The organism is Natrinema sp. H-ect4, from assembly GCF_041894845.1.
Taxonomy (GTDB): Archaea; Halobacteriota; Halobacteria; order Halobacteriales; family Natrialbaceae; genus Natrinema.
Genome location: NZ_JBHDYC010000005.1, coordinates 169,098 through 224,932, shown reverse-complemented (window position 1 = coordinate 224,932; position 55,835 = coordinate 169,098). Strand labels below are relative to the sequence as shown.

Annotated in this window: 54 protein-coding genes, 1 tRNA gene and 2 pseudogenes (2 of these 57 cut by a window edge); 25 read left to right on the top strand and 32 right to left on the bottom strand. The window is 63.1% G+C overall.

The window, feature by feature from the left end; genetic code table 11:
- The 7 genes from ACEWFR_RS09235 to ACEWFR_RS09205 form a co-directional block, all read right to left on the bottom strand.
- On the bottom strand, positions 1-367 hold the 5' portion of the coding sequence (locus ACEWFR_RS09235; protein ID WP_374060742.1) for a secondary thiamine-phosphate synthase enzyme YjbQ. The gene continues 35 nt to the left of window position 1, outside the view; the window shows 367 of its 402 coding nt (coding positions 1-367); the start codon lies at positions 365-367; the stop codon falls past the left edge of the window.
- A 62-nt stretch (positions 368-429) separates the two neighbouring features.
- Entirely contained in the window at positions 430-1,455 is a 1,026-nt protein-coding gene (locus tag ACEWFR_RS09230) for a HEAT repeat domain-containing protein (RefSeq protein WP_374060741.1), read from the bottom strand.
- Positions 1,456-1,644: 189 nt separating this feature from the next.
- Positions 1,645-3,663, bottom strand: a complete 2,019-nt coding sequence (locus ACEWFR_RS09225) for a SpoVR family protein (protein WP_374060740.1) — start codon at positions 3,661-3,663, stop codon at positions 1,645-1,647.
- Positions 3,656-4,984, bottom strand: a complete 1,329-nt coding sequence (locus ACEWFR_RS09220; RefSeq protein ID WP_374060739.1) for a YeaH/YhbH family protein — start codon at positions 4,982-4,984, stop codon at positions 3,656-3,658. Before ACEWFR_RS09220 ends, ACEWFR_RS09225 begins: the two co-directional genes overlap by 8 nt.
- On the bottom strand, positions 4,975-7,263 hold the full coding sequence (locus ACEWFR_RS09215) for a PrkA family serine protein kinase (RefSeq protein ID WP_374060738.1): 2,289 nt from the start codon (positions 7,261-7,263) through the stop codon (positions 4,975-4,977). Before ACEWFR_RS09215 ends, ACEWFR_RS09220 begins: the two co-directional genes overlap by 10 nt.
- A 1-nt stretch (position 7,264) precedes the next feature.
- On the bottom strand, positions 7,265-9,337 hold the full coding sequence (locus tag ACEWFR_RS09210) for a PrkA family serine protein kinase (protein ID WP_374060737.1): 2,073 nt from the start codon (positions 9,335-9,337) through the stop codon (positions 7,265-7,267).
- Entirely contained in the window at positions 9,334-9,561 is a 228-nt protein-coding gene (locus tag ACEWFR_RS09205) for a hypothetical protein (RefSeq protein WP_374060736.1), read from the bottom strand. Before ACEWFR_RS09205 ends, ACEWFR_RS09210 begins: the two co-directional genes overlap by 4 nt.
- A 471-nt stretch (positions 9,562-10,032) precedes the next feature.
- Here ACEWFR_RS09205 and ACEWFR_RS09200 point away from each other — a divergent pair, with 471 nt between their 5' ends.
- A complete protein-coding gene (locus tag ACEWFR_RS09200) occupies positions 10,033-10,464 on the top strand; it encodes a DUF5820 family protein (RefSeq protein WP_374060735.1) in 432 nt (143 codons plus the stop codon).
- 114 nt (positions 10,465-10,578) lie between these two features.
- Positions 10,579-11,025, top strand: coding sequence for a UPF0179 family protein (locus ACEWFR_RS09195; RefSeq protein ID WP_374060734.1), 447 nt, complete (start codon positions 10,579-10,581; stop codon positions 11,023-11,025).
- A gap of 117 nt (positions 11,026-11,142) precedes the next feature.
- On the opposite strand, the gene ACEWFR_RS09190 is transcribed toward ACEWFR_RS09195, so the two are convergent.
- On the bottom strand, positions 11,143-12,429 hold the full coding sequence (locus ACEWFR_RS09190; RefSeq protein WP_374060733.1) for an MFS transporter: 1,287 nt from the start codon (positions 12,427-12,429) through the stop codon (positions 11,143-11,145).
- 140 nt (positions 12,430-12,569) lie between these two features.
- On the opposite strand from ACEWFR_RS09190, the pseudogene ACEWFR_RS09185 reads away from it, so the two are divergent.
- Positions 12,570-12,926: pseudogene (locus tag ACEWFR_RS09185) on the top strand (TIGR00366 family protein); the annotation flags it as partial.
- Positions 12,927-12,967: 41 nt separating this feature from the next.
- A complete protein-coding gene (locus ACEWFR_RS09180) occupies positions 12,968-13,171 on the top strand; it encodes a TIGR00366 family protein (protein WP_374060732.1) in 204 nt (67 codons plus the stop codon).
- Positions 13,172-13,215: 44 nt separating this feature from the next.
- On the opposite strand, the gene ACEWFR_RS09175 is transcribed toward ACEWFR_RS09180, so the two are convergent.
- The gene (locus tag ACEWFR_RS09175) at positions 13,216-13,569 is read right to left on the bottom strand and encodes a winged helix-turn-helix transcriptional regulator (RefSeq protein WP_374060731.1); all 354 of its coding nucleotides are present in this window, start codon (positions 13,567-13,569) and stop codon (positions 13,216-13,218) included.
- A gap of 132 nt (positions 13,570-13,701) precedes the next feature.
- Between ACEWFR_RS09175 and ACEWFR_RS09170 the strand changes: the two genes are divergently transcribed.
- Positions 13,702-14,331: a flavin reductase family protein gene (locus ACEWFR_RS09170; RefSeq protein WP_374060730.1), complete on the top strand. Its 630-nt coding sequence runs from the start codon at positions 13,702-13,704 to the stop codon at positions 14,329-14,331.
- Positions 14,332-14,853: 522 nt separating this feature from the next.
- Here the strand turns inward: ACEWFR_RS09170 and ACEWFR_RS09165 are convergent.
- Positions 14,854-15,276, bottom strand: coding sequence for an SRPBCC family protein (locus tag ACEWFR_RS09165; protein ID WP_374060729.1), 423 nt, complete (start codon positions 15,274-15,276; stop codon positions 14,854-14,856).
- 143 nt (positions 15,277-15,419) lie between these two features.
- On the opposite strand from ACEWFR_RS09165, the gene ACEWFR_RS09160 reads away from it, so the two are divergent.
- From ACEWFR_RS09160 to ACEWFR_RS09140, 5 genes are all read left to right on the top strand, one after another.
- The gene (locus ACEWFR_RS09160) at positions 15,420-16,337 is read left to right on the top strand and encodes an ATP-binding cassette domain-containing protein (RefSeq protein WP_374060728.1); all 918 of its coding nucleotides are present in this window, start codon (positions 15,420-15,422) and stop codon (positions 16,335-16,337) included.
- A complete protein-coding gene (locus ACEWFR_RS09155; protein ID WP_374060727.1) occupies positions 16,334-18,226 on the top strand; it encodes a PrsW family intramembrane metalloprotease in 1,893 nt (630 codons plus the stop codon). The genes ACEWFR_RS09160 and ACEWFR_RS09155 overlap by 4 nt, the downstream gene beginning before the upstream one ends.
- Before the next feature lie 70 nt (positions 18,227-18,296).
- Entirely contained in the window at positions 18,297-19,484 is a 1,188-nt protein-coding gene (locus ACEWFR_RS09150) for an ABC transporter permease (protein ID WP_374060754.1), read from the top strand.
- A 98-nt stretch (positions 19,485-19,582) separates the two neighbouring features.
- The gene (locus ACEWFR_RS09145; protein ID WP_374060726.1) at positions 19,583-21,454 is read left to right on the top strand and encodes a formate/nitrite transporter family protein; all 1,872 of its coding nucleotides are present in this window, start codon (positions 19,583-19,585) and stop codon (positions 21,452-21,454) included.
- 390 nt (positions 21,455-21,844) lie between these two features.
- A complete protein-coding gene (locus ACEWFR_RS09140) occupies positions 21,845-22,819 on the top strand; it encodes an aldo/keto reductase (protein ID WP_374060725.1) in 975 nt (324 codons plus the stop codon).
- A 96-nt stretch (positions 22,820-22,915) separates the two neighbouring features.
- Here ACEWFR_RS09140 and ACEWFR_RS09135 read toward each other — a convergent pair whose 3' ends face one another.
- Positions 22,916-23,140 (bottom strand): DUF2892 domain-containing protein, encoded by a 225-nt coding sequence (locus tag ACEWFR_RS09135; RefSeq protein WP_374060724.1) that lies wholly within the window; start codon positions 23,138-23,140, stop codon positions 22,916-22,918.
- Between the two features lie 150 nt (positions 23,141-23,290).
- On the opposite strand from ACEWFR_RS09135, the gene ACEWFR_RS09130 reads away from it, so the two are divergent.
- Complete coding sequence (locus tag ACEWFR_RS09130) at positions 23,291-23,947, top strand: helix-turn-helix domain-containing protein (RefSeq protein ID WP_374060723.1); 657 nt, start codon at positions 23,291-23,293, stop codon at positions 23,945-23,947.
- A gap of 27 nt (positions 23,948-23,974) precedes the next feature.
- Here ACEWFR_RS09130 and ACEWFR_RS09125 read toward each other — a convergent pair whose 3' ends face one another.
- A complete protein-coding gene (locus ACEWFR_RS09125) occupies positions 23,975-24,523 on the bottom strand; it encodes a hypothetical protein (protein WP_374060722.1) in 549 nt (182 codons plus the stop codon).
- Positions 24,524-24,665: 142 nt separating this feature from the next.
- Here ACEWFR_RS09125 and ACEWFR_RS09120 point away from each other — a divergent pair, with 142 nt between their 5' ends.
- On the top strand, positions 24,666-25,079 hold the full coding sequence (locus ACEWFR_RS09120) for a helix-turn-helix transcriptional regulator (protein WP_374060721.1): 414 nt from the start codon (positions 24,666-24,668) through the stop codon (positions 25,077-25,079).
- 65 nt (positions 25,080-25,144) lie between these two features.
- Here the strand turns inward: ACEWFR_RS09120 and ACEWFR_RS09115 are convergent, their stop codons facing one another.
- Positions 25,145-25,684: a CBS domain-containing protein gene (locus tag ACEWFR_RS09115; RefSeq protein WP_098723762.1), complete on the bottom strand. Its 540-nt coding sequence runs from the start codon at positions 25,682-25,684 to the stop codon at positions 25,145-25,147.
- Positions 25,685-25,754: 70 nt separating this feature from the next.
- Positions 25,755-26,111, bottom strand: coding sequence for a DUF555 domain-containing protein (locus ACEWFR_RS09110; RefSeq protein ID WP_098723761.1), 357 nt, complete (start codon positions 26,109-26,111; stop codon positions 25,755-25,757).
- Between the two features lie 330 nt (positions 26,112-26,441).
- On the opposite strand from ACEWFR_RS09110, the gene ACEWFR_RS09105 reads away from it, so the two are divergent.
- Together ACEWFR_RS09105 and psmB are read left to right on the top strand one after the other, a co-directional pair.
- Positions 26,442-26,612 carry a hypothetical protein gene (locus ACEWFR_RS09105; RefSeq protein WP_374060720.1) on the top strand — a complete coding sequence of 57 codons (171 nt, stop codon included), beginning with the start codon at positions 26,442-26,444 and terminating at the stop codon, positions 26,610-26,612.
- 254 nt (positions 26,613-26,866) lie between these two features.
- Positions 26,867-27,598, top strand: coding sequence for an archaeal proteasome endopeptidase complex subunit beta (gene psmB / locus ACEWFR_RS09100; RefSeq protein WP_098723760.1), 732 nt, complete (start codon positions 26,867-26,869; stop codon positions 27,596-27,598).
- Between the two features lie 181 nt (positions 27,599-27,779).
- Here psmB and ACEWFR_RS09095 read toward each other — a convergent pair whose 3' ends face one another.
- Both ACEWFR_RS09095 and ACEWFR_RS09090 read right to left on the bottom strand, forming a co-directional pair.
- Positions 27,780-28,178 (bottom strand): hypothetical protein, encoded by a 399-nt coding sequence (locus ACEWFR_RS09095; protein ID WP_374060719.1) that lies wholly within the window; start codon positions 28,176-28,178, stop codon positions 27,780-27,782.
- A 185-nt stretch (positions 28,179-28,363) separates the two neighbouring features.
- Positions 28,364-29,488: a Gfo/Idh/MocA family protein gene (locus tag ACEWFR_RS09090; RefSeq protein WP_374060718.1), complete on the bottom strand. Its 1,125-nt coding sequence runs from the start codon at positions 29,486-29,488 to the stop codon at positions 28,364-28,366.
- Between the two features lie 371 nt (positions 29,489-29,859).
- On the opposite strand from ACEWFR_RS09090, the gene ACEWFR_RS09085 reads away from it, so the two are divergent.
- Complete coding sequence (locus ACEWFR_RS09085) at positions 29,860-30,555, top strand: ThuA domain-containing protein (protein ID WP_374060717.1); 696 nt, start codon at positions 29,860-29,862, stop codon at positions 30,553-30,555.
- A 13-nt stretch (positions 30,556-30,568) separates the two neighbouring features.
- On the opposite strand, the gene ACEWFR_RS09080 is transcribed toward ACEWFR_RS09085, so the two are convergent.
- From ACEWFR_RS09080 to ACEWFR_RS09070, 3 genes are all read right to left on the bottom strand, one after another.
- Positions 30,569-31,861, bottom strand: coding sequence for a TIGR00341 family protein (locus tag ACEWFR_RS09080; RefSeq protein WP_374060716.1), 1,293 nt, complete (start codon positions 31,859-31,861; stop codon positions 30,569-30,571).
- Positions 31,862-32,004: 143 nt separating this feature from the next.
- The gene (locus ACEWFR_RS09075) at positions 32,005-32,856 is read right to left on the bottom strand and encodes a translation initiation factor eIF-2B (RefSeq protein WP_374060715.1); all 852 of its coding nucleotides are present in this window, start codon (positions 32,854-32,856) and stop codon (positions 32,005-32,007) included.
- Between the two features lie 81 nt (positions 32,857-32,937).
- Complete coding sequence (locus ACEWFR_RS09070; protein WP_374060714.1) at positions 32,938-33,315, bottom strand: DUF5783 family protein; 378 nt, start codon at positions 33,313-33,315, stop codon at positions 32,938-32,940.
- 127 nt (positions 33,316-33,442) lie between these two features.
- On the opposite strand from ACEWFR_RS09070, the gene ACEWFR_RS09065 reads away from it, so the two are divergent.
- Positions 33,443-33,766: a hypothetical protein gene (locus ACEWFR_RS09065; RefSeq protein WP_374060713.1), complete on the top strand. Its 324-nt coding sequence runs from the start codon at positions 33,443-33,445 to the stop codon at positions 33,764-33,766.
- A gap of 97 nt (positions 33,767-33,863) precedes the next feature.
- Here ACEWFR_RS09065 and ACEWFR_RS09060 read toward each other — a convergent pair.
- Positions 33,864-34,223 (bottom strand): annotated as a pseudogene (locus ACEWFR_RS09060) (hypothetical protein); the annotation flags it as partial.
- A gap of 443 nt (positions 34,224-34,666) precedes the next feature.
- On the opposite strand from ACEWFR_RS09060, the gene ACEWFR_RS09055 reads away from it, so the two are divergent.
- The 4 genes from ACEWFR_RS09055 to ACEWFR_RS09040 all read left to right on the top strand — a co-directional run bounded on the left by ACEWFR_RS09055 (position 34,667) and on the right by ACEWFR_RS09040 (position 38,302).
- Positions 34,667-35,929, top strand: coding sequence for an Nramp family divalent metal transporter (locus ACEWFR_RS09055; protein ID WP_374060712.1), 1,263 nt, complete (start codon positions 34,667-34,669; stop codon positions 35,927-35,929).
- A gap of 290 nt (positions 35,930-36,219) precedes the next feature.
- Positions 36,220-37,296 carry an Mrp/NBP35 family ATP-binding protein gene (locus ACEWFR_RS09050; RefSeq protein WP_374060711.1) on the top strand — a complete coding sequence of 359 codons (1,077 nt, stop codon included), beginning with the start codon at positions 36,220-36,222 and terminating at the stop codon, positions 37,294-37,296.
- Positions 37,293-37,583, top strand: coding sequence for a hypothetical protein (locus ACEWFR_RS09045; protein ID WP_374060710.1), 291 nt, complete (start codon positions 37,293-37,295; stop codon positions 37,581-37,583). Before ACEWFR_RS09050 ends, ACEWFR_RS09045 begins: the two co-directional genes overlap by 4 nt.
- 116 nt (positions 37,584-37,699) lie before the next feature.
- Positions 37,700-38,302 (top strand): uracil-DNA glycosylase family protein, encoded by a 603-nt coding sequence (locus tag ACEWFR_RS09040; protein WP_374060753.1) that lies wholly within the window; start codon positions 37,700-37,702, stop codon positions 38,300-38,302.
- Between the two features lie 43 nt (positions 38,303-38,345).
- On the opposite strand, the gene ACEWFR_RS09035 is transcribed toward ACEWFR_RS09040, so the two are convergent.
- On the bottom strand, positions 38,346-38,564 hold the full coding sequence (locus tag ACEWFR_RS09035; protein ID WP_374060709.1) for a hypothetical protein: 219 nt from the start codon (positions 38,562-38,564) through the stop codon (positions 38,346-38,348).
- A gap of 112 nt (positions 38,565-38,676) precedes the next feature.
- On the opposite strand from ACEWFR_RS09035, the gene ACEWFR_RS09030 reads away from it, so the two are divergent.
- The gene (locus ACEWFR_RS09030; RefSeq protein WP_374060708.1) at positions 38,677-39,417 is read left to right on the top strand and encodes a hypothetical protein; all 741 of its coding nucleotides are present in this window, start codon (positions 38,677-38,679) and stop codon (positions 39,415-39,417) included.
- A 41-nt stretch (positions 39,418-39,458) separates the two neighbouring features.
- A tRNA-Ser gene (locus ACEWFR_RS09025) sits at positions 39,459-39,542 on the top strand.
- Positions 39,543-39,858: 316 nt separating this feature from the next.
- On the opposite strand, the gene ACEWFR_RS09020 is transcribed toward ACEWFR_RS09025, so the two are convergent.
- From ACEWFR_RS09020 to glmS, 7 genes are all read right to left on the bottom strand, one after another.
- The gene (locus tag ACEWFR_RS09020) at positions 39,859-40,128 is read right to left on the bottom strand and encodes a hypothetical protein (protein WP_374060707.1); all 270 of its coding nucleotides are present in this window, start codon (positions 40,126-40,128) and stop codon (positions 39,859-39,861) included.
- A gap of 183 nt (positions 40,129-40,311) precedes the next feature.
- On the bottom strand, positions 40,312-40,959 hold the full coding sequence (locus ACEWFR_RS09015; RefSeq protein ID WP_374060706.1) for a hypothetical protein: 648 nt from the start codon (positions 40,957-40,959) through the stop codon (positions 40,312-40,314).
- Positions 40,960-41,166: 207 nt separating this feature from the next.
- Positions 41,167-42,210: an L-malyl-CoA/beta-methylmalyl-CoA lyase gene (gene citE, locus ACEWFR_RS09010; protein ID WP_374060705.1), complete on the bottom strand. Its 1,044-nt coding sequence runs from the start codon at positions 42,208-42,210 to the stop codon at positions 41,167-41,169.
- A 54-nt stretch (positions 42,211-42,264) separates the two neighbouring features.
- The gene (gene mch / locus ACEWFR_RS09005) at positions 42,265-43,383 is read right to left on the bottom strand and encodes a 2-methylfumaryl-CoA hydratase (RefSeq protein ID WP_374060704.1); all 1,119 of its coding nucleotides are present in this window, start codon (positions 43,381-43,383) and stop codon (positions 42,265-42,267) included.
- Entirely contained in the window at positions 43,376-44,659 is a 1,284-nt protein-coding gene (locus tag ACEWFR_RS09000) for a methylaspartate ammonia-lyase (RefSeq protein ID WP_374060703.1), read from the bottom strand. Before ACEWFR_RS09000 ends, mch begins: the two co-directional genes overlap by 8 nt.
- Positions 44,656-46,095 carry a methylaspartate mutase subunit E gene (locus ACEWFR_RS08995; RefSeq protein ID WP_374060702.1) on the bottom strand — a complete coding sequence of 480 codons (1,440 nt, stop codon included), beginning with the start codon at positions 46,093-46,095 and terminating at the stop codon, positions 44,656-44,658. Before ACEWFR_RS08995 ends, ACEWFR_RS09000 begins: the two co-directional genes overlap by 4 nt.
- Positions 46,096-46,103: 8 nt before the next feature.
- Positions 46,104-46,559, bottom strand: coding sequence for a methylaspartate mutase subunit S (gene glmS, locus ACEWFR_RS08990; protein ID WP_098723740.1), 456 nt, complete (start codon positions 46,557-46,559; stop codon positions 46,104-46,106).
- A gap of 163 nt (positions 46,560-46,722) precedes the next feature.
- Between glmS and mct the strand changes: the two genes are divergently transcribed.
- A complete protein-coding gene (mct, locus tag ACEWFR_RS08985) occupies positions 46,723-47,892 on the top strand; it encodes a succinyl-CoA:mesaconate CoA-transferase (protein ID WP_374060701.1) in 1,170 nt (389 codons plus the stop codon).
- Between the two features lie 215 nt (positions 47,893-48,107).
- On the opposite strand, the gene ACEWFR_RS08980 is transcribed toward mct, so the two are convergent.
- Positions 48,108-48,662: a DoxX family protein gene (locus tag ACEWFR_RS08980; RefSeq protein WP_374060700.1), complete on the bottom strand. Its 555-nt coding sequence runs from the start codon at positions 48,660-48,662 to the stop codon at positions 48,108-48,110.
- Positions 48,663-48,891: 229 nt separating this feature from the next.
- Here ACEWFR_RS08980 and ACEWFR_RS08975 point away from each other — a divergent pair, with 229 nt between their 5' ends.
- Both ACEWFR_RS08975 and ACEWFR_RS08970 read left to right on the top strand, forming a co-directional pair.
- On the top strand, positions 48,892-52,962 hold the full coding sequence (locus ACEWFR_RS08975) for an Eco57I restriction-modification methylase domain-containing protein (RefSeq protein ID WP_374060699.1): 4,071 nt from the start codon (positions 48,892-48,894) through the stop codon (positions 52,960-52,962).
- Positions 52,959-53,699, top strand: a complete 741-nt coding sequence (locus ACEWFR_RS08970) for a hypothetical protein (protein ID WP_374060698.1) — start codon at positions 52,959-52,961, stop codon at positions 53,697-53,699. The genes ACEWFR_RS08975 and ACEWFR_RS08970 overlap by 4 nt, the downstream gene beginning before the upstream one ends.
- A 145-nt stretch (positions 53,700-53,844) precedes the next feature.
- Here the strand turns inward: ACEWFR_RS08970 and ACEWFR_RS08965 are convergent, their stop codons facing one another.
- The 3 genes from ACEWFR_RS08965 to ACEWFR_RS08955 all read right to left on the bottom strand — a co-directional run.
- Positions 53,845-54,015 carry a hypothetical protein gene (locus ACEWFR_RS08965; RefSeq protein WP_374060697.1) on the bottom strand — a complete coding sequence of 57 codons (171 nt, stop codon included), beginning with the start codon at positions 54,013-54,015 and terminating at the stop codon, positions 53,845-53,847.
- Between the two features lie 813 nt (positions 54,016-54,828).
- A complete protein-coding gene (locus ACEWFR_RS08960; RefSeq protein WP_374060696.1) occupies positions 54,829-55,122 on the bottom strand; it encodes an amphi-Trp domain-containing protein in 294 nt (97 codons plus the stop codon).
- Between the two features lie 570 nt (positions 55,123-55,692).
- Positions 55,693-55,835: the 3' portion of a MaoC family dehydratase gene (locus ACEWFR_RS08955; RefSeq protein WP_374060695.1), read on the bottom strand. The gene runs 244 nt beyond the window's last position; 143 of the gene's 387 nt are visible here — the last part of the coding sequence; its start codon lies off the right edge, out of view — the gene reads right to left on this strand; its stop codon occupies positions 55,693-55,695.

Here is a 55,835-nt window from a genome sequence, read left to right as displayed (position 1 = left end):
ACACCGTCCGCGTTCGCGGGCCGTCGCACTCCACGAACAACACCGACTGCCACGTCCCCAGCGCTAACTCCCCGTCCTCGACTGGAACCGTCACGTCCGGACTGATCAGCGCGGCCCGCAGATGCGAGTCCGCATTGCCGTCCAGTTCGTCGTGTGCATGCCCCTCGTCCGGAACGAGATCCCGCAGGAACGACTCGAGGTCGCCGCGAAGCCGCGATTCGTTTTCCTGGACGACGAGGCCGGCCGTCGTGTGCTCGACGAAGGCCGTACAGGTCCCCGACTCGAGGTCGTCAGGAACGGCCGCCGCGATGCGCTCGGTCACGTCAACGGTCGTCAGCCGCGACTCGGTTTCGACGGAAAACCCCATGCGCGAGTGGTCGACCGCGAGGATAGATTGCGTTTCGGTCCGCACCGACGAACGACAGGCCCTTACGAAAGTTGCCGCGTGGCCCACGCGGCCCGGTCACGCACGTTCGGAGCCGGGTCCTCGCTCGCGAGGGTTCGCAGATACGGGGCGGCCGCGTCGACGCGACCGTGACCGAGCGCGACGCAGGCGTTCGCCCGCACGTGCGGGTAGTCGTCCGCGAGTAACTCGAGTAACTGGCCGCGAACCGGGTCGACGGCGGTTTCGACGCCGGCGACGACGCGGCTGACCGCGACCGCCGCGATCGCGCGAGTGTCAGGATCGTCGCAGGACAGCGCCGCCCCGAGTTCGGCGCACACCGGCTCGACCGCGGTGGGATCGCGGCGGGCCACGTCGCCGAGACAGCCGATCGCGTCGTATCGCAACGACGCGTCGTCGTGATCCGCGAGCGCGGCGGCCTGTGCGACGAACTCGAGGGAGGGCAACGCGGCGTCGGAGCGCGCCAGTCGACCGAGCGCTCGGAGCGCGGGCGGCCCGTTTTCGACCGGGTCCGCCGCCAGCGCATCGATAAGAACCGATGCGGCCGGTTCGATCGCGGTCGGGTCCTCCCGGGAGACGTGTGCGAGTATACGAATCCCCCACCGATCGGAGCCGTTTCGCCGCTCGAGCACCTCGGTGATCGCTGCCGCGTGCTCGACCAGCACGTCCGGCCGCTCGGCCGCGACGGTGGCGAGACACCGGAGTAGGTCCTCCACCATCGGCTCGTCGGCGTTCCCAACGGCGACGGCGACGATCGATCCGGTTGACGGCGCGACATCGGTCGGCGCTTGGGCTGCCAGATCGGCGAGACAGGCGGCGATATCGTCGCGAAAATCGATCGCTGGCCGCTCGAGCAGCGCCCGGAGCTTCGGAACCGTCGGGACGTACGCTGCCGCCTGGCTGCGCTCGTCGATCGCAGTGCGGATTCGGCGGACTGCGGCCCGTTGTTCGGCCGGTTCCTGCTCGTCGAGTTGTGCAAGTACCGACGGGAGGTCGATCCCGGCGGCCCCCCGGCCCCGAGGCTCGACGGCCTCACCCCATTCCCCATCCATCGTCTCCTGCATTGGAGATGGTCTATAAAAGCATTCTGGCCGAATGGCGGGGAAATAGCCTTTGTTCGGGCGGTACAGCGTCGAATTACGGGTTTCTCGGATTTGAACTATCGGCGCTCGAGACCGAACACAGGTCGTTCGGGCTCGACGTATCGGTCGCTCGAGTCACGAAACGGGCATCGAGCGTCCCTAGGCGAGCCACTCCTCGGGCTTGGTGTCGTAGTCGACGTCGTCGGCCGCGAGATGTTCGACCTCCTCCCACGGCACGTCCTCTGTCGTCATCGTCTCGCCGTTGTACCGGATCAGTTTGCCCTGCTCTTCGGGTTCGGGCTCACGATTCCTTCGCTTGGCGACCTCGATGTCGTGCTCGTCGATCTCCTTGACGATCGTCAACAGGTTCACCGGCCGCCCCCACAGCTCGAAGATCCGCTTGAGGGTCTCCTTGGCCTGCCCCAGATCGAGCATAACGCCATTGTACTGGTGGCCCAGCAGGAGTTCGTTCGCGTTATTGTAGTTGCCGTCGTAGACCGCGATCGTCGGCTTCCCGAAGTTGGTGAACTGCAGGAGGAGCTTCTTCTTGACGTCTTCTGCGGCGTCACTGGCGACGTGGAACTGCCCGGTCGCCTGCGAGTGCTCGTAGGTGAAGTAGTTGTTCTCCGTGATGAACTCCTGGGTCAGGAACTCGTCGAGGAAGGTCACGTCGTTGTGGCTCTCCCGCACGTCGAACAGCCGATCCCAGCCGGCAGCGAAGTCGACATCTTCGAGTGCCTCTGCGACCGACGAATAGCGGGCGTCGTCGAACAGGTAGCGGCCGATCCGCTCGAGTTCATTCTGCGTGACCCGCGCGAGGAAGCCGCGGTTCTGGCGCTTGACCAGCGAGTAGTGTCGGCGAGCGACGCCCTCGTATGTCAACACCTTCCAGGGGTATTTCGACACGTCGATCTCACCGTCTCGCGCCCGCTCGAGCGCCTCGCGGTCGACCCACTCGTCGGGCACCGCCTCGAGCGAGTCCAGCGTCGCGGGCGTAATCGTCTCGATAGCCGCCGGCGGCTCGAGGCCGTCGAGAACCTCGTCGAAGTCGACGACCTCGGTGAGGTTCCGCCAGGAGACGCCCTCGACACGCAGGAGAGCCTCGAGGACCTCCCGTCGGTTGGTCGTGTTCTCGACGTACTCCCAGAGCTCCATTCCGAGGCTGTAGGGGTTGAGGCCGCCCGACGCCAGGACTTTGGCCATGTGGTCGGCGTAGTTGAGGAACTCGTCGTCGCCGGCGAAGGCCTCGTCGGTCATCATCGTCGACTCCCAGTAGGCGGCCCACCCCTCGTTCATCACCTTCGTCATCTTCTGGGCGGCGAAGTAGTACGCCTCCGCACGCATCATATCGAGGATGTCGCGTTGCCACTCCGTCATCTCGACGCCCCGGCCGGCGTCCGCGTCGTACTGCTTGCCGTGCTCGCGGACGAACGCCAGCACGTCCTTCTGTGGCTCCTCGGGGAAGTTCACCGCGACGTCCTCGCCCTCGAGCTTCTCGACCCATGCCTCGTCGAACACCTCGCCTTTGATCTCGTCGGAGAGCTCGAGTTCATCTAACTTCTCGGCTAGGTCCTCGTCGAGTTCCTCGTGGGCCGGCCCGTCGATGTCGAGCCGGCGGCTGAACACCTGATGCTGGTCGATGTTGTCCTCGAGGCTCAAGCAGTGATCGATCCACTTCTCGACCTCGGCGCGGTCGATGTCGGGATCGGACATGTACTCGTCGATGGCTCGCGCGTGGCGCTCAAGCATGGCCGCGGCGTTGACCTGATCCTTATCGGCGCGGCCGCTGGTGAACATGCCGAACCAGTCGTTGTTCGCGAAGAAGTCCGAGTGGGCTTCGACGTGGGTGATGACCGCCTTCTGGTCGGCGATCGTGTTCGACTCCTGCAGGAACGCGTGAGCCGGGTTGTCGTTGTTGACGATCTCGAAGGCCTTCCCGCCGCCGTACTGGCCCTGCTTTTGTTGCTTATCGTACTGCATGCCCCACCGCCAGTGCGGATAGCGGCTCTGAAACCCGCCGTACGCGATGAGCTCGTTCATCTCGTCGTAGTCGATGATCCAGTACTTCACCGGGTAGGGCTCGAGGCCGAGTTTCTCGGCCAGGTTTCTGGCCTCCTCGACCGGTTCCTCGAGATCGCTGGCGATCGCCTGTTTGCGGAATCTGTCCGAATTACTCATTGTCATCACTCTCCGTGGAGAGGATCTCGTAGATCGCGTCGGTCACGTCCGCCTCGTCGTTGACGTACGCCACCGCGACATCCTCGGCGTCGGTACCGAAGTGGCGCTCGAGCTCCTCTGCGTGGGTGGCGTTGATCGCGTTCCCGCTGGGCTGGGTCTCCACGTAGGCGTGGAGGTTCGCCGGGATCTGCTCCATCAGGGGGATCACGCGCTCGCCGGTGTCGTTCGAGGAGTTCTCCGAGTCGCCGGCCGCGAAGACGTACCGGTTCCAGTCGCTCCAGGGGTACTCCTCGAGCAGCTGGTTGGCGAGTTCGTATGCGCTCGAGATCTTCGTGCCGCCGCCGCTCCGGATGCCGAAGAACTCGTCGCGCTCGACCTCCCAGGCGTCGGCGTCGTGGGCGATGTAGACGAACTCGGCGTTGTCGTACTTCCCCTGCAGGTACCAGTCCAGCGGGGTAAAGGTCCGCTCGACGAGTTCGCGCTTTTTCTCGCGCATCGAGCCGGAGACGTCGCGGATGTTGACGACCACGACGTTCTTTTCTTTCTCCTCGATGATCTCGGGGTGGCGGTAGCGCTCGTCCTCGCGGCGGAAGGGGACGTGTTGGATCCCCTCGCGGCGGATCTTCTGCTGGACGCTCTCGCGCTCGACCTCGTTTTCAACCTCCTCGATCGAGGTCCATTTGCCGCGTTCCTCCTCGGGGATGTTGCTGTAGGCCTCTTCGACCCACGCCATCGACACCGGCAGGCTCTCGCCGCGGGCCCACTCGAAGACGTCGCGCGGCTCGATCCCCTCGACCTTGCACAGCTCCTGCAGGAACTCTTCGTCGAAGTCCATCGCGAGCTTGCGCTTGAGCCCCTCCTTGAACATCCGCTCGAAGTCGAGCGTGCTGTTCGGACCGGAGCGGGTGAGGTCGGTGAACGGGCCTTCCTTTTCCTCGACGACTTTCTTTCCCTTCGGATCGAGGTCGAGGCCAAGCTCCTCGTCGAGCTCTTCGGCGAACTCCTCGGGGTCCATCTCGTAGTACTCGTGGTCGCCGCCCTCCTCGCCGGGATCGCCGTCCTCGCCGTCGTCGTCGCCCGGTTGTGGCTGGGGCTGGCCGACCGGCTGGCCGGTGTCGGGCGTGCCGTCCTCGCCCTGTCCGACGCCGCCCTTGTCGTGCTGGTCGTACTCGAACTCCGGCAGCGAGACGATCTTCACCGGAATGTTAATCTCGCCGGGCCGGCTCTGGCCGAGGTCACCGTACTGGATGAAGTCAGCGAGGTCCTCGCGGCGCTCCTCGCCGACTTCGCGGAATCGATCGAGGTCGTCTCTCAGTCCCATCTGTAGCTCACCTGTCCCATGACGTGTCTGCTGGTCAGTTCGGCCGACGCCTCGGTGTAACCGAAGAGGTCGACCATCGTCGCGATCGTGCTCTCCTTGACCGCTTCTGTCTCGGTCCCGCCGGGCGGATCGCTCCACTGTCGCGGGTCGAAGTCCTCGAAGGTCCGCTCGACGTCGTCCCAGTCGTGGCTCTCGAGGACGGTCTTGATCACCGGGATCGCCGTGAGGTCGACGTCCTCGACGGAGAAGTCCTCGTTGCGGTGCTCCCAGGCGTGGCGGTTCAGGGAGGTGATGACCTTCTCGCGTCTGAAGTTCCGGACGCTTTCGCGGGGGAGGTTCCCCTCGTATTCGGACTCGGAGAACCGACCGAGGTGCTCGATCTCGAAGAGCTTCATCGTCAGCGGGTCGGGCTCGACGCGCTCGCCGCGGTCGTTGTACAGCGGCTCCTCGGTCTCCCAGGCGTAGACGTGTTCGACGTACTCGGCGACGGTCTCCTCGTCGACGCGTTTGTCGTGCATGATGGCCTCGATGACGTCCGACTCCTGCTGGTCGTAGATGTAGTTCTTCACAGGGACGACGCGGTTCTCGAACTCCGAGCGCTCGCCAGTCGAGAAGACCGGCGCGTCGGCCAGCCCCTCGACCATGGCGTTCAACACGTCGCGGGGCATGACGACGTCCTCGACCGGCAGCTCCGCGTGGTGGCGCTCGAGGTCCGCCTGGAGCAGTTCGGCGAGCGTGTCCCGCGTGTACGTGACCGGAATCCCGTGGTCGCCGTCGTTGCCGTCGTCGTCGAAGTCGAACTCGTCTTTCTCCCGACGAGTGTCCCCCTCCTGGAGGTAGCCCTGATCGTAGATCCGGGCCTTGTCGACCAGATCGAGCCCGTTCGGGAGGTTCTCCTCGTCCAGTCGCGTGACGACCGCGTACAGCGCGGCCGCCTCGATTGCGTGGGGTGCGAACTCCTGGGGTCGTGTGCGGCCGTCCTGTCCTTTGACCGTCACCGTCACCGGCGCGCGGATCCGATCCTCGAGTTCGTCGTAGCTCTCGGCCTCCCAGACCGAGGTCTCGTTGGTCAGCTCGCGGCGGATCAGCTCCGTCTCGAGGCTCAGGTTCGTCAGGTAGCCAAAGCGGTGTTTGTCCAGCCGGCGCTTCAGGGCCTTCAGCGGGTCCATGCCGTTGCGATCCGAGTGCTGGTTGAGCTGGGCCTCCAGATCGGGGTTGGAGATGATCAGCAGCTGGGAGTCGACGTCCATCCCGATCCCCTTGTCGAGCTTCACCGACTGCTCGTCGGGGACGTTCAGCAGTTTCTGGAGGAGATCGGCGTGCTGAGCGGCATCCTCGACGATGGTGAGGACGCTATTGCCCTGCGAGAGCACGCCGTCGTAGCTGAAGGCCTGCGGGTTCTTCCGGCCCCGCGAGTCCAGTTCCTGGAGCATGCCGTGCATCCACGAGCCGACGAGGCGCTCCTTGGGCGGACCGTCGTCTTCCGAGTGGAGGACGCCGACGCCCTGGCCCACGTCGACGACGTAGTTCTTCACGCGGAGGTGGTCCTCGTCCGTGATCGCCGAGAACAGTTCCTCCTCGCCCTCCCGGCGGTAGCGCTCCTCGAGGAAGTCGTACGCCTCCCGGGAGAACGGGTCGAGTTGCGCGTCGACCTGCACGGGAACGTGATCGTCGAGTTCCGCGTTGAGTCGCTCGAGCAGGTCCTCGCGGACGTTCTCGGGGAACACCGACAGTGGGTGGGCCTGCACCGGGCTCTCGTACCAGTTCTGTTCGTCTCCGGCGCTGGCGTCGCCGCCGTAGCTCAGGCCGCGCTCGCCGGCGTCGGCGGTCGAGATGTTCCACTCGACGGTGTAGCGGCGGCCGTCCGGCGTCTTCGAGTACTCGCGCAGCCCGTTGACCAGACACCGCTTGAGTTCCGATTTTCCGGTCGCCGTGGGTCCCTCGAACCAGATGATCTTCTCGTCTTTCGCCCGACCGGCGGCGATCGACCGCAGATCGTCGACGAACCCGTTGAGCACCTCGGTGTTGCCGAGGATCGCGTGCTCGCCGTCGTTGTGCGGATCGTCGAAGAAGCGGTAACGCTCCTTCTCCTCGCCCTCCTCGACGACGGTCCGGGTGCCTGCTGCCTCGATCGCCTCGAGTAGGTACTTCGAGGCGTGGGAGGCGATCGAGGGGTTCTCGAAGATGCGGTCGACGTACGCCGCGAGGTGCATCGGCTCCTCGTAGGTCTCCTCGAGGGCGCGGTCAGCGTCGCTGACGTAGTCGGTTCCTCGTGCCATGTTACTCTTCCATCTCTGCTTTGGCGACCTCCGCGCCGGCGAACTCGAGCACCTCCTTGGCCCCGCCCTCGGAGTAGCCCTGTTCCATCAGCGCGTCGATCCACGCGGAGCGCTCGTCGTCGTCGAACTCGTTGGCGCTCACCAGCGCGGAGAAGTTGATGTTGTGCTTCTTGTCCTCCCAGAGCTTGCGCTCGAGCGCGCGGCGCAGGCGCTCGTTGTCCTGCGGGTTGAACGCTTCACCTTCGCGCGCACGGCGGGAGACCCAGTTCGAGACCTCCTGCCGGAAGTCCTCCTTCCTGTCTTCGGGAATGTCGAGTTTCTCCTCGACGCTTCGCAGGAACGTCTCGTCGGGCTCTTGCTCGCGGCCCGTGAGTTCGTCCTCGATGGTGTCGTCGTCGATGTAGGCCATCACGTGATCCATGTACTTCTCGCCCTGGCGCTGGATCTCGTCGAGGTCGTAGGCCAGCGCGTGGCGGACGTCCTCGATGGCCCGCTCCTTGTACTCTTCGCGCACGGTCTCGAGGTAGCGGTAGTACTTCTCGAAGTTGTCCTCCGGAATCGAGCCGTGGTGCTCGAGGTTCTCCTCGAAGAAGTTAAACACCGTCAGCGGCGAGAGGAAGCCGCGCTGGCGGTGTTTGGAGTCCATGATCGCCTCGGCGATCTCGTCGCCGATGAACCGGGGAGAGACGCCGACCATGCCCTCGCCGATTTCGGCCGTCGCCTCGGCCTCTTCGCGGAGCTTCTTGATGTCGATGTCGTCGCCCTCGTCGATCTCGCCGTTGTAGGCCTTGGCTTTCGAGAGCAACTCGACGGTTTCGGTGTCGGGCTCCTCGATGCGCGTGAGGACGCCGAAGAGGCCCGCCATCTCGAGGGTGTGGGGCTCGACGTTGATGTCGGGGACATCGGCGTTGCTCAGCATCTTGTCGTAGATGTTGGCCTCGTCCTCGTAGCTGAGGACGTACGGGAAGTCGATCCGCTTGGTGCGGTCGTTGAAGGCCTCCATCTTCTCGTCGCCCTTCTTGTCCTTGTACTCGGGCATGTTGGTACGACCCACGATCACCTGGTCGATGTCGATTCGCGGGTTGTTCTTGGGCTTGATCGTCTGCTCCTGGGTCGCGTGGAGGAAGTCATAGAGGAACTCCCGCTGAAGTTTGAGCAGCTCTTCACCGGAGAAGATGCCGCGGTTGGCGTTACAGAAGGCACCCGAGTAATCGAACGCGCGCGGGTCGCTCTCGCCGTAGATAGCGATCTTGGAGTAGTTGACGTCTCCCGTCAGCTCCGTCTCGTCCTGGTTCTTCTTGTCCTTGGGCTCGAACGTCTCGAGGCCCTGGCGCTTGTTCTCGTCGGCGACGAAGCGGACGATCTCGATGTGGTTCTCGAGGACCTGCTGGAGGTCATCGTCGTAGTACGCCAGCAGCCGATCTATGTAGAACTCGCTTTCGGGGTCCAGCGCCTGCTCGTTCTGGATCGTGTACGGCGCATCGAGGTTCTCGTTGAGGTCGTCGATGACCCGCTGGCGCTGCTCGACGGGGAGCAAGACAAGCGGATCCTGGTTCATCGGTGACCGGACGGTGTCGTCGGCCGGGTCCTGGTCCTGAATCACGTCACAGAGGTTGGTCCACTTGAAGGTGTACATCCGCCCGTCGTCGCGAAGCGTGTAGTCCTCGAAGTACCTGCGGACCTGCTTGTCGAAGTGGGACTTCCCGGAGCCGACCGGGCCGAGGAGGAGCTTGATCCGGCGCTCGGGACCGAGGCGTCGAGCACCCGATTTGACCTTGTTCACGAACTCGTGGATCGACTGGTGGATGATCTTTCCGTAGAACGTGTTCTCACCGCCACCCAGCGGGTCCTCGCTCGCCAGTTGGTACTCGACTACCCCCTCAGTTTCGTCGTAGGTGGTGCCGTAGTAGTCGAACATATCCGCGACGCGCTGGTGGGCGTTGCGGGCAATCTTCGGGTCCTCGTACACCGCCTCGAGGTACCAGTCGAAGGACTTGGTTTCCCGCAGGTCTGCGGGCATCGATTCCTGATAATCCGTACTGAGCTGCTCGAGTGTCTCGATGTCACCGGTCATGGTATCATTGCCAGTTGCGGGGTTCTCCCGTCTGCAGTGCAGTCGTCCATTCGTGTGCGGACGACGTGAGCGGACGTCGTTCGACCGATCGGGCCGTCTCGTGGTCGAACCGTCGGAATCCGTCGCGTCGCGTCACCCGACGTGAGCGCGTCGTACTCGTCGGACTCCTCGAGCGGATTCTCGCGGAGCGCGACTCCGTCGCGGGCGGCTATATTGCGTGTCATGTGTCGTCTCTTCCACTCGCTGTCGTGCGGTGACCCCGCTGGCCGCGGACGACGATGCGCCGGGGACGGGCGCGGAGTGGATCGGTCCGCCGAACGGATACCGATAGTATTTAATGAGTGAGTAATCCAGGTACTTAGCCTTAGCCCCAAAAGGTATTTGTCAGAAGTTTATTGCAGGTAAATACTGCCAGAAGTCTATATTGGTGCTCGGTATCACACCCCATATTCGGCGGTCTATCGGATAAATCACCGGCCTGCAGCGTCCACGTCAGCTCGCGCGCACTCTTCTACCGCCGGTTTGTCACGACGATCCCGACGGGTTCGATAGACCGCTGTCGGCCGGCTCGATCCGTCGCTCCCGACCGGCGAACCGGTGGGCCGGGCGGCCCATCGACGACTGATTCCGGTGTCGACGGGGAGGCCGTCCACCGATTCGGTGGCTACTAGAGGCGGGCAGTCCTAGCGACTCCCATGTCGGATTCGGAGACGGACGACGGGATCGACCGCTCGCGGCTCCCAGACGGCTGGACCGTCTGGAGCCAGGGGGAAGACGGCCGGCTCGTCCTCGCGTACCGACCGGACGTCTTCAACGCCGCGGACTTCCCGGCACCCTGTCTGCCGACGCTGTATCTCACCCACGGCAAGCGGACCCGCCGCCCCGGCGTCAACCCCGCCGATACTGCCGACTCCGCGGACTGGTTCGTCACCCTCTATCTCGAGCCAGATGTCTCGCTGAACGAGACACTTCGATTTCCGACCCGGGAGGCAGCCCTCGAACGGACCGTTGCACTCGCCCGCCAGTTCGACGACGGCGAGATCGACTACCGATCGCTCTATCAGGTCCCTCGCGAGGAGTACTTCGACCGCCTCGACGACCTCACCGGCGACGATAGCGCGGAGTGACCGCGCTCGAGTCCGAATATATCGCCTGGCACTCCGATCAATCCCTCTCGCCGTGACACTCCGGTCGATCACCGGGACGTGACGCTTAACCGCCAGTGGCAACTACGCGTGGGTATGTCGACCGTTACACTCGTCGGTTCCCGGCTGGCCGAGCCCGGAACCGAGTTCGTCTATCAGGGCGAGGCCGACGGCTGCGCCGGCTGTCCCTACCGCAGTCAGTGTCTCAATCTCCAGCCCGGAACGAAGTATCGCATCACCTCCATCCGCGAGAACGCCCAGACGCTCGAGTGCGCCATGCACGACGGCGGCGTTCGCGCCGTCGAGGTCGAACCCGCGCCGACGCGCGCGAACATCACGTCCAAGGGAGCGTTCGCCGGTAGCAAGACGAGCCTCCCCGGTCCCTGTCCCTACGTCGCCTGTCCGAGCCACGAGTACTGCGAGCCTGACGGCGTCGACTTCGACGAGGAGTATCGCATTCGAGAGATCATCGGCGAGCCGCCACACGATGTTTGCCATCTCGACCGGCCGCTCGAGTTAGTCGAACTCGAGACCGACGACTGACGCGTCGGTTGCGGCACCCGACTCGAGAACCGCAATCGATCGCTCGGTGACTCTCACCTGCCCCCTCCGTCACCGATTCGAAATCGATATTTTCCACTCCAGTCCCGTCAAGGGTCGTCACGTCACAGCGCCGGCAATCGCCAGGAGCCCCGCTCCGAGCAGTCCGGCGATCCCCGCGCCGACGAAGGCCGGCGTGTACGTTCCCACGAGGTCGTACGTGAGGCCGGTGGCCCAGGGAGCGAGCAGCCCCGAGACGGCGAAGGAGACCGACACAAGCCCGAAGATCGCATTGGGGTTCGCCGTCCCGAACAGATCCACCGTCAGCGGCGAGAGCAGCGCGCCGTTGCCCCCGTAGGCGATCCCGAAGATCACAGCGAAGCCGTAGAGTCCGAGCGGGGAATCGATGAAGGGGAGAGACAGCGTTGCTGCCCCCATGACGCCCGAACACGCGACGAACGTCCGAACGCGACCGAATCGATCCGCGAGCCCACCGATCCCGATCCGAGCCACCGCCGTCGTCCCGCCGATCGTCGCGAGCGCCACCGCACCCGTTTCCTCCCCGAGACCGATATCACCAGTGTGGGGGACGATATGAACGAGTACCGCGTACAGGGTCGCATAGACGAGTACCCAGCCCGTCATGACCAGCAGGAACTGCCGCGAGGTCGCGACGGCGACGAGCTCGCGCCGGTAGGCCTGCCACTCCGGCGGGTCGCGGTCTGGAACGCCGTCCGGGAACTCGTCGCCCGGGTCGGTATCGCTCGAGGCCGGGTCGTCGGCGAACAGCGGCGTCACGAGCGCGACGGCGACCGTCGCGGCGACGACGAGTGCGAGGAACGCGTACCGCCACTCGAGGACGTCGATGAGCGCGCTCGCGGCGGGCGACATCGCGACCATCCCGATGCCGAGGCCGGCCGTCGCGATGCCGGTCGCGAGGCCGCGGCGGCGCTGGAACCAGCGCGGAACCGTGGCGTAGGAGACCACGTAGATCACACCGAGTCCAATCGCCGTGAGGACGCCGTAGGCGAACAGGAGCCCGGCGTACGAATCCGTCTGACTCGTCCAGACGCCACCGATCGCGAGCGTGACCGCACCGAACGCCAGCAGGCGCCGGACGCCGAAGCGGTCGGCGAGAACGCCCAGAGCCGCTGCCGAGAGGTAGATGACGACCGTCTGCAGGGAGAAGACCAACGAGACGGCGGACCGGGAAATTTCGAGGTCCCGCTGCATCGGACCGAGGAAGACGCCGAAGGCATAGGAGAGACCGAAGACGACGAAGGCACCGACGAAGCCGCCGGCGACGACGTACCAGCCGCGGTAGACGCGGCGATCGGCCGTCGGTTCCGTTCCGTCGACCACGCAAGCGGTATTGCCGGATCGATCCGAGCCGCCGTTGGGACACATTCGATCGTACTCTTCCGCCGCGGCACATAATGTTTAACACGGTATTTGTGGTTTGCTTATATATAATCTGCAGAGAGGACAGCGGCGACCGGGAACGTCGTCGAACGGCTCAGAAATCGAATCGCTGACGTCGTCGAACGATGGATGCCGAGCCCGTTTCTGTTCGCGATCATTCTGTCTTACGTCGTGTTCGTAGTCGGGATGATCTCGAGGGACAGGGGCCGACGGAAATGGTCCAACACTGGTACGACGGGTTCTGGGCATTCCTCACGTTCGCGATGCAGATGGTACTAATAATCAGGACCGAGTTCGTGATCGCGTATCACCCGCGAGTCAACGACGCGCTCCGGCGGCTGGCAGCGATTCCGAACAGTAGCAGACAGGCCATCGTCCTCGTCGGCGTCGTGTCGATGGGGCTGGCCTGGATCCACTGGGGGCTCAGCCTCGTCGTCGGCGCGATCTTCGCTCGAGAAATGGGGAGGGCGCCTACCGGGAGGGGATCACGGTCCACTATCCGCTGCTCTGCGTGGCGGGCTACATGGGACTGGGGCTCACCTGGCACTGGGGATTATCCGGCTCGGCTCCCCTCTTGCTCGCCGCGGCGGGCAACGAATTCATCGAACTCGGCGTCATCGACGAACCGGTCGGCACGTCCGCGACGGTCTTCAGCGGGTACGCGCTCGCGCTCACCGCGCTATCAATCGTGTTCGCGGCGATCATCCTGTTCCTGCTCCCGTACTGACCGGAACAGGCTCTGCCTCATGACTCGAAACCAACGGGTCCCGCCTACTCCGCCTCGAGCTCGCCGTCCTCGAGCCACGAGCCGGCCCAGCACTCGATTTCCCCGAAGACGGGTTCCAGCGACTCGCCCTTGTCGGTGAGACTGTAGAAGGTGGCGACGGGGGCGTCTTCCTCGAGGCGACGTTCGACGAAGCCCATCTCGCCGAGGTCGTCGAGCACGCGCGAGAGGGTCCGTGCGTTCGCGCCGGTCGATCGCTTGAGTTCGTTGAAGCGCTGTTCGCCGTCCAAGAGTTCGTGGAGCACCGCCAGCCGCCACTGGGAGCCGATCTGCTCGAGGGAGGCGATGACGGGACAGGCGTCGTCGTGTGTCTCGCGGGATTTCGTTTGCGGGGATGACATCGGTGGTATCTGGTCACGGCTACGTCGCGAACCGTTTTAGTAGTTCGGTTCCGAACCGGATAACATCGTGTTAGTAGATTGCGGGAGGACAGCTCTGACGCCGACCGGAGATCGATCGACGGAGGGACCGCGATGACGAACGACGGGTCGAGCGCCGGTGATGGAACCGACGCCCTCGAAATCGACGTCGACGAAACCGACGGGTCGCTCTACCGAATCCTCTCGAGTGCGGTCGTCCCGCGACCGATCGCGTGGGTCAGCACCCGGAGCGAGGACGGTGTCGACAACCTTGCGCCGTACAGCTTCTTCACCGTCGCCTCGGTCGAGCCGCCGGTCTTGCTGTTCGCGCCCGTCGACGGTGCCGAGGGACTCAAGGACACCCCGCGAAACGCTCGCGACACCGGCGAGTTCGTGGTCAACCTCGTGACCGAGGACCTCGCCGCGGTCATGAACGAAACCAGCGCCACGCTGCCGGCCGGCGAGAGCGAGTTCGATCACGCCGCCCTCGAGCGGGCCGACTCGACGGCGGTCGATCCACCGCGGGTCGCCGATGCGAGGGTGGCCTTTGAGTGTACCCTTCACGACCTCGTCGACGTCGGCGGCTCGACGCTCGTCCTCGGCGAGGTTCGCTACGTCCACCTCGCGGACTCGGTGACCACCGACGGGAAGATCGACGTCGAAGAGATCGACGCCGTCGGCCGACTCGCGGGAAGTCACTACGCGCGGACGAACGATCGGTTCTCGCTCGAGCGCCCGCCGTAGTCCGCGGTCGGTGTCGTGAAACCGCCACTTCTCAGACAGGAGCAACTGTCGCTACTGGCCGCAATCGCGTGTCCGTCGAGACGAACGGTCGGTTCGATGCACTCGAGTTGAGGCGGAAACGGTCGGAGAAGAGCGTGCTCCAAACGGCGCGTCCGGTTTGATCGGTGCAGGGTGTGAATGGAACGGTGTGTTTCGGAGGGACTGGGTGAGACAACGCGCCCTGCTATCGTGGCAACACGGGATCGCCACACCCTCCCCAGCCGATTCATTCGCTCACTTCGTTCGCTCTTTCATCCCTCGCACAGTGTTGTCGGCCGCCCTCACTGTGCTCACGGTTCCCTGCGGTCACCGCTCGCTTTTCGAGGCGCTCACACTGTTCGCGCCTCGCGACGCTCGGTCGGCCTGCTCACGGATCGCTTTGCTCTCCGTTCACCCTCGAGGCGCTCCCGCTGGTCGCGCCTCGCAGACAGCGCGCGCCACCGCACACCGGTTGACCAGTCGGAAGTGATACCTAGCTCGCTTCTATCGAACGGTCGCCGCTTCGTCCTCGAGCAGTGTTTCGATATTTTCCAGCGATCGCAGACTGACCGGCGCGGATCCCGCGTGGTGAATCGGGAGTTCGAACGCGATCCGACAGCGATCGCTGCCGAGGTCGTCAACGCGGTGTCCGGCGGCCGGAATCCCGGTCACGCGCCACGTCCACCGCCGCTCCGTACACTCCGTGATCCTGAAGGGGACCCAGACACCGGGGAGTCTGACCCGGCCGGTCGTCCCGGATCGAACCCGGCGATCGGTCGACTCCACGCCGCGGACGATCGGGGACCACTCCGGCCACTGCATCGTGTCGACGAGAATCTCCCAGGCGTCGGTCGCAGGGACGGCCACGACGTTCGAAACCTCGAGGCGACGGCCGTCGGGCGTCCGCGTCGTCCTGACTCGAGTCATGGGGGTCGCTACGCGCTCCCGACCTATGGGGATTGCCACGAAATGAGGCCGGACACGCTCACGGTGGGCAGATCAGTGCCGCCGACCTGAAAGTCACTGGCCGCTAGACTTTACTGGGGTGGCTCCCTCAGTCGCGCTATCCAATGGCTATACTCGAAGTAGACGGCCTCCGGAAGGAGTACGGCGACTTCGTCGCCGTCGAGGGCAGCTCCTTCGACATCGAGCGCGGTGAAGTCTTCGGCGTCGTCGGTCCCAACGGCGCGGGCAAGACGACGACGCTGAAGATGCTGGCCGGGCTGATCGAGCCCACCGCCGGCACCGCCGTCGTCGCCGGCCACACCCCCGGCGAGCCCGCGATGCAGCGCCGCCTGGGCTTTCTCCCCGAGGAGTCCCCGCTCTACGAGGAGATGACCGCGATCGACTACCTCGCGTTCTTCGCCGATCTCTACGACGTGCCCCGCGACGTGGCCCGCGAGCGGATCCACGACTCGCTGGACCGCCTCGACCTCGAGCACCGCGACAGGAAGATCGGCAACATGTCGAAGGGGATGCAGCGGAAGGTCGCGATCGCGCGGGCCCTGGTGAACGACCCCGACGTGCTGATCTTCGACGAGCCAGCGTCCGGGCTGGATCCGCTGACGACCAACTACATCATCGAGTTCACCGAGGAACTGAGCGACGAGGGCAAGACGATCGTCTTCAGCGCGCACAACCTCTTCCACGTCGAGAGCATCTGCGACCGGATCGTCATCATGAACGACGGCCGGATCGTCGCCCGCGGCACGCTCGAGGAGATCCGTGACGCCCACGGCGGCACCGAGTATCACGTCTACGCGACCGAAGACGGCAGCAAGGGCCTGACTGACGCCGGCTCGCCGATCGACGTGAGCCACGAGAACGGACAGGTCCGCCACGTCGTCGGCGATATGACGGCCGTCGACGCCATCCGAGAGACCGTCGAGGCGGCCGGCGGCCGCGTCACCGATATCCAGACGAAGACCCCGAGCCTGGAGGATATCTTCCTCGAGGTGGCGAGCGAGCCGGTGGAGGCCGAGACGTGAGCGCCGGCCGTCTCCGCGGGATCGTCTCGCGCACGGCCCGGATCGCTCGCTGGGAGGTCGCCCGGAGCGCCGGCACCGTCGATCGGAAGACTGCGCTCATCCTCGTCGTGATGGTGGCCGCGATCGGGACCGCGGGGTTCTCGGTCGCCGACGAGGGACTCGGCCTCGAGCGGGAGATCTACACGGTCGGCGTCGACGAAGATAGCCGGTACTACGACGTTGCCGTCGACAGCGAGCAGTTTCGCCCCGTCTCGCTCGAGGACGTCACGACCGACGGTGACGGAACCGCCGGCACCATCGCCGTTCGAGACGAGGCGTCCGTCGATGTCGTCGTGACTCGAGACGGTCGGATCGGCCACCTCGGCGACAACGGCGCGGCCGCCTACGACGCGTTTCGCGAGTCCGTCGAGTCGTACAACGGGAAGCTGATGGACGAGGAAGCCGACCAGGCGGCCGCGTACCCGGTGCTCGTCTCGATCGAGTATCAGCAGCGCGATCTCGGCGGGGCAACCGATTCCGGAGCCGGTGACGGAGCCGGGGACGGTGACGGAACCGATAGCGGAGACGGAACGAACGGCGGAAGTGGCGACGGAACCGGCGGAAACACGGACGGGAGCACCGGAGACGAATCCGGGGCGGACGAAAGCGGGACCGACGGCACCGGCGGAAGCGGGACCGACGACGGAGACGGCCGAACGCAGGTTCCCAACGTCGGCGACGGATCGACGTCGACGACGGCGCCGGATCGCCCCGGCTCGATTTCGCCGCCGTTCCCGTTCGAATCGCTCGTGCTTGCGTTCCTCTTCGTCGTCCCGATGAACTTCGTCATTCAGGCCTACGGGAGCACGATCATGGACGAGCGGGTCAAACGCCGCGGCGAACTGCTGCTCGTCTCGCCGGCCTCGAGCCGCGAGATCGTCGCGGGGAAGACCCTCCCGTACCTGCTCGGGCTCGTTGGCGTCGTCGTTGCGATCTCATGGGTGATCGAGGGCGGGCCGATAGCCGTCGCGGCGGCGCTACCGATCGCCCTGCTCTTCCTCGGGGCCACGTTCGTCGGGGCGATGCTCGCCCGCTCGTTCAAGGAACTCACCTTCGTGACGGTCACGATCAGCGTCTTCCTGACGACGTACACGTTCATTCCGGCGGTCTTCGCCGACGTGAACGCCATCGCGTTGATCTCGCCGCTGACGCTGGTCGTGATGGACCTCCAGGGCGAGGCGGTCCGACTCGGGGAGTACCTGTTCTCGACCGGCCCCTTCTACCTCGGCGGGGCCGTTTGCTTTCTGCTCGGGATCGGCGTCTACCGCGAGGAGGACATGTTCGCCCAGAAACCGATCCCGGCCAAAGTCGTCGACGCGATCGCGAACCGCATCCGCGGCCGCCGGAGCGTCTTCGTGCTGCCGATCCTGTTCATTCCGTTCGTTTTCGCGAGTCAACTCCTCGCGGTCGCCTTGCTGTTCGTCGTCCCCCAGACGGTCGCCGTGCCGCTGATCATCGTCCTCGCGGCGACGGTCGAGGAAATCGCGAAGAGCGTGCACGTCTACGCCGGCTTCGCCCGCTCGCGGTTCGAGCCGTCGCTGCGGACCGCCGCAATGCTCGGCGCGCTCTCCGGGGCCGGCTTCTTCGTCGGCGAGAAGCTCACCCACGTCGTCCAGTTCGTCGGCCTTCCCGATCTCCCGGTCGGCACCGCCGCGTTCGGTCCGGCCGTCTCGGACGAGCCGCTCATTCTCGCCGTCGTCTTTCTCGCGCCGCTCGCCTTGCACGTCGTTACAGCCGTCATCTCGGCACTCGGGGCGAGCCGCAGCCGACTCGGCTACGTCGGCGGCCTCATCGCGGCGATCCTCGGTCACGCGGCCTACAATCTGGGGGTGATCACCCTTGTCGCGTGAGCGCGACCGCGCCGGTGACGGTGAGATCGGCGGCGTTGAGAGCGGCGACGGTGAGAGCGACGACCGTGAGATCGGTACCAGCGAGAGCGCTCGAGCCGCGTGGCGGTCCCGCTCGAGCGGAACCGACGATCGCCGAGACTCGAGCCGGCGGGGGCCGAATCCCCCGGTGCGATCGGACGGCGGGACCGAGGCGGGCTCGAACTGGGGGGCACGATGGGCTGTCGCACGCCGCGAACTGGCCTCGTTGCGCTCCGAGAAGACGATCCTGCTGGCGCTCGCGATCCAGCTGTTCATCGCGGCCTTCTCCTCGTTTCTGGTCGTCGGCCTCGTCTCGCTGTCCGATCCGGGGGCGGTCGACGGCTATCAGACCGAGATCGCCGTCACGGGCGACGATACCGACACGCTACTCGCAGTCGCGAACGAACGAGACGGCGTTACTGCACAGCGCTACGACGACCGCGGGGCCGCCTACGACGCCTTCGATGCCGGCGCGGTGTCGGCCGTGCTCGATGCGAACAGAAATGACGACGGGCAACTCGTCGTCAGAGCGACCGCGCCCGAGTCGGGGCTCCAGACGACCCTGCTCGTCGTTCAGCTTCGGGACACCCTAGAGCACGTCGAGCGCGTCGAGCGCCAGGGACACGTGGAGAACGGGCGACTCGAGCAGTCACCGGTGCCGGTACCGGACGAGATCGAGGCGAGCCCGTACGTCGGCTTCACCTATACCATCCTGCTGCCGTTGCTGTGTTTCCTGCCGGTGTTCATCAGCGGCTCCATCGTCGTGGACTCGCTGATCGAGGAGCGCCAGCGGGGAACCCTCGAGTTGCTCCGCGTCGCGCCGCTTTCGCTCGCGGACGTGATCGACGCGAAGCTGCTGGCGACGGCGGCGCTGGCACCGTTGCAGGCGATCGCGTGGCTCCTCTTGCTCTCGTTCAACGGGACCGCGATCGCGAGTCCCGTGGCGCTTGTCGTTCTGGTGGCCGCGCTATCGTTGCTGGTCGTCGCCGGCGGGGTCGCGATCGCGCTGTGGGCACCCGACAGGCGGCAGGCCCAGTTGCTCTACTCGACGGCCACCGTCGGCGCGCTGGTCCTCGCGACCGTCCTGCCAGAGCACCCCGCGAACACCGTCGCGAAGTTCGCGATCGGGAATCCGACGCCGACGACGTGGGTGCTGCTCGCCGCGTACGGTCTGCTCGCGATCGGCGCGTTCGTCGCCCTCGAGCGCGGTCTCGATCGACTCGAGCCCGACTCGTTGTAGGCCGTCTCGAGACGGTACCCGCTCTATGCGACGCGTTTTGACGGGACGACGATGCCAGATCCTAAACGCTTAGTCCCTCTAGGGGTGCGTATCTTGTAATGAGTAACCCCGATCCACCGGATCAGGAGCGGACGGACCGAGAGCCGCCCGATCAGGAGCAGCGGGCCAGCGAGCCGCCCGAGCAAGAACAGGTCCGAGAGGCGGTCGAACGATCCAGAAGCGGCGCACCGGCGGTCGGTGCGGTCGTTCGCGATCGCTTCTCCGCCGACGAGGTCTTCCAGCGGATCGTCGCCGCGGCCGACGAGGAGGTCACGTCTGGGAGCCGCGAACTCTTCTTCAGCGGCATCGCCGCCGGCTTCGCGATCACGATCACGGTCTTGCTGTACGCATCACTGTACGCCTCGACCGACGGCCATCCGATACTGAGCGCGCTGCTCTATCCGCTCGGCTTCATCTACATCATCATCGGCGGCTACCAGCTCTACACCGAGAACACGCTCCCGCCGGTCGCGCTCTCCCTCGAGCGAATCGCGAGTATTCCCGCGCTCTTGCGCCACTGGACGATCGTGCTCGCCGGAAACTTCACCGGCAGCGCGATCGGTGCGGCGGCGCTCGCGTGGGGCGGCGTGTTTTCGCCCGAAGCGGCCGACGCGGCGATGTATCTCGGGACTCACGGCATGGAAACGGCGTGGCTCGATCTGTTCTTCAAGGCGACCTTCGCCGGCCTGATCGTCGCCGGCGTCGTCTGGGTGGAGTACTCCGCGCGCGAAACGATCGCACGAATCGTCATCGTCTACTTGGCGTTCCTTGCGATCCCGATCGGCAACCTGTTCCACGTCGTCACCTCGTTCACCGAGATGGCCTACGTCGTTTTCCTCGGCGAGTTCGGTCTCTTCGCCGGCCTGACTCAGTTCGTTCTCCCGGTCCTCCTCGGAAACACCATCGGCGGCATCTTGCTGGTGACCGTCGTCAACTACTTCCAGACGAGTGAACGCCGCCTCGAGTCGGCCCGATTCGAGGGGAACGAACGGCAGCTTTCGATGCGGGAGTGGCTGTTCGGGGGCTACGTCGGCCGGTCGTACGTTCCCCTGATCGACACCGCCGGCGTGTCGGAGATCGAAGAGAGCGGGACGTACCGCGTGCTCGTTCCGATCTCGAATCCGCGCACCGAGTCGCGGATCGTTGATCTGGCCTGTACGCTGGCGAACGACCACGAGAACGCGGTCGTCCACGCCGTCCACATCGTCCAGATACCCAACCGGCGGTCAATGCGCTACGGCTCCGGACGGAACGAACGGATCATCTCGGAATCCGAGAAAAAGATGGAAGGGCTCCGGGACACGATTTCGTCGTACGACATCGACTACGAAACCTCGACGGTCGTCTCCCACCGCTCGTTCGAGGACGTCTTCGACACCGCGGAGCGCGAACGGGCGGATCTCGTCGTCCTCGGCTGGGGCGACAATCAACCGTGGGGAGCGGGGCCCGCCGAGAGTCGGATCAGAAAGCTGACCAACAATCTTCCCTGCGATTTCCTCGTCCTCAAGGACCGAGACCTGGACACCTCGCGGATCCTCCTGCCCACCGCCGGCGGTCCGGACTCGGATCTCAGCGCCGAAGTCGCTCGAACGCTCGTGCAAGCGGACGGATCGAACATCTCCCTCTTGCACGTCGTCGATGACGCCGAGGAGCGCGCGGCCGGTCGGACGTTCCTCGCGAACTGGGCGTCCGAGCACGACCTCGAGGATGCCGACCTCACGATCGACGACTCCGGCGATATCGAGGGGGCGATCTGTCGCGAAGCCGCCGATCACTCGCTCGTGATCATCGGCGCGACGGAAGCGGGACTCCTCTCGCGGCTCGTGAGCGACTCCCTCCACATGGACGTCGTCAACGAGGTCGACAGTTCGGTCCTGCTCGCCGAGCGACCCAGCAAACGAAACGTCATCCGCCGACTGCTGGGCAGATAGCCGAGTCGACAGTCGCTACGGAAAACCAGAAGCGAGAACGGTGCGCTTCGAACCGTGCTCCCGTCGTGCGATGGGGTGGCTAGTGATTTTCGGTGGTGACTGCCGCTCGATGGGGTCCGGTACCTGCTCCTGACTGAGTCGGGAAACGAGCGATTAGTCCGGCAAATGACGACGTTCAATCCGTTGTCGGTGTGATTAGCTATGGGCTTCGGTAGAAACCGTCGTCTCATGGCAATACACTGGATTACGAGGGTGAAACTACTCGTGGGCAGCGGACTCATCGCGGCGGGATTACTCGCTCCGCTGTTATGGCACTAGATCGGTCCGACGGTGTCGGGCATCGATTGCCGCACCACGTACTGTTTTTGTGCCGGTTTCCGTACCGTCGCTATGGAGTACACGACACTGGGTTCGACCGGCATGCAGGTTAGCCGACTCTGTCTGGGCTGTATGAGTTTCGGCTCGAGCGACTGGCGCGAGTGGGTGCTCGACGATGAGGAGAGCACGGAGATCATCGACCGCGCGATCGATCTTGGGATCAACTTCTTCGATACCGCGAACCTGTACTCGCGGGGCGAGTCAGAGCGGATCCTGGGCGAGGCGCTCGAGGGCCACCGCGAGGAGTCGGTGGTCGCGACGAAGGGCTTCTTCCGGATGCGCGACGACGACCCGAACTCGGGCGGTCTCTCCCGAAAGGCGATCGAACAGGAACTCGCGGCGAGCCGCGAGCGACTGGGGATGGACACGATCGACCTCTATCAGCCCCACCGCTGGGATCGAAAGACGCCGATCGAGACGACACTACGCGCGCTCGACGACGCCGTTCGCCGCGGACACGTCCGCTATATCGGTGCCTCCTCGATGTGGGCTCACCAGTTCGCCGACTCGCTACACACCAGCGACCGGCTGGGCCTCGAGCGCTTCGCCACGATGCAAAACCACTACAACCTCGTCTACCGCGAAGAGGAGCGCGAGATGCTCCCGCTCTGCGACAAAGAGGACGTTGGCGTCATGCCGTGGTCGCCGCTGGCTCGAGGCTATCTGACCCGACCGCACGAGGAGATCGACGCCACGACCCGCGGCGAGACCGAGGAGTACCTGTACGAACACCCCTACCGCGAGGGCGGCGGCCAGGAGATCAACGAGCGGGTCGCGGACCTGGCGGACGACAAGGGCGCGACGATGGCCCAGATCGCCCTGTCGTGGCTGCTGCACAAGGACTGGGTCGACGCACCGATCGTCGGCACGACCAGCGTCGAACACTTAGAGCAGGCCGTCGAAGCGCTCGAGATATCGCTCTCCGAGTCGGATCTGGAGTACCTCGAGGAGCCCTACGAGCCGGTACCGGTGTCCGGTCACCGGTGAGTCGGTTCGATACCCGGGTTCGGTTCGATGCCCGGGTTCGGTTCGATACCCGGGTTCGGTTCGATGACTGCATCGGTCCGACGATTGACTCCGTCGTCACTCCCGCGAACAGGACGTCGTCTCGGTCGTGTCGATTCCAAGCACATAGTTCCCGCCACAGAACCGAGTCGTCGCGTTGAACAGCAATCCGGCTGCGGCGATCGCTGACGTGACGGCGATAGCACGCCGATCAGTCAGTATCGCTGCGCCGGCGACTGCGAGCAACCAGATTCCCAGAACAGCCCTGACGATTCGATCGAGTCCGCCGACGTTTCGCTGCATACTCGCTCAAACGGATTACGGGGAGAAATCGGTACGGCCGAACCGCTCGGGCACGTTTATAAGCTACCGCAACTCGCATTCGCGATCGACGACGACCCGCATTCGACGGCGTCGTAACAGTTTTTGGGACACTCTTCGAACGGTTGACGTATGAAACGCGTTCGCATCACGCTCCGTCCGCGGGGTGCCTACGCGCCGCCGATCTACGAACGGCTGGCAGGCGGGGCCGACTACCTCGAGCGAGCGCGAATCGTCAACTGGAACGTCTCGAACCCGCCGACGGGGTTTCTGTTCCGGCTCGAGGGCGACTACCGGCGCTTCGAACGCGAACTGGCTGACAGTCCGATGGTCGCCGATTTCGAGGTGCTCCCGATCACGGACCGAGCGTGTTACTGTTTTCTCGAGGGAGCGGTGTCGTCGGCTGCTCGCTCGTTGTTCGAGAATTTTACCCGTGGGAGCCTGATGACGGTTCCGCCGATCGAGTGCAACGACGACGGGACCAACACGTTCACGATCGTCGGAACGGAGCACGATATCCAGGCCGCGGTCGACGGCGTTCCCGGCGGCGTCGACGTCACCGTCGAGCAGGTCGGCGGGAAACGGGTCGCCGCCGACAGCGTCGTCGGCCGGCTGTCCGACCGACAGCGGGATGCGGTCGAGGCCGCCCTCGAACTCGGCTATTATGACGTGCCGCGGACTGCGACGACCGCGGATGTCGCCCGCGAATTGGGCTGTGCGACGGCGACCGCGGCGGAACACCTCCAGAAGGCCGAGTCGACAGTGTTCGCGTCCCTGTTCGGCGAGTGAGTTCGACCCGGGCCCTCACCGACCGACTCACGGGAGCATCTCCGCGGCTTCGACGAGGTCCGTTTCGGTCTCCCATCGGTGTAGTCGGTCTTCCTCCTCGAGCAGGTCGAAAACGCTGTCCTGCATCCAGTCGAACGCCCGATCGTCGCCCGGGTACTCCCGCTTGAGGACGTGGCTCTTCTCGAAATAGTCGGACGTGCCCGCGAGCAGGCCCTGTTCGACGAGGAAGCCACTCGGCTCCGCCTCGGCGACGCCGACGATGTGAGTGACCAGATCCGCGACGAGGCAGAACTTCTGGATGCCGTTATTCCAGTCACCGCGAACGTCGACCATGCGAAACGCGTAGGCATCCGAGCGGCGGTTCAGCCGATCGACGACCAGATTCAGGCGTCGGATCGGCTCGCGGTCGTAGTTTCCGAGCACGAAGTACGAACGCTCGCTCTCGTAGACCGGCCGGAGTTCGCTCAGCGCGTGGAGGAGTTCCTCGTTATCCGCGAGCGAGAGCTCGGCGGCCTCGAGTCGCTCCGTCGCGCTCGCGAGGACCTCGTCAGGGACCGGCGGATCGTCATCTGTCATACGCGGTGATTTGCTCGAATTACGGATAGTAGTTACCGTGTCGTTTCCGTTTTCCGATACTTGGTGATCGCGCCCGGGGAGTTACGCCACAGTGATTCACCCCAGGGTAAACTACTTGGTGGCGCGTTCCGTAGGTGGTCGTATGAGTACCGACGTGGGGGCTCCCGAGGGGGCGAACGCACGCGAACTCGTCCACTTCGTGACCCAGGAGACGCGGTTCGCGTTGCTTGCCAACATTCTCCAACACCCCGAGGGACTGCCGTCGATGTACGAACTCGAGCAGCTGAATCCGAGCGTGAGCGAGGCGACCGTCTACAAGCACGTCCAGAAGCTGATCGACGCCGGCGTAGTCGAAGCGATCGCGCTCCCGGACGACGAGCGCCAGCAGGGCTATCCCTGGAAGTTCTACCGACTGACCGACGAGGGGCGTGCGTTCCTCGCAGAGCACAACCTGCTGGCGGCCGAGGAGACCCTCAAACGCATCTACGAGACGATTTCCGATAAACCCGAGAAGATGGTGAAATACGAGAACGCGCCTCGTCCCGATATCGAGTAGCTCACTCGAGGCGACGAACCGAATCGCTCGGGTCGACAGACGGGTTCGGACGCGCCAGCCGCCGCTCAGGAGAGGCGCGCGGCGATGTCGGCCTCGGTGATGATACCCACAGTTTCGCCGGCCTGCGTGATCATCACGGCTTTGTAATGCTCGAGCAGGTTGCTGATCTCGTCGAGAGTGGCGTCCTTCGAGACGGTGGGAAAGCTCTCGCTCATGTGTTCCTCGACGGGTTCGTCGCGGTCTTCGGAGTCGAGGTGGACCAGATCGGTCTGGCTGATCGAGCCGACCGGAATTCCGTCCTGGATGACCGCTAGCTGGGAGTACGCTTCCTCCTCCATCTTCCGAGCGGCCTCGCTGACGGAGTCGCCGGGAGCGACGTTGACGACCGCCTCGTTCATCAGATCGTCGGCGCGAATGACGTCGCTTTCGGCCTTCTCGAGGGCGTTGACGATCCGCCGGAGCGTCGACAGACGCGGGTCGACGTCGCCGCCTTCGATCCGTGCGATCAGCGGCTGGGAGACGTCGGCCGTCTCTGCGAGTTCGCTCTGCGTGAGCCCGAGTTCGGTACGGCGCTGTCGGAGGTCCGCTGGCGTCGGGAGTTCCATACGCAACAATAACTACGGGTTATAGAAAGAGCTTTGGGTGAGTCTCCGTTCCCGCCGCTGCGCTCGTCGACTACTCGTCGTCTTCTTCGGTTTCGATGATTTCGACGACCGAGAGCGGGACGTCCCGAAGCGCGCCGCCGACCTCGCTCTTCGCGATGCGGGAGGCGTGTTCCTCGCCGTCGGCGTTGAAGACCTCCATCTCGAGTCCGAGTCCGACGAGCGCGGTGTCGGCCGCGATAAAGGCGGAGTCGAACGGTTCCCCGCAGGCCGGACAGCCCGTCGCGCCGACCTCGACCTCGACGTAGTCCATATCTTCACTGTTGAGTCGTTTCCCGGCTTCGCTGACGGCGACGCCGATCGCGTCGTCGATCGCATCGACGTCACGAACGAGCCATGCCGCTTCCATCGCGACGAGATAGTTTCCCATACGTCATGGTCGGTCTGGGGGGTTTCCTGTCTTGCGGTTCGTCGGCGGTCGTCTTTGAGCAGGTCACTTCGACTCGCGTCCGCTCGCTTCCGTCGGCAATGGGCGGCGCGCACGCGAACAGAATCGTACCCATAAGTTACGAGAAAACACGGTGTGAACTCCCACCTGCATAGCCGTAGATCGTCTCTAATACGCCTGTAGTTGTACTCAATAAAAGCTGATTTGAATCGCAAGCAGGCGGCGACCCAATTGGCTGCCGAATGGCCATGATAGCGAATGAATCACACAAAGACTTATATATCCCCTCCGTTTGGGGATGGCTGAACGTCGATGATATCCCGAGCGTACCACGCGACGCTGTTCGTCCTGTATCAGCTGTGCATTGTGATCGGTATCGCCGCCATGCCACTCGCGATCGCCGCCCGTCAGGCAGGATTCACACTGCCGATCCACCGCATCCTCGCCAACGTCGAGGAAGCCTACGAAAACGCACAGCGCTGATCAACTGAGCCGAGACTGATTCTCCTGCTCGTCGACCGCCGAGCCACTGGCTCCATCAGTATCGCTTTTTCGTCCACCGCTCTCGTAGTTCTCTGTCAGGACCCTCACGGCGCTCGTCCACACTCGAATCGCTCTCGAGTCGAACTCACGTCGTTCCTCCGGCTCGAGACTGCCAATCCCCGCGGTCGGTGGAAGCGGAAACGGCAGTGGTGACCGCCGGTGTTTTATACCGTCCCGGCCGTATCATTCCAGCAATGCATACGCCTACAGACGACTCCGACTTCTCCCGGACGGTCGACCAGTTGGCCGACGATCCGAACCCCTACGAGCCGGAGATCGGTTCGATGCCCCAGAACGATCTCACGCGAGCGGACCTGGACAACGTCAACAAGACCGGGACGACGACGATCGGCATCTCCACTGCCGACGGCGTCGTGATCGCGACGGACATGCGCGCCAGCCTCGGCGGGCGCTTCGTCTCGAACAAGAACGTCCAGAAGGTCGAACAGATTCACCCGACCGGCGCGCTCACGCTCGTCGGCAGCGTCGGCGGCGCACAGTCGTTCATCTCGAGTCTCCGCGCCGAGGTCAACCTCTACGAGGCCCGTCGCGGCGAGAACATGAGCATCGACGCGCTGGCGACGCTCGCGGGCAACTTCGCCCGCGGCGGCCCGTTCTTCGCCATCCATCCGATTCTGGGCGGCGTCGACGAGGAGGGCAGCCACGTCTACAGCATCGACCCCGCCGGCGGCGTCATGGAAGACGACTACACCGTCACCGGCAGCGGGATGCAACTCGCTTATGGTCACTTAGAGCAGGCCTACGAACCGGACATGTCCACCGAGGAAGCGAAGACGGTCGCCGCACGGAGCATCAAGTCCGCCGTCGAGCGCGACACCGGCTCCGGTAACGGCGTCTTCCTCTGTGAGATCACCGACGAGGGCGTCGACATCCACGGCCATCACGACTTCGACGACGTGCTGTAAGTCGGCCGTACCGGCGGTCAGTCCGTAGCGACAGCTCGCGGATCCGTTCGAGCATCGTTTTTTCGTTTTCCGACCGGCTTACGCTGCACCCAAACGAGTGGTCACAAGAGGTGGTGCTCCCACCGGTCGCTCTTAAGACGGTGACGTTCGAGCGGCCGTCGGCGGTCGCTCCGATCCCATCTCAGGCACCGTCCGGAACGCTGACGAACACGTCCCGAGCCTCGGTCGCGTATTCGAGACGAACGGTGTACGTGAGACCGGCGAGGACCGTCATACAGACTCCGGAACTGGCCTCGAGCGAGAGGTCGACCACGTCACCGTACTTACTCCGGTAGACGCCGTCGACGGCGATCCCGTGACACGGCGTCGGTGCGACTGTATACCCGGTGATCTCGACGACGCCGTCGCCCAGATACTCGACGGTGTACTCGTCGTTTCCATCTGCGCTGCTGGAATCGGTGTTCGACTCGACGGAGACGACCGTCGGGCCGTCGCTCGTATCAGCGGTCGCTGACGTCGTCAGTGCTGTTCCCGCGAGGAGCGATGCGCCAGTTGCCTTCAGTGCGTTTCGGCGGTTCATGCCATTCGATAATTATTCGATAAGGGAACAAAAATTTATCTAGGTATTATTGATAGTACTGTGAACTCCCACCAACTCCCTAAAGGGCGATACCGCCTCAAGTAAACCGATCTGTTCGTGTAAAATCGTCTCGAAAGGAAGGCTGCCGTTGCTGCAACAGCGGATCGGAGGAGCGGGGGATCGAACTACTCGAGTCGCGTCGCCTGCTCGAGTTGGTGTTCGGACACGCGGGAGTCGTCGAGTTCGGTTGCCCGTCCCGACTCGCTCGAGCGGTAGATCGCGTCGATGACTCGCTGGACGGTCAGCGCTTCCTCGACGGTGTTCGTCTCCGGCGCTGTGCCCGCAGCGATAGTCGCGAGGAACTGCTCGTCCTGTTCGCCGTAGCCGGTCACGGCGGTATCGCCCGTCATATCGATGTCGGCGTAGTGATCGACGCCGTCCGTTCCGGCCTCGAGAATGTGGAGATCGGTGTCGCCGATATCGAACTGCGCGCCCGCCTGCGTGCCGCGGACTCTGAAGTCCATGCTCTGTTCGCGATTCGTCGCCCACGCGGCCTCGAGCGAGATGGTCTGGCCGCCCTCACAGCGGATGAAGGCGCTGACGGAGTCGTCGACCTCGTAGGTCTCAGCCTCGGCGTCCCAGTTGTCGCCGAAGCCGTCGGGGTCGGCGTACTCCTCGCTGGTTCCGAACGTGGTCCGGGTGACGCCGCTGACTTCGACGACTTCGGGGAAATCGAGCGCGTAGAGCGCGAGGTCGAGAGCGTGGACGCCGATGTCGAGCAAGGCGCCGCCGCCGGCGAGTTCGGGATCGGTGAACCACGACCCGGGGCCGGGGACGCCGCGCCGTCGGACGTAGTCGGCCTCGACGTGGGTCAGATCGCCGAACCGGCCGCGCGCGTGTTGTTCGTCGAACATGGCCATCGATGCGGCGTGACGGTTGTGGAACCCGACCATACAGATTCCGGGCGATTTCGCCGCCGCTTCGGCGATCCGTTCCGCACTCTCGAGGGTGTGAGCGAGTGGTTTCTCGACGAGGACGTCCAGCCCCGCCTCGAGGGCCGCGACGGCGATTGGCTCGTGGAATCGGTTGGGCGTCGTTACGATGACGGCGTCGACCGCGTCGTCGACGACGAGCTCGTCGTGCGTCTCGTAGGTCTGCGCGCCGAACTCCTGGGCGAACCGGTCGCGTTGCTCCGGAACGAGGTCCGCGCCGGCAACGACGTCAGCGCCGAGTTCTCGGACGCTCCGCGCGTGGAGATTTCCCATCCCACCGAGGCCGACGATGCCAACCCCGATTCCGTCGCCAATCATGTCCAGACCTCCGAATTCGTCTCAGCAGCAATGGAGGGGCAGTGAGAAACCAACCATTTCGAGATCATTTGTGTCCGATCCTGGTCCATGGAGTGTGGCAGTCGGCTATCGAAATAAGGGTTGTGACCGATTAATACGTACAGGCATTTCGTATTTCACGTATTACTATACTATTACGGTAGCATAGATCAGATATAGTGACTATTTCTAGTATTTTAGGAGACTGTTACCTCGCCGCTCTCCCGGCCGATACCGCCGGCCGGAAGCCGCTGTGATGGCAGTCCGTCAGTCCGTTTCATCGAGATTGACCGCGACAACGGCGCGTCAGTACGACCGACAATATAAGCATCCGGACGGCGGACCGATGGGTCATGGTCGCAGTCACGATCTGGAACGAGTTCCGCCACGAACGCGAGGACGACGCAGTTGCGGCCGTCTACCCCGACGGCATTCACGAGACCATCGCCGACGCGCTCGCCGATGACCACGAGGTTCGGACCGCGACGCTCGACGAACCCGACCACGGTCTCACCGACGAGGTCCTCGAGTCGACTGACGTCTTGCTCTGGTGGGGCCACGAGGCCCACGACGAGGTCAGCGACGCGGTCGTCGACCGCGTCTGCGAGCGCGTCCTCGAGGGGATGGGGTTCATCCCGCTGCACTCGAGCCACTACGCGAAGCCTTTCAAACGCCTTATGGGAACCGCCTGTAGCCTGCAGTACCGCGAGGACGGCGGCACCGAGCGGCTCTGGGTCGTCGATCCCGGACATCCGATCGCGGACGGACTGGACGAAGCGATCGAACTCCCCGAGACGGAGATGTACGGCGAGCCGTTCGACGTCCCCGAACCCGACCGGCAGGTGTTCGTCAGCTGGTTCGAGGGGGGCGAGGTGTTCCGCAGCGGCTGCTGTTACCGGCGCGGAAACGGACGGATATTCTACTTTCGACCGGGTCACGAGACGTATCCGATCTATGAGAACGAGGCGGTTCGGCGGGTCCTTCGGAACGCGGTCGCCTGGGCCAGCCCGACCACGGGCTCGCCGCGGTCGTTCGGAGAGCGGGAGTAGCACCGCGCCCGGTTCAACCGCTCCGGAGAGTCGTCGCCAGTTCGACGATTACCTCGAGATCGACGCCGGCCGCCGACTCGAGGCGGTCGCGCACGTCGTCGGCGAAGTCGTTCGGGAGCCCCTCGCCGGGCGGTCGGTCGACGTGAACGGTGACCGTCGGCTGTCCGCCGGTGTAGACGTCGATGAGTTCGTAGTCGATTGCGGTCTCCCGGAACTGCAGTTCGGAGCCGGCCGCGAGTTCCGCCTCGGTCATCGTCTCGAGTTCCGTTTTGACGTCGTGTTCGACCGCGGCGGTGCGGTACGTACCGTAGGTGATGCCGCCGAGGATGACCGAGAGGACGAGGATCGCGACGAGGAGCACCGCGACGCGCGAGCGGAGCCGCCCGTACACACGTTCGACGGATTCCGTTCGTTCCGGCCGATAGCCGGACAGCCATAACAGGAGCAACGCGGTGAGATTGATCGAGAGCATATTGACGAGGACGAGCGTGCCCGCGGTGAGGACGACCGTCGGATCTCTCCAGGCGATCCCGAGGCCGGCGGTGGCTGCGGGCGGAACGAGCGCGACGGCGATCGCGACGCCGACGAGCACCGATCCGACGTTTCGCGTGAGACTGATGACCGCAGCGACGCCGGAACCCAACGCGAGAAACAGGGCGAGAAAGTCGGGTGTGATCCGCTCGCGGATCTGCGGGACCGTCGTGATCTCGAATCCCGGCGGGAGCAACACGGTCCCCCTGAGCGCCCAGCCCATCACCGCTGCTGTGAGGACGGCGGCTGCGAGGCCGATCGCCTGTAACGTGACTCCGCGCGTCGCGAGCGCCTCGTCGTCGACGATCACACCCACGCTGGCCGCCAGCGCCGGTCCCATCAGTGGCGCGACGACCATCGCACCGATGATCGTCGCCGCCGAGTCGAGCAACAACCCGGCCGTCGCGATCGCCGTACTCACGATCAGCAGGCCGAAATAGGTCGACGCTGCCGGTGCGAGATCGGCCGCTCGTGCCCGGAGCTCCTCGCGGGAGATTCTGGTTCCCGAAAACCGGCTGGTCAACTCGTCGGTTCGCTTCGAGACGATCGTTTCCGCGGCCGTGACAACCGTGTACGATCGCTCGTCGAGACCTGCGTCTCGGAGGGCTTCCAACAGCGGCTCGACGGCCGGCGGCGGGACAGGGATCGAAACGAGTGCCTCGAACTCGCCGCGCTCCGAGTCTCGGGAGACGGTGTAGTCGACGCCAGCTTCCTCCGCCGTCTCGATGACGAGGTCCAGTTCGTCTCGGGGAACGAACACCTGTACGAGACGCATACGTCCGATACGGAAGCGACGTGGATAGATCGTTGCCACCCGCGACGGACTGTCTCGAAGTCGCGACCGTTCGGATTATCCAGATCACCGCCCCGAGCCGTATCGACGGAGCGGTACCGAAGGGGGCAGGGCCGATCGACCGCTCAGAACTGTTCCCGTCCCTCGTCCGTAATGACGCTCTCGAGCAACCCGACCGGCGTCGCGTCGTAGGCGGGGTTTTCCACGTCGAAGCCGTCGGCGGGTTCGGCCATGACCTCGCTGCCGGGCCGAAACTCGTTTTCGAAGACGAACCCTTCGCTGACGATTTTCGAGGCCGAGCCGAGGACGGTCACCGGCACGTCCAGTCGGGCGGCCGTCGACGCGATCGGAAAGGTGCCGACGCGATTGTACAGCGTCTCGTCGACGATGCAGTCCATGCCGACGATAACCCGGTCGCACTCCTCGAGGTAGATCCCGTGGGCGCTGTCGGTGAGCAGCGTCGTTTCAACGCGGTCCATCTCGGCGAGCGTCCGTGCGGTCTTGCGCCCGAGATAGCGCGGTCGGGCCTCGGTGACGTAGACCTCGAACGTCTTGCCGGCCGCGGTCGCCTGCTCGAGGGCCTGGATCACCGTCGAAGAGTAGTCGTGTGTCAGCAGCGTCGCGCCGTCCGGGAGGTGATCGACGGCGTTTTCGGCGGCCAGCCGCTTGCCGGACTCGATCCGCGAGACGACCTCGTCGATCTTCTTGCTCGTGAGTCGGTGAGCGTCCTCGACGCTGTCGGGCTCGGCGTCGGCCACGTCGTCGACGACTTCCCGGACGGCGTTTTGCAGCGAGGCGTGTGAGGGGTTCGCCCGTCGCAACACGGAGCCGTTGCGCTCGAGCGCGCGGACGTACTCCTCGACGGTCGCGAATTCGCGCTCGACAAGCTCCTCGAGGGCCTGGACCGCGTGGACAGCAACCACCGAGGAACTGTGCGTCTGCATCTCCCGAATTTCCTCGGCCGTCTCGTCGATCATACTCGCATGGTTTCCCGTCAGCGCAAAAGGTGTTCCGGGTGCCCGCAACCGTCCCGTCGCCCGTCGTTCGAGAGGGTGCCGTCACGCGGTCTCGTCGAACTCGAAAATTCGCCGAAGTTCGCCCTCGATTCGGTCGACGAACGCCTCGAGGACGGGCTCGAACTGTTCGTGATCGGCCACCGCGCCGACCCGGTCTCGCGGATTTTCCGGGAGTTCGACGCGGAACTCGCCATCATGTTCTCGCGGGCTGTGCCCGCTCGAATCGGTCGCGGAGCGATGCTCCGCGCTCCCCTCGTAGAACGGTTCGCTCTCGCTCAGCACCTGCCGGTCGATGGCACGGAGTACCGCCGAATCGTATTGGCCGTGTAACTGCTGATACGCCGCTGAGTACGCCTCCTCGAGTTCCTCGAAGTAGTAAACATACTTCTCCTCGAACTTCTCGGGGTCGAACTCGGTCATAGCCGTCCGTGCGGACGCTATCGTGTAAACAGTTCGGGACCTCGTACGGGGATCGGCCCTGTGGTCGAGTACTCGAACAGCCACCGATGCCCGCAGGCTTACGTCCTCGAGGCCCCTAGAGCCGCCGATGACTGTCACCGTCCGATACACCTGTCCGCACTGCAACGCCATGGTCAACCTCGAGCGGCCGCCGGATCTGGCGGACCGATCGGTCACGACGGTCCGCCAGCCGGGCTGGGAATACGCGAGCCCGGACGATCCCGACCGGGAGTCGGCCGACGGGATCGAGTTCGTCTGCGGCGAGGACGGCCCCGTCACCGACCTCGAGGGAGAGCCTATCGAGGGCTGTGGCCGCCCGTTCTATCTCAATTTCGTGCGCTACGAGCAGGGAGTGGAACTCGAGCCGGATCCGCCAATGTACGGTGGGCCGCGATTCGATTTCAACGCGTGACAACCTCCTCGCCGTAAACGGAGCGGGAGCGACGCTACCTCACACAGTCGGGTGAAACCCGACGACGGCGAGGCTTCCCACAGATGGTGAATACCAGTCAGTCGTCGTCTCCAGAACGTTCGGTTCTGGCGGGCTGCACGAGACCGACGGTCTCGTGAACGCTAGCAGAGAGTTCCGACTCTCGAACTGTCGTGAGCGACATCTGCGCTGGGACGCTCTTCTCATGGTGTCGTTCGAAAGACGCTCCGCGTCTTTCGTGACCACGAGACGGCTCTGCCGTCTCGATCGGAGTCGTGGCCGTGTCACCGCGACTCCTATCCCGAGGCGAGTCATCGCGTTCCGCCTCGTCAGGTGGGACGCTCTCTCACCACGGGCCAACCCGTCGTGCGATATTCGCGGAAGCGTTGATATCAGCCTGAAACGTCGAAACGTGGCAGTCGTCGGTCGGACACCGGAACCTGGGAGCGTCCGTTTGCCGGTCACTCGAGTTTCACGTCGACGACCGCAACGAACCGATCGAAACTATCGGTGAGATGTTGACGTGGTAGCCGTTGTTCAGGATACGTTCTCAGATGGAATCCGTTTCACCACTTGCCAAGGCTTATCCCTCTTCTTTAGCTAGTAATGCTGTATTCCAATCCCGTTTTAGTCGGTATTCGGGCCGTCTAGTGGTCGAACAGTATTGCAGTACGGGTAGCTACTAGCGCCGTGGCAGCAGACGCGCTCAGTAGCGCCAGAGACGCTGTTGTCGCGAGCGAAATAGGCGGGATAGTTGATCGAATCCAGTAGTATGATAGACACAATCAGATCACAGAGCGTACGGTTTCGAGGAAGAACGTGGGCGTGTATCGGATTCCACTCGTTGTTGCGTATTGACCGGCGGAAAACCAGTAGCTGCAGATGAGTACGAAGAACTTCACTCCGTTGCAGGACGTGACCGGATTCACGCAGAAGTACGGGCTGGCGTTCGTGATGGTCGCCAGTTACTTCGGCTCTGGTTCGGTGTTCATCGCCAGCCAAGCAGGCGTTATGCACGGATACACGCTGCTCTGGGCCGCCGTGGGTGCAGCGGGACTCGGATTTATCGCTCAGGACATGAGCGCTCGGTTGGGCATCCACGGAACGTCACTGATGGTGTTCACTCGCGAAAAACTGGGTCGACCACTGGCGACAATGATCGCACTCTTCCTGTCGATTGGCTGTATCGCCTGGACGCTCGGGTTGGTCGCCGCTGTCGGCGCTGGTCTCTCCTTCCTGCTCGGGGGCGCCGTCGCCTGGCAGCCCCTCGCCGTACTTACGACGTTCGCCGCGATCGGTGTCGGACTGCTACGTTATGACACCGTCGAGAACATGATGATCGCGATGATGCTCTCGCTGATGGTCATCTTCGTGATCGTCGCCCTGCCGAGCGGCGCTGACCCGAGCAGTGTTGCGACCGGGTTCGTACCGGGAACGGACACACTGGGTGCGCTGGCGATGGCCGCGGGACTGCTCGGGACGACCGCACTGTGGCCGAACTTCTTCCTGGAATCGATTCTCGTCCATACCAAGGGCTGGACCGACGAGAGCGACCTCCCGGAGGTCCGGACGGATCTGGCGATCGGCTACGCCGTCGGCGGGATCACGACGGTCGCGATCCTGATCGCCGCAGCGGCACTACTGCGTCCGATGGGCTACACCGAACTCGAGTCGTTCATCACGCCGGGAGAGGCGCTGGTTGAAATACTCGGAACGTGGGCGATGGTGCTGTTCGTCGGCGGCGTGGTCGCCGCGGCGTTCAACAGCATCATCCCGATCATGTGGACGCCAGCATACATCATTCCGCAGGCTGCAGGTTACTCGGTTCAGAAGGGGGATCGATTGTTCAACGTCCTGTTCGCGGGACTGACCGGGATCGGCGTCTTCTCGCCACTGGTGAGCTGGTGGCTAGAGTTGTCGGTCGTCGACATGGTGATCCTGTTTCCGATGTACAACGGAATCTTCGCACTACCGATCGCAGCCATCCTGCTGTTCTGGGCGGTTAACGACCGCGAGACGATGGGCGAGCATACCAATTCTAGACGGCTAAACAGCGTCAATGCACTGCTTGTACTACTTGCGGTTGTCCTCGCGATCCTGTCCATTCGAGACTTTACGACACTCATCACTGGCGGCGGGTTCTGACGGTATTCCCCTTGTTGCTCTCTTGGGACTGACACCTTAATTGTCGAATTGGAATATTGTTCACATCGTTGCGCAGAGACTCTCAATCACTGTTTCTACACAGAAACGCCTTCGTCTATACGTACCTTTTTCTCGTCGGGTTCGCTCGCGTCGCTCGCTCACCGCTCTCTACTCACGGGCGTGAGCCCGTAAGTCGGGTGCGAATGACCGTCCACCTCTTTTCGAACAACGCGAGCGAAGCAAAAAGGTGGGAACACAACCCTTTTCGACGCTGGGAAATACCTATCGTCATGGACGAATCCGCCGTTCGCGACCGCCTCCGGACGGTCGAAGATCCGGAACTCGGCGACGATATCGTGTCGCTCGGGCTGGTCAACGACATCACCGTCGACGGCGATCAGGTCGATATCGATCTCGCACTGGGTGCCCCCTACTCGCCAAGCGAGAGCGACATCGCTGCGGAGGTACGCGAGGTACTCACCGCCGAGGGCCTCGAGGCGGACCTCACCGCGAGCGTGCCCGACCGCGACGATCTTACCAGCGAGGAACAGGTACTGCCGAACGTCAAGAACGTCATCGCCGTCGCCTCCGGAAAGGGCGGCGTCGGCAAGTCGACCGTCGCGGTCAACCTCGCCGCCGGGCTCTCGCAGCTGGGTGCCCGCGTCGGCCTCTTCGACGCCGACGTCTACGGGCCGAACGTGCCACGGATGGTCGACGCCGACGAGCCGCCGATGGCCACCGAAGACGAGACCCTCGTGCCGCCCGAGAAGTACGGCGTGAAGCTGATGAGCATGGCCTTCCTCACCGGCGAGGACGACCCCGTCATCTGGCGCGGTCCGATGGTCCACAAGGTCATCACCCAGCTGACGGAGGATGTCGAATGGGGCCACCTCGACTACCTCGTCGTCGACCTCCCGCCGGGGACCGGCGACACCCAGCTAACGATGCTCCAGACCATGCCCGTCACCGGCGCGGTCATCGTCACGACCCCACAGGACGTCGCGCTGGACGACGCCCGGAAGGGCCTCGAGATGTTCGCCAAACACGACACCGTCGTGCTCGGCATCGCCGAGAACATGTCGACGTTCGCCTGCCCCGATTGTGGCGGCGAACACGACATCTTCGGCTCCGGCGGCGGCGAGGACTTCGCCGAGGAACAGGAACTCCCCTTCCTCGGCTCGATCCCGCTCGATCCGGCCGTCCGCGAGGGCGGCGACGGCGGGAAGCCAACGGTGCTCAAAGACGGCGACGGCACCAGCGACGCCCTGCGGACGATCACCGAGAACGTCGCCAACAATACCGGGATCGTCCACCGCCAGGCTATCTCCCAGAGCCGACGCAACGAGGCAGCCTCGCCCGATCGATGACAGCCGGCGGTGACGACGGGAGTGGAGAGGAGACTGCCCCTGCCGACGAGAGTGAGGCAGACACTGCCCCTGCCGAGGAGTTTGACCCCGATCCCGAGCGCGTCGAGTTCCTCCGCGAAGTCGCCGACGATGTTCGCGGCGAGACGAGTGAGCGCAAACAACTCGCGAACATCCTCTATCGAACCAGCGACCTCTACGACGAGGGCGAGGAGACCTCTCCCGAGGAGATCGTCCGCAACGTGAAGTTCATCCTCGAGGTCAACGACCGCGGCGGCCTCGGTCGCTAACCCATCTCGACTCACGGCTCGCTCCGAACGACGGATGTCAGCGCGTCGTTTTTGGTCCCGCCGCTCGAGACACGAGTGTGGACGCGAATCAACGGTCTCGAGCGAACCCGTACGGCATGGACGAGGAGTGTCGGAACTGTCCGGCGCTCTGTGAGACGCGCACGCAGGTCGTCCACGGCTACGGCGACGTCGGCGCTGACTTCCTCTTTGTGGGGGAGCGGCCGACGGCCCACGCGGACGAGATGGGCGTCCCGTTCGCCGGCGAGGGCGGCAGCGACGGTGACGGCGGGCTGCGACGGATGCTCGAGCGGCTGGGCCTCTGTGCCGTCGACTCGCCCGCGGACAAACCCGAACTCGAGAACGTCTATCTGACGAACCTGACTCGCTGTCGCGACCCTGATCGTCGCCCGACCGACGAGGAGACCGGTAACTGCGAGCCCTATCTCAACGCGGAAATTCGGATGATCAACCCCGAAATACTCGTTCCCGTTGGCGACCGGGCGCTGACGGAACTCGGCGTCGAATACACGACGACTCCAGCCGACGAGCTCGTGCTCCCCGACGATCACGCGACGCGGATTCGCGGTCGCGGCTTCGAACTGGTCCCGATGATTGATCCGCGCGAGCAGACTGACGAGCAGACGCAGGCGTGGCTCGAGGCCTTCGCGGAGCTGATGGCGTCGGACTATCGGCAGACGAAGGGGCGGCAGGGACGATAAGCGGGGAGAACGGGGGCGATGCTATCTGTGTCGACGGCGTTCGCTACCAGTACGGATTTTCGCGCCAGCGCCTCGAGCCGACGCCCAGAGCGATCAGCGCCCCCACGGTGAGAACGCCGACGACGAGCGCGCCGATCGTCGAGGCGAAGTACTGGCCGGTGGTGTTGGTCAGGTAGCCGTTTCCGAATCCGACGAGGCCGAGGACTGCCAGCGCCGCGATCACGAGCGTCGCGAGCAGACCGGCGATCGATCGTTCGTCCATACCGGCTCGGAGACGCTCCGACACTATAGTTCTCCCCCATTTCGGAGTCGTATTCGGCCCGCTTCCCCTCGGAAGCGCCGCGTTCAAGGACCGCGCGTCCGGAGTACGACACATGATAGTCGTCGTCCCGGTCGATCCGCCGCGGGATGGTCTCGTCCTCTCGTCGCTCGTCGAGGAGTCGCCGCTCTCCGACGCCGAGGCAGTCTCGCTCTACGAGGCTGCCGTCGCCGATGTCTGTTGGAGTGTCACCTCGAGCGGCGGCGACCTCCTGCTCAATTACCGCGACGAAGCGACCCTGCCCGAGGCGCACGCCGGCGGTGACCCCGAAGCGGAGGTCCGGGCACTCGCCCTCGATGCGCTTGGGGAGGACGCGGCGGTCCGATTCGAGCGCCAGGTCGGTTCGAGCCGATCGGCCCGGATCGGAAACACCGTCACGCACCTCCTCGAGCGCGAAGGGGTTCAGAGCGTGGGGGTGCTCGAGCCGACGGTGCCGCTGGTCACTCGGACGGAGATCGACGGGGCGGCGATGTCGTTGCGCCGTCACGATGTGGTACTCGGGCCGTCCGATGAGGGCAGCACCTACTTCGCGGGCTTTTCGGAACCGATCGACTTCACCGACGCGTACGCGACGCCCGAACTGTCGACGTTGGCCCGACGCGCGGCCGACGACGGACTCAGCGTCGGATTCGCCCCGATGCTTCCCACCGTGGCGACGGCTGCCGGGCTTCGGGCGACCGTTGCGGGGCTCGAGGCCCGGCGGGCCGCCGAGCGACCGGGTGCAGAGGCGACGGCGACGCTCGTGGACGAACTGGGGATTCGAGTCGGGGAGGACGGCGGACTCGAGCGCGAATAGACCGACAACCCTTTTGGAACGTGCAGCAAAGCGGAGAGCGAGGTGGGGTGGCAGAGCGGCCTAACGCGCCTGCCTTGAGAGCAGGTGGCCTCCAAGCCTCATGGGTTCAAATCCCATCCCCACCGTTTTCCGCGAGCGAATACGACGAACGGAGTGAGGAGTCCCTCGAGCGGAAAACGAAACGGAGGGATTTGAATCAGGGAGTGAAGCGAGCGGAGCGAGTGGAACGACCGTGGTTCAAATCCCATCCCCACCGTTGCTGTCGCGAACAATGCTGTGAGTAACAGCGAGCCGATGAGGATTGAATCCGATTTCCGAGGGGATTGTAGCAAATTTCGTTAGAAGTACTTCCAGACGGTAGTCGAGTACATTTCTCGAGACCGATGGCTGTCTGCTGAACGACTATACCGGAGAAATATCGTTTGAGAGGCGGGGTACCGATCAGGGAGACGTCAGGTCGCAATTCCAGCCGGGATCGTGACCGGTGCGGTCGATGAGGTCGGCGCGACACGCTGGGCAGTAATCGGGGGTGACGGATTCGTTTCGGGGGACGTACACCGCGCTGCCGCATTTCACGCACGCATCCGCAACGATGGTCGCACAATCCGCACAGACATTAAAGTCGTCAACTGTGAGGTCGCGCAGGGGTTCGAGTTGTTTATCCAAGAGGTACTCGTCGATGACCGCCTGACAGCTGTGGCACGATTTCATAGCGATACACATCGTTCCATGTTACCATACCATAAATATCTGTCTCCGTGAGGGACGGACGCACTGTAGTCTCGGTGAACGTACTGGGGATCAGGGCGAATACCGTCTCTTTCGAACTGTTACCGGCCCCTGGCCGGTGCGTTCCAACTCCCCGATGACGACATTCCAGAACCCGCTCCGGAGTTATGCGAACGGGAAGATCGTCGACAGTAGCAGGCTCGTGAGTAGCCCGGAGACGGAGATGATCGTCGTCAGGACGGGCCACGTCTGGATCGTCTCGCCCTGCGTGAGCCCGCCGATTTTCTTCACCAGCCAGAAGCCAGAATCGTTGTACCACGAGAAGATGTTGGCGCCCGCGCCGATCACCATCACGAGGTAGGCGATGTGGACCTCGAGTTGGCCGGTGAGGGGTGCCATGAGGTAGAAGATGCTGTCGAAGAAGACGGGCACGGCCAGGAAGGAACTACTCCCGAGCAGGGAGATGTCCGAGTTGGACTCGCCGAGGACGTTCTGGAAACCTCGAATGATCCGCTGGGCCGCCCCGCTCTCGAGCATCGATTTGCCGATGACTGCTGCCATCAGGATCGGGATCCCGATCCCGGCCATGTTCTCTCCGAACGCAGTCGCAACTCGAGAGCCGGCATCGGCGGCGCTGAAGTCAGCGACGAAGACCGTGTTGACGACGGCGACGGTGAACGCCGCCATACTCAATCCGATGAACGCCGGGAGGTCGAGCCACACCAGCAACGCGACGACTGCAACGAGACCGACGATGAACGTAATTAATGGACTATGCGCGAACTCGACCGCCTGTAGCGGCACGTACGCCACAGGTGTGGCTTGTACGGAATATATTACATTATTAATACTTACGAAGATAGTAAAGGATTATTGATGAATCGTCACCAATAACTGAACACCATGTGTGGCAATCGATGCGTCGGGGAGACGGTCTCCCGGCGAGCTCAGTGTTCGCCGTAAGCGACTCGAGACAGGTCGCAACCGAAAAATTCGAAAACGCACGTGAACGGCGACTGCTCAGCGGTAGGACAGCTCGAGGTCGCGCGCCCGGTCGAGCAGTTCTGCATCGTAGTACTCTTCGGTCTGTTCGGGTCGGATGTCGTCGATCGCACGGACCTGCTGGACCGTGTTGCGGAAGTTCTTGAAGGTGGCCTCGTCGACCATCTGACCGTCGATGGTGACCGCGCCGGTACCCTCGCGTTTGGCCTCGTTGAAGCGCTCGATCTTGTGGACGTCGCGCTCGAGTTCCTCGGGCGTCGGCATGTGGACGGTGTTGGCCTGAATCGTCTGCTTGGGGTACAGCGACCAAGAGCCGTCGAGACCGAGTTGTGCTTCGTGTTCGACCTGATCCGCGTAGGCGTCCGCGTTGTAGTAGGTCAGGCCGGCGCGCTCTTTGAACAGGTCATCGAAGGGACCGCCGATCGAGAGCAGGTCTGCGGCGCTGGACTCGTTCGAGAGGGCCTCGAGCAGGCCGTCCCAGCGTGGCATGCCGTCGCCGAGGTCGCGGCCGCCGAGTTCGGCGGCGTAGTCGACGGGCCCGAAGACGAGCGCAGTGAGTCGGGAGTCCTCGCCGAACTTGGAAATCTCGCGCAGATCCGACCGGGCGCGGCCGGTCTCGATAATGATCGAGAGACCGATCGAGCCGTCGTCGTAGCCGTGTTCGGCCTCGGCTTCGGCGACGACCTCGGCGGCGCGTTTCACGTCCTCGAGGCGGCCGACCTTGGGGACGACGACACCGTCGATCTCGTCGCCGATTTCGCCGACGAGGCGGTCGATCTGGTTGCGCCCCTTGTCACAGTACTCCTCGTCCTCGTAGCTCCACTCGACGCGCGGCCAGATCTCGCCGGGGAAGTCGTACTCGGGAACCTTCTCGATGGTGTTCTCGAGGCCCTCGGCTTTCATGTCCGGTGCCGTCCCGTCTTCCATGTCGGGGACGAGCCAGTCGGGGGCCTGGAACCCCTCCGCCTCGAGGGCGGAGACGAGGTACTTCGCCGAGTCGTCTTTCGGAACGGCGGCCGGTGCGGTCTGGAACGTACGGCAGAGTCGGATGTCGTCGGTCATGTGTATCTATCTGAAGTCGCGATTGTCTGCGGTCGTCTGTGATGGTCGTTCGTGTTAGTTAGAACGCTTTCGAATCTCCGCGGTTCGGGTTCCGGAGTAGACGGGTTCGTCGTCCTGGTTGAACGCGATGTGTTCGAAGGTGACCGTTCCCGCCTCCTCGCTCGAGGCGTCCGCTTCGGCCTCGAGAACACGCGTGAAGGCGTAGACGGTGTCGCCGACGGCGACGAACGTGTGGAACGATTCGTCGTCGAAGCCGACCTCGCGCCAGGTTTCTTCGTCCGAGCGGGCATGGCCCAGCGCGGTCGATCGAGTTACGTCGCCGTAGGTGACGATACTGCCCGACGGCGAGTCGCTCATCACGTCGACGTTGTGGTGTTGTTTGGCCGTGTTGAGCGTCGAAAGCGGTAGCGAGGCGACGGTCACGTCGTCTTGTGTGCGGCCGCGCTCGTGGCGGTAGGCGACGGCGGCGTTCTCGTCGTCGGCTTCCTCGAGCGCGTCGACGAAGTCCTCGAAGTAGCCGCCCTCGGGTGCGATGAACTCCTCGGGGAGTTCGGGGCCGTTGTCGCCGTCGTCCTCGGCGGTTGCGGCACCACCGTCGGAGCGCAGCTCCGATGAGGATCGCGAACCGTCGGTTCGCTCACCGCTTCCGTCCGTCGCCATCGGCTCGCGGCGCGGGATCATGTTCGTCCGCTCGTACGAACAGAGCACGTCGCCAGTTTCGGCGTCCTTGCCGCGGGTGCGCCAGGAGACGATGCCGTACTCGGGTCGGGAACTCGAGGTCGCACGGTTGACGACCTCGCTCTCGACGTGGAGTTCGGTGCCCGTATAGACCGGTGCGGTGGGGAACCGGACGTCGGTGCGGCCGAGGAAGTAGCCTCCCTTCTCGCTCAAGTCCTCGACGGTGATGCCGAGGGTGGCTGCGGTGAGATAGTCGGGGTGAACCGGCGGTTCGTCGAAGCCGCGTTCCGCGGCAGCGTCGCTCCGCCAGTAGGCGGGGTCGTGGTTCAGGGTCTGACTCATCCAGGACTCGTTGCCGAACTGGGTGAGCGTAAGGCCGGGGTCATGTTCGATGACGTCCCCCTCCTCGAAGTCCTCGAAGCAGTTGCCCTTCTCTTTGGTCTCGACGTCCTCAAGCACCTGTGCGAACGTGTCCGGATCGGTCCAATCAGTCATCTGCAGTCACCTCGTCCGTCTCTGCATCAGTTGGTAACTGTTTTCGTTTCCGTCGGGTGACCGTCCGTCGCATCTCGTTTTCGACGATCATGTACCCCTCGTCGAAGCCCATACCGGGCTTTGCGAGCACCTGCGCGGCGTTCGTCGCGAGCGCGACGTGGGCGCAGGCACGTGCGGAGGTCTCCGTCTCGTTACAGGTGCCCCCGAGGTAGGCGCGGGTGTCTGTCCCATCGCAGTAGCGGACCGCCTGTCCGCTTCGGTGGATCCCGCCCAAGTCGGGCGTCTTGACCTGCACGAGGTCGGCCGCGCCCGCGTCGACGAACGCCTGCACGTCCTCGAAGGTGTTACACCACTCGTCGGCTACGATATCGACGTCGACGTTGGCAGCGTCGAGCCCCTCGCGGAGCTCGACCATGGCATCGATCTGGTCGGCCCGGTCGCCGACGTCCATCGGCCCCTCGATCTGAATCGGATAGGGGGCTGCGGCTTCCTCGAGCGCAGCGAAGTAGTCGACCACTTCGTCGCGGTCGTAGGGCGCGCCGAAAATCTCGCCGATCATGCCGTAGACGTCGATGTGGAAGCGAGGGTCGTACCCCTCGGGCCCCAACTCCTGGGAGCGCTCGACGAGCCACTCCACGTACTCGAGGAGGACCTCGCCGTTCTCGCCGATCTTCTCGACGCTGTTGATGAGCGCGTGGGGCAAAACGGGGACGCCCTTGACGAACATCTTCTCGGTGTTGTTGTAGCGGTCGTCGCCGGATTGGCCGAAGACCGGCACCGGCTCCGTCGCGGGCTCGGTGCCCAGTGCATCTGCCATGACGTCCGTCTGCGTCGTCTTCTCGGCTTCAGCAGCCGCAGCGAGCAGCGCTTGCGAGACGCCGTAGCGGATCGCCGTGTGGAGTCGGTCGCCGTCAACTTCCATCTCCTCGAGCAATTCGGCGTTGTCGAGGAACTCGGTCGCATCCCGGCCCTCGAGTTCGTCGGCGACGGGACCCTCGATGACGGGGGCGTACTCCTCGGCTTTGAACAGCGGGTCGCGCCCGCCGGCACCGGAGTACTGGACCGCGGCGCAGTCGCCCCGGACCACGGTGCCGTCGGCGAGTTCGATGTCGACGATGATCGACTCGCCGGCCTGGCGAATCTCATCGAAGCCGTCGGTGACCGGCTCGCCCTCGTAGGTGAAGCCGTCGTGTTCCGCTCCCTGCTTGATCGCGCGCTGGTCGTCGAAGAAGAACCCGGAGTAGCCGGGCGTTGCGTATATTCCTGTAATGTTCATGGTGAGGCGTCACCCTGCGGTCGGCCGATGAGTTTGCCGTCGCTGATCGCGTCGACGTCGTCCGCGACCATCCGGAACGACTGCTCGCGCCCTTCGGTGTCCGCGCGTTGGGACAGTCGGGCGCGGTGAATCTCCTTGATGTCCTCGTCCATCTCGAGGTCGGCCCACTCGAAGATGCGGACGCGACCGTCGTCGTCCCGCGCGGGCAGGACGGCACCTGCCGCGCTGTCGCTGGGTGCGAAGGGGACGTCGAGCGCACCGGAGTCGAAGGCCTTGAGCGTTCCCTGGACGACGTCGCCGTCGCCGTGCTCGAAGATGGAGTCCATCAGACAGCGGGTCTCGCGCTCGATGAGGTCCTGTTCCTCCTCGATGCCGTCGATGTCGATCTGCTGTTCGATCGCCATGTCGATGACCTGACGCGTCGTGCGCAGACCGGCCGAGTTGGCCTCCATGGTCGGCACCCCCTGGAACTCCTGGGGTGACTTGGTGATGACCTTGTCCGGTTGTGCGATGGCGGCGGTCATGCCGCCGAAGCTGATGACGCCGTTCGCACGAGCCTCGTCCGGCGGGAAGCCGCCCATCCACTCGTGGAAGACGGTGGTGACGACGACCTCGTCGGGCAGATACTCGTTGCCTAACTTCTTGAGCGCGTGTAGGGCGGCCACGTCCTGAACGATGTTGCCGACCTGACCGTAGCCGAGCGTGATCGAGCGCACGCCCTGCGTCGCTGCTAACTTCCCCTCGACGATCATGATCGCGATCGCGATCGACGGCGGGACGAGGGTGCCGGTGAGCGGCCCGAACGGCTCGCGGTTGATCCGCACGCCGCGTTCGGTGTAGGCTCCCGCCAGCCGGTCGACGAACTGCCACTTCTCGATGGTCTCCTCGAGCCCGTGGCGTTTCGTGTACGGAATGTTGTAGGAGATCGGGCCGCCCTCGAAGCTCTGGAAACCGCCGGCGAAGGTGATCGCGGCGAGCAGCCGAGCGTCCGGGGTGCCGTGGCGCACTTCGATCGGCGCGTCGACCGCGTCGATCAGTTCGCGACAGCCGTCTACCCCGTGGTTGACGGCCGGGAAGCCGTTCAGGGTGTCGTCGCCCGTCTCGAGGGCCTTGTCGAGGCCCTGCTGGGCCTTCTCGTACTCATTGTCACGCGTGTACGAGTCGATAGTCGTCGGGAGGAGATCCGCCTGGCCCTCCTCGAGGAGGTATCGAAGGAGTTCGATCTGGTCGTCGAGCCGGGGCACCCCGGCTCGCGGCTGGAGAAGGGGTTTGTCGGCCGACTCGAGGACGTCGGCGAATCGCTTGTGGTCGGGCAGCGACTCGTGGTACGCGATGGCGTCCTCGAAGTCGACGTCTTCGCCCGTGTGCCAGTCAGATCGGATCTCTTCGTCGATACGCCGTAGCTCGTCGGATGGAATGCGTTCGTCTCGTATCATCTAGACATCTACGAACTGATAGTCGCCCGTTCCGACTCCGTCGGTTTAATCTGGAGGTCTTCGTGGAGCGCGGCAATCGCGTCTTCGGGATCGGTTTCGGAATCGAAGACGCGGTCGAATCCGAGCTCTCGGAACGTTTTCCGGGTCTGCTCGAACTCGTCCTGTCCGACGGCGAGGTTGCCGCCGATGTAGCTGACCGCGTCGACGCCCGCGTCCTCGAGGACACTGTGGAATCCCTGGCAGTCCTGCTCGGCGTGGCCGTAGAGCGAGGAGACCAGTACGGCCTCCGCGTCGTGCGCTACTGCGGCCTCGGCGAAGTCCTCCTGGGAGGTCTGGACGCCGAGGTTCACGACATCGAAGCCGGCTGCACTGAAGGCTTGCTCTAAGATTGTGATGCCAACGACGTGGGCATCTGAGCCGATCACGCCGAGGACGACCGTTTGGGACATCGTAGTCGCAACCATGAGAGACCGGCCTATAAACCTAATGATCTTCCATGATAATATTCCTTAAGGATCCTAACAGCGTCTCTATGGCGGATATTAACATGAGGAATGGTACCGGGAAACAACTACATGATCGATGGTAAGGGTTTTGGTACTGGTTTGGAAAGGGGGGCGTACAGACATGGGAGCACTCTCGAACCTTCGCGTCGTGGATCTGACCCAGGTGCTCGCCGGGCCGTACTGTACGATGCTGCTCGCGGACCTGGGCGCGGACGTCGTCAAGATCGAACGACCCGGTGGCGACATGATCCGGTCGAATCCGCCGTTCGTCGACGACCCCGAAGAAGAAGCCTACGGGGGCTACTTCCAGAGCGTCAACCGCGGCAAAAAGAGCATCGAACTGAACCTCGGCGACGACGAGGACCGCGCGGACTTCCTCTCGCTCATCGAGGAGGCCGACGTCGTCGTTGAGAACTACCGCTCGGGGACGATGGAGAAGTACGATCTGGGCTACGAGACGCTGAAAGAGCACAACCCCGATCTCATCTACTCCTCGATTCGGGGCTTTGGCGACCCGCGGACCGGCAAGACGGAACGGCAGGGCCAGCCCTCTTTCGACCTCATCGCGCAGGCGCTGGGCGGCGTCATGGAGACCACCGGACAGCCCAACGGCCCGCCGACGAAGACCGGGCCCGGCGTCGGCGACCTCTTTACGGCGACGCTGAACTGCATCGGCATTCTGGCGGCGGTCAACCACCGCGAGCAGACCGGCGAGGGCCAGTACGTCGACACCGCCATGTACGACTCGATGCTCAGCTTCACCGAGCGCGCCGTCTACCAGCAGTCGTACACGGGCGAGGCCCCCACTCGTCGGGGCAACTCCCACCCCACGCTCTTTCCCTACAACGCCTTCGAGACTGACGACGGCTACGCCGTCATCGCCGCGTTCAACAACAATCACTGGGCGGAACTCTGCGACGTGATGGACCGCGAAGACCTCGCCGAGGCGTATCCGACGACGCCGGAGCGACTCGAGAACCGCGACGCGCTCCGAGCCGAACTCGCCGAGTGGGCCGCCGACCTGACCAACGACGAACTCGTCGGCAAACTCGAGGGTCGCGTCCCCGCCGCGCCGGTGCAGACGACCGAAGAAATCTTTGACGACCCGCACGTCTACGCGCGGGATATGCTCGTGCCGGTCGAACAGCCCGGAGCCGATAGGGACGTCGAGATTGCGGGCAATCCGATCAAGATGAGCGAGACGAACCCCGAGCCCCGCGGTCGCGCGCCGCTGCTCGACGAGCACCGCGAGGAACTACTGGGCGAGGACGCCGAGGCGGCCGACGACTGAGGACCGACGACCCTTCGATTCTACTTCTACCGGCGGGCGTTCACTGTCTCGAGAAGGGGCTCGGCGAGCAGCGATCGATCGAAACCGCGACAGCATCCACGTTCGGCGATCCGGCAACCCGGCGCGGCGTCGCGTCGCTGTCCTCGCCACGCGGCGCATCGGGTCGGAGCCGCGATAGCGGTCGGCGGCGACGACGATTCGCAGTTCGGGACGGGTCACCCGAGGACATACCGAGTCCACGGGTACCGCTCGACGAGGGGCTGCCCGTCGATTTCGTACGATTCGATGTATCGATCGAGTCCGAATATTCGGCCGGCACCGAAGGCGGCAACGGAGAGGAACACGAGCATGTACGCGAAGTCGCCGTTGATATAGCCGTGGGCGACGTCCCAGTTCCCGAGATAGAAGAGCAGCATCATGAACGCGCCGAAGAACGCTGCAAGCCGGGTCATTGCGCCGAGGAGTACCCCGAGTCCGATGAGGACCTCTCCCCACGGCACGGCGATGTTTACGAAGTCGACGAACCAGGGCGTGTTCCCCATCGAAACGAAGAGGTCCGCGACGGGACTGCCGTTCGCCGGCGGTGCGTTCTGTAGATAGCCGCTCGCGGAGAACTCGCCCGAGAGGACCTTGTCGACGCCGCTCTGGAGGAACGCGAGTCCGATCATCAACCGGAGCGCGAGAATGAACCACACGCTCAACGTGTGGAGTTTCCCTTTCGCCGTGAGCCCGCCAACCGTACTTTGGAGTTCGACTTCTCGAGTTGACATCAGTTTCATATCACGGGAACCACTGGTAAACCTCCCACCCGTTACAGATCCTGAGTCGTGAACCGTCGTCGGGGGGCGGTCGTGGCTCCACCGCCCCGAACGATGTGGTGACGCTCGAGCGTCGGCTCCCGAAATCCAGTCGGGGTCGACTCCGTCGACGGGAAGCGGTGCCTCGAGCGGCCCCGCTACCAGCAGTTTCTTCACGTGACAATTCGAGGTGGCAGGTATCATGAGTCAGGCGACGCTGTCGGATCGTCCGTACACGAATTCGAACCTCTTCTCCGGGCACTATCTCGACGAGCGAATTCAGGAACGAGACGAGTGGGAGTGCGACGCGGCCGCCAGCGACGCGCTGGCCGAACTGCAGTCGCTGTACGAACTCGAGTCCGGGCTGGTCGACGGCTACAAGGAGGACCCGCTGATCGACAACTGGATCGACGAGGTGCTCGAGGTGCTGGGGTTCGGAACGAACGTCGAGACGACGCTGCCCGAGGGCGGGGGCTACGTGGACGTGCTCCTGTTCGAAGATACGGCGGCGCGTCGCGACGCGGCCGAGGTCTACCTGAGTTCGGAGGACACGGCGGATCTGTTCGACCGCGGCGTGGGCCTGGTCGAAGCCAAACAGTGGAACGCCGACTTCACGGCGCGATTCAGCGACCAGCGGCCGTATCGAAACGCCTCCCACCAGATCAAACACTACCTCGAGCGGACGCCCGAGCGGATTCAGTGGGGGGTTCTGACGAACGGTCGCAAGTGGCGGCTTTACGGGACGAAGGACTACGAGACCCAGACGTATTACGAGGTCGACCTGCCGGAGCTGCTCGAGCGCGGCGATCTGGACGCGTTCAAGTACTTCTACGCCTTTTTCCGCCCGGATGCGTTCCGGGAGTCGGGCGGGACGACGTTTCTCGATTCGGTCTGGTCCGAGAGCGAGACGGTCGCCCAGGAGTTGGGGGAGGATCTGCAGGACAACGTCTTCACCGCGGTTCGGGTGCTCGGTCGGGGGTTCGTCGAGACGAACGACCTTGCAATCGATCCGGACGACGATGAGGGGCTCGGCGAACTCAAAGAGCAGTCGCTCGTGTTGCTCTATCGGTTGATGTTCGTCCTCTATGCGGAGTCTCGTGGACTCATCCACCCGGAGGGTCAGGAGGCGGTCGCGGAGTACGAGGAGAACTTCAGTTTGGACGAGCTTCGGCTCGAGATCCACGACGAGATCGGGGAGGTCGACGACGGCTTCGACACCTACAGCGAGCACTCCACGACGATGTGGAGCCGGCTCGAGGATCTGTTCCGGCTGATCGACGAGGGCGAGGAATCGCTGGGGATTCCGCCGTACAACGGCGGGCTGTTCAACCGGGAGACGCACGACTTCCTGGCAAATCACGAGGTCAGCAACCGGTATCTCGCGGAGGTCATCTACCGGATTTCGACGACCGAGAACGACGAGGGGCGGTACGTGCTGGCGGACTACGCGGACCTCGACACGCGCCACCTCGGGAGCGTCTACGAGGGGCTGCTCGAGCACCAGTTCCGGATCGCCCCAGAGGAGTACGCGGCGGTGTCGGAAGACGGCGGACAGGTCTGGGAACCCGCGACGGACGTCTCGGTCGCGGACGCGGTCGAGACGGTCGAAAAGGGTGGGCTGTACGTGGTCAACGACGAGGGCGAGCGGAAGGCCACGGGCGCGTACTACACGCCGGATTACGTGGTGACCTACATCGTCGAGGAGACGGTGGGGCCGCTGGTCGCGGAGATCAAAGCCGATCTGACGGAGCAGGGATTCGAGCCGGGGACCCACGAGTATCTCGGCGCGTTCTATCGGCGGGTGACGGACCTGAAGATTCTGGATCCGGCGATGGGGAGCGGGCACTTCCTCACGCGGGCGACGGAGTACCTCGCCCAGCAGGTGATGGAGGAGGTGCGCGAACTCGAGGAGGCGACGGCCTTCGACGAGCAGCGGGTACGACGGGACGTAGCCAAGGAGTGCATCTACGGCGTCGACCTGAACGGAATGGCGGTCGAACTCGCGAAGCTCTCGATGTGGCTCGAGACCCTCGCCGCGGATCAGCCGCTCGCGTTCCTGGATCACCACCTCAAGGCGGGTAACTCGCTGGTCGGGTCGGACGTGACGGAGGTGCTCTCGAGCGAGACCGAGAGCAACGACGGGCAGTTGACGCTGCAGCAGGCGCTGGCCCGCGTCCGGCAGGATACCCTCGAGCACGTCATGGAGCGCATGCAGGAGTTACTCGAGATCGACAACGAGTCGCTCGAGGACGTCAAGTCGATGGAGGAGATCTATTCGGGGATTCGCGAGGATCCGTTCTACCAGCGGCTGTTCGAACTGACGAACGTCCACACCGCCGAGCGGTTCGATCTGGATGTGCCCGAGGGGGCCTACGAGCGGATGGCTCGAGCGATCGACGACGAAGAGGCGTGGACCGAAGTGCAGGAAGCGGACTGGTTCACGACCGCGCAGTCGATGTGCGGTGAGCAGTCGTTTTTCCACTGGGAACTCGAGTATCCCGAAGTGTTTTTCGACGGTGATGGGGAGAAGCGTGAGGATGCTGGATTTGATGCGGTAATTGGAAATCCACCATATGTACAAGTAAAAGACAAATCAGAAAACTATCTTAGAGAGGAATATGACTCTACTCAGTATAAGATTGATGCATTTCATGCATTTATTGAACAAGGGATTATACATCTTCGTCACGGTGGCGAGTTTGGATATATTGTTCCAAAGCCTTGGCTTACATTAGAAAATACAGAAAGCTTGAGGGATTACATTTTCGCCAAATCTTGGATCAAACAGATTGTTCAATTTGATAAGACGGTCTTTGACGAAGCTACAGTGGATACGATAATACCAATCCTCACGAAAACAGAAAATGATGGTGGAGAGACTGATATAGTCACCATTGAAAATTCAGAAAATGACTTGGCAAATAAAACAGTAAAAAAGAAAGATAATCAATCCGATCTTCGAGGCCCTGCTGGAAAAATTGAGATTCGACAATCAAAGGGCGAAGAGAGAGTTATAAGGAAAATGCTTGGTAATTCTACCAAATTGAATGAAATTGGCGCTGTTTCAATTGGTATCCAAGCATATGGGAAAGATGATCATACAAAGGAACAAATAGAGAACCGTGTTTTCCATTCTACTACAAAGGATACTGATAGACATGTCCCACTATTGTCTGGTGATAATATCCGACGATACCGTGTTAAAAATCTTGAAGAAACATGGATTGACTATGGGAGCCACCTGCATCGGGAACGAGAATGGAAATATTTTGAAGGAGACCGCATACTAATCAGGGAAATAACAGGGTCTGGTCGTTACAAGATACATTCGGCATTCATCAATGAAGATGCAGTCTGTTACAAGACGGTTCTTAGTGTAATCCCCGAACAAAATGTGCCACCTCAATCGCTGGTAGCAGTGATAAATTCAGCTTCTATCTCTTGGTTCTTCATTAGGACATCTAACAAAATAGTCACAGATAATTTCCCAAGAATAACTTTAAATGATGTCGAGGAATTGCCAATCCCGAACCTCAATAATCAAGTTAAAAATCCTAGCTTAAGAAAAATCGACGCTCTATTTCCTGAAGTTGATATTGAAGAGAATAGTGGTCGTGAAATCTTGGCACTGCTTAGTGACAAGCAGGCGAGTAATATACAGACTCGAGAAGGCTTATCGCTGAATGTTCTCGATTATCTTGGAAACTATAACAATAGTCAACCCCTTCCAGATATCGGATTCGTCCAGCCTCCTAATGGACTAGCTAATACAATTCTTACTGATACAGTTGAAGATTATAAGAACCTCCGGATCGGAACCATCGAAGTTGTCCGTGAGTCCCCAACTTCCCTCGAGATCCGCCTCACTGCCCGCTACAAACCCGAAAACGAAGACGAGTACGAGACCGACCGCTGGGGCTACACCGAAACCGAACCCCTCCCAGCCCTCATCATCTCCGACCTCACCGAAACCGAGGCCGACCTGATCGAGGCCTTCGTCCCCGTCGCAGTCGACGAGGCCGGCGGCTTCGCGAACTTCCGCGAGACCGCCACTAAGACCAACTCGCTGGTCGATCGACTCCGAAAGCTCACCCTGCCCGCCGTCGACGACGTGCGCGAGGGGTTGGAGAGCTACCTCGAGACGAAAGCAAGAGCCGAGGAACTCGAGGAAAAGATCGAGAAGACGGACGAGCTGATCGATGAAATCGTATACGAACTCTACGGATTGACCGACGAAGAAATTGAAATCGTCGAAGAGGCTGTTGGAGAATGACTGCTGAACGCTCCAATATGGGCCTCAACGCAGACAGTGTCCTCGCCGAGCGCGTTCGTCAGCAGTTAACAGTATTTCCTGAGAAGTTCCGGGAATTAGGCGAAGGCGGGGAGCTACGGAGCCTCTGCCGTTCGACCCGTACCCTGTCTGGCCCCAAAGTCAACCAGGCACGAGAGCATTTCACGGAGCAGTACCTTATCGAGCCGATCCTCCACGGACTCGGGTATCGGAATCCGATCTCCGAGGACTACGTTGGAACTGGCCCCCACTTCGTCCGACGACCGAGTACCTATCGGAGCCTCGAGATCAACCGACCGGACTATTTACTCAAAAACGTCTCGCCACAGGTCGACTGTATTCTGGAAGCAAAAGCTGCGAACGAAGAACAAATAACGGGAGATAAGCGACGTGCGACTGCCGACATTGAGGATTACGTCGACTCAGACACGTTTGCGAAGTACCTGAAGACGTTAGAGAAACGGTACCTCGTCGCTATTGGGACAGACGGCCTCCGATGGGTTTTGTGGGCGAAGGATGTTCGATCCAGAACGACAAAACGGGCGATTGCCGAGGTCGACTTATCGGATGCGATTGAGTCGATCGCTAAACGGGATTCGGTCATCGAAGGAGAACCGAAACAGACCACCGTCGAGATACGACGATTCCTCGCAAATAAATTTATTCCGCCATTTGCTGCACGCTCCATCGACGAGTTCGTCGCAGCCCAATTCGAATAGAGAATTGCTTTCGAAGGGGATGACGTGACTCGAGTCCCGGTTCCGAACCGGCCGTCCGACGGGCGATGTCGGCAGGTGGTGTGTGGTGATTCGATCGAACCCGCCGACCGGCCGGCTGATCGTCGGGGCTCGAGTCCCCTCCGACCTACTCCTCGCGAAGGCTCGGAAAGAGGTCCGGCGGAACCGAACAGCCGCAGGGAGCGACGGAGCCGGTGTGGGGCCCGGTGGCGGTCGAGAACAGCACGGGGTCACCACAGCGCGGACAGTCGGGGAACGGCGACTCGTCGTCGTCGCTCGCGTCCGAACTGCTATCCATCGCGACCGCGCCTCGGTCGTTGCGGCGAGGACGCTACTCGTGTCGGGCGATTCGACGGTCGTGCGGGACGTTTATATCCCGGTAGAATGAACGCAATCATGGCAACCGAATCCTCCGTGGATTTGGAAGCCGCGTCTCGGGTGTTGGTTCCACCCGGGGCATTTCGATGCAGCCCCTCGCATCTGCGTTTCGAGACTGACTTCCGTTTGGATTGTTGATCTATTGGGACTTATATCTATTGTTACTACGGGGAAAAAGAGTCCGCCTCGAGCCGCCCCGAACCCCAAATCTCGAATCATCGACGCTCGAGGTCGTCATAGAACGATACGCACGGTGTTCTTTTCGCTCTATTCGGACTGAACTATCTGTTCACTGTATCCTGCTTACTGACCGCTGGGTGGTGATTGGGAAGCAAGGAGATGGTCAGTTGCTATCGGCAGTCTCAAGCGATGAATTGCAGTGCTTACATCGATTTCGGTCTAGTTCGTTCGGTGCACCGCAATTAGAACAATTCGTCCGAGCTGGTGGTTCGTCAGTATCGTCCCACGACAGAATCGCCATTACGATGAGGATGAGAAATACGAACAAGAACAACCCTAACGGACCGAATGAGAGGAAAAAGATAGCAACGAAGAAAACAGGGAAGCCAACGAGTACGTACACCAAAAGAGTCGAGAGACGATCCATGGTCCATCTCCTAAGCTGTAGGGTCAAAAACCCTTCCGACCAACGAATTTCGGGTGTTCCGCTTACTTACTCCCCCTATACCTACCGCTGATTCACGATTGGCTGCAATAGAGGCCGTCAACTATGTCATTCGTCCGCCGATACCGGTTCGCCGTCTTCCATCGGCCATTCGAGTTCAACTTCTAACTCGGCCTCGTCGTCGGTAACCTCGTACTCGACTTCCAGTTCGAAGTGTTCTGGTACCGCCACCGTGAAGCCGTTCTCTCCGTCAATGTCGATTGTCCCGTCCTCGATACCAGCAGCGACTTCACGGATGATCCCCGCACCGTCTGCCCGACTCATCACCCGCTCACCTTCGCGTTCCGTCGCATCATCTGCCGATTCCGCTTCGGTCTCGGATTCTTGTTTGTCGTTTGCCATACTGGGCGTTTAACGGCTGCCGATAAAATATCTCTGCCTTCATGTCTGCCCAGTTCGATCGGCGGCAGTCACCACTTCTATCGAAGCATCACTGGGTGGATCCGTACTGTATTGAGCGGGACGTCTCTCTCCTGTCCTTCCCGTTCGGCGAGCAGACACAGAATGGGATGCGAACCACTCTCTGACGCTCACCCCTCACGTTTGTCGGAATCCGTCGGGAAACGGGGCTCGAGCGGAAGGCGGAAACCGAGAGCGGTCAGCTCTTCGTCTCGATACTCGGACCGATCCTCGGCGGCTTCTTCGTCCTCTATCTCGCCCTCGTTGGCGGCTACTCACCGGTGCCCCTCCCGGTGTCCGTTCTCGGCACTCCCCTCGGAGTAGTGCGCTGGCGGCGACCGCAACGGATGGCGTCGTAGGCAGACCGACCCTCGTCTGACTCGGGTTTCGTGTGAGTCGTCGCGTCGACTGTCGCGACACGAGCGAACCGAGCTGACGTTTTGGCGGACAAAGCACGCGTGGGATCAGCACGAGCCGCCGGTTCGGTGATCACGTGTGCGTCTGTACCGACTGCTACTTGTCTTTCCAAATAAGTCCGTTCGTCGATGAGGTCAACACGGTCTCGCCATCCGCGTTCTCACAGACAACGTTCGACGTGAACTCGTACCGGTCCTCTCGTTCCTCGACCGTGTCGAACGTCGATCGGCACGTGATTG

Coding starts and splice junctions, on each gene's coding strand:
- ACEWFR_RS09110 (WP_098723761.1), bottom strand. CDS start 26,111: ATGGGAAACTATCTCGTCGCGATGGAAGCGGCATGGCTCGTTCGTGAC.
- ACEWFR_RS09000 (WP_374060703.1), bottom strand. CDS start 44,659: ATGAACATTACAGGAATATACGCAACGCCCGGCTACTCCGGGTTCTTC.
- ACEWFR_RS09080 (WP_374060716.1), bottom strand. CDS start 31,861: ATGCGTCTCGTACAGGTGTTCGTTCCCCGAGACGAACTGGACCTCGTC.
- psmB (WP_098723760.1), top strand. CDS start 26,867: ATGCATACGCCTACAGACGACTCCGACTTCTCCCGGACGGTCGACCAG.
- citE (WP_374060705.1), bottom strand. CDS start 42,210: ATGACCGACGACATCCGACTCTGCCGTACGTTCCAGACCGCACCGGCC.
- ACEWFR_RS09230 (WP_374060741.1), bottom strand. CDS start 1,455: ATGGATGGGGAATGGGGTGAGGCCGTCGAGCCTCGGGGCCGGGGGGCC.
- ACEWFR_RS09135 (WP_374060724.1), bottom strand. CDS start 23,140: ATGCAGCGAAACGTCGGCGGACTCGATCGAATCGTCAGGGCTGTTCTG.
- ACEWFR_RS08960 (WP_374060696.1), bottom strand. CDS start 55,122: ATGGCAAACGACAAACAAGAATCCGAGACCGAAGCGGAATCGGCAGAT.
- ACEWFR_RS09125 (WP_374060722.1), bottom strand. CDS start 24,523: ATGACAGATGACGATCCGCCGGTCCCTGACGAGGTCCTCGCGAGCGCG.
- ACEWFR_RS09045 (WP_374060710.1), top strand. CDS start 37,293: ATGACAGCCGGCGGTGACGACGGGAGTGGAGAGGAGACTGCCCCTGCC.
- ACEWFR_RS09205 (WP_374060736.1), bottom strand. CDS start 9,561: ATGACACGCAATATAGCCGCCCGCGACGGAGTCGCGCTCCGCGAGAAT.
- ACEWFR_RS09140 (WP_374060725.1), top strand. CDS start 21,845: ATGGAGTACACGACACTGGGTTCGACCGGCATGCAGGTTAGCCGACTC.
- ACEWFR_RS09215 (WP_374060738.1), bottom strand. CDS start 7,263: ATGGCACGAGGAACCGACTACGTCAGCGACGCTGACCGCGCCCTCGAG.
- ACEWFR_RS09050 (WP_374060711.1), top strand. CDS start 36,220: ATGGACGAATCCGCCGTTCGCGACCGCCTCCGGACGGTCGAAGATCCG.
- ACEWFR_RS09220 (WP_374060739.1), bottom strand. CDS start 4,984: ATGGGACTGAGAGACGACCTCGATCGATTCCGCGAAGTCGGCGAGGAG.
- ACEWFR_RS09200 (WP_374060735.1), top strand. CDS start 10,033: ATGTCGGATTCGGAGACGGACGACGGGATCGACCGCTCGCGGCTCCCA.
- ACEWFR_RS09190 (WP_374060733.1), bottom strand. CDS start 12,429: ATGTGTCCCAACGGCGGCTCGGATCGATCCGGCAATACCGCTTGCGTG.
- ACEWFR_RS09175 (WP_374060731.1), bottom strand. CDS start 13,569: ATGTCATCCCCGCAAACGAAATCCCGCGAGACACACGACGACGCCTGT.
- ACEWFR_RS09035 (WP_374060709.1), bottom strand. CDS start 38,564: ATGGACGAACGATCGATCGCCGGTCTGCTCGCGACGCTCGTGATCGCG.
- ACEWFR_RS09030 (WP_374060708.1), top strand. CDS start 38,677: ATGATAGTCGTCGTCCCGGTCGATCCGCCGCGGGATGGTCTCGTCCTC.
- ACEWFR_RS09145 (WP_374060726.1), top strand. CDS start 19,583: ATGAGTAACCCCGATCCACCGGATCAGGAGCGGACGGACCGAGAGCCG.
- ACEWFR_RS09075 (WP_374060715.1), bottom strand. CDS start 32,856: ATGATCGACGAGACGGCCGAGGAAATTCGGGAGATGCAGACGCACAGT.
- ACEWFR_RS09065 (WP_374060713.1), top strand. CDS start 33,443: ATGACTGTCACCGTCCGATACACCTGTCCGCACTGCAACGCCATGGTC.
- ACEWFR_RS08965 (WP_374060697.1), bottom strand. CDS start 54,015: ATGGATAGCAGTTCGGACGCGAGCGACGACGACGAGTCGCCGTTCCCC.
- ACEWFR_RS09120 (WP_374060721.1), top strand. CDS start 24,666: ATGAGTACCGACGTGGGGGCTCCCGAGGGGGCGAACGCACGCGAACTC.
- glmS (WP_098723740.1), bottom strand. CDS start 46,559: ATGGTTGCGACTACGATGTCCCAAACGGTCGTCCTCGGCGTGATCGGC.
- mct (WP_374060701.1), top strand. CDS start 46,723: ATGGGAGCACTCTCGAACCTTCGCGTCGTGGATCTGACCCAGGTGCTC.
- ACEWFR_RS09170 (WP_374060730.1), top strand. CDS start 13,702: ATGACGAACGACGGGTCGAGCGCCGGTGATGGAACCGACGCCCTCGAA.
- ACEWFR_RS08970 (WP_374060698.1), top strand. CDS start 52,959: ATGACTGCTGAACGCTCCAATATGGGCCTCAACGCAGACAGTGTCCTC.
- ACEWFR_RS09225 (WP_374060740.1), bottom strand. CDS start 3,663: ATGAGTAATTCGGACAGATTCCGCAAACAGGCGATCGCCAGCGATCTC.
- ACEWFR_RS09210 (WP_374060737.1), bottom strand. CDS start 9,337: ATGACCGGTGACATCGAGACACTCGAGCAGCTCAGTACGGATTATCAG.
- ACEWFR_RS09055 (WP_374060712.1), top strand. CDS start 34,667: ATGAGTACGAAGAACTTCACTCCGTTGCAGGACGTGACCGGATTCACG.
- mch (WP_374060704.1), bottom strand. CDS start 43,383: ATGACTGATTGGACCGATCCGGACACGTTCGCACAGGTGCTTGAGGAC.
- ACEWFR_RS09130 (WP_374060723.1), top strand. CDS start 23,291: ATGAAACGCGTTCGCATCACGCTCCGTCCGCGGGGTGCCTACGCGCCG.
- ACEWFR_RS09105 (WP_374060720.1), top strand. CDS start 26,442: ATGATATCCCGAGCGTACCACGCGACGCTGTTCGTCCTGTATCAGCTG.
- ACEWFR_RS09090 (WP_374060718.1), bottom strand. CDS start 29,488: ATGATTGGCGACGGAATCGGGGTTGGCATCGTCGGCCTCGGTGGGATG.
- ACEWFR_RS09070 (WP_374060714.1), bottom strand. CDS start 33,315: ATGACCGAGTTCGACCCCGAGAAGTTCGAGGAGAAGTATGTTTACTAC.
- ACEWFR_RS09085 (WP_374060717.1), top strand. CDS start 29,860: ATGGTCGCAGTCACGATCTGGAACGAGTTCCGCCACGAACGCGAGGAC.
- ACEWFR_RS08995 (WP_374060702.1), bottom strand. CDS start 46,095: ATGATACGAGACGAACGCATTCCATCCGACGAGCTACGGCGTATCGAC.
- ACEWFR_RS09040 (WP_374060753.1), top strand. CDS start 37,700: ATGGACGAGGAGTGTCGGAACTGTCCGGCGCTCTGTGAGACGCGCACG.
- ACEWFR_RS08980 (WP_374060700.1), bottom strand. CDS start 48,662: ATGTCAACTCGAGAAGTCGAACTCCAAAGTACGGTTGGCGGGCTCACG.
- ACEWFR_RS09180 (WP_374060732.1), top strand. CDS start 12,968: ATGGGACTGGGGCTCACCTGGCACTGGGGATTATCCGGCTCGGCTCCC.
- ACEWFR_RS09195 (WP_374060734.1), top strand. CDS start 10,579: ATGTCGACCGTTACACTCGTCGGTTCCCGGCTGGCCGAGCCCGGAACC.
- ACEWFR_RS08975 (WP_374060699.1), top strand. CDS start 48,892: ATGAGTCAGGCGACGCTGTCGGATCGTCCGTACACGAATTCGAACCTC.
- ACEWFR_RS09020 (WP_374060707.1), bottom strand. CDS start 40,128: ATGAAATCGTGCCACAGCTGTCAGGCGGTCATCGACGAGTACCTCTTG.
- ACEWFR_RS09160 (WP_374060728.1), top strand. CDS start 15,420: ATGGCTATACTCGAAGTAGACGGCCTCCGGAAGGAGTACGGCGACTTC.
- ACEWFR_RS09115 (WP_098723762.1), bottom strand. CDS start 25,684: ATGGAACTCCCGACGCCAGCGGACCTCCGACAGCGCCGTACCGAACTC.
- ACEWFR_RS09165 (WP_374060729.1), bottom strand. CDS start 15,276: ATGACTCGAGTCAGGACGACGCGGACGCCCGACGGCCGTCGCCTCGAG.
- ACEWFR_RS09095 (WP_374060719.1), bottom strand. CDS start 28,178: ATGAACCGCCGAAACGCACTGAAGGCAACTGGCGCATCGCTCCTCGCG.